The following is a 55,657-nucleotide window of genomic DNA, read 5'->3' as shown; positions in this document are numbered from 1 at the left end:
CGTCGCCCCGACACAGGACGTGAGGCGCGGGCGCTGACCTTCGATCGCTTTCGTGAGGACGCCGGTGCGCACCGCTACCGTGTCGAGTTCGACGGTGGTATTGTCGCCGAACTCACCGCCTCCGACTTCGCTGTCGCTCTGCGGACGACCTTCCCGGGCGACGACGGATCGATCGTGCTCGACCACGCCGGTGTCCTGTCGGACGTCGACATCCAGCAAGACGGAGATGTCTGGATGCTGGACGCGGCGCTGGAATCGGAGGGGGAGAAGCCACGCACCTTTGTCCACGTGCGCATCGCAGACGTGGCGACGACTGACGTCCGCGTCGAAGCCGGGCGCCTGAATGGCTTCGTGACGGTGCACGCAGGCAGGGTGCCGGTCGACGCGATCGTCGGGCACTCGAGCGTGGACGTCGCGCATGCACGAGCGAACGCGCTCCACCCCGGCGGATTCGACGCGATGCTCGAGGAATCCGCTCGGCGGTGGCAGGAGGCGCTCGACATGATCGTCCTTGACGGCGCGACGCAGGATCAGCGTGTATCCGTCATGTCGGGGCTCTATCGCGCTCTGCTCTACCCAACCAAGTACGGCGAGCCGGCGCTGGACCGAGCCGGACTGGTCTCGCGCTCGCCGTACGACGGGGCACTCGTGAAGGGAATCGTCTCGGCGTCGAACGGATTCTGGGACACCTATCGCACCGCGTGGCCGTTGCTCACGCTGCTCCAGCCGGATGCAGTGGCAGAACACGCCGAGGGATTCCTCGCACACGTTGATGCGTCGGGGTGGACGCCGCGCTGGAGCGCGCCCGCGGCCGAGGACTGCATGACGGGTACGACGTTCGACCTGGTCTTCGCCGACCTCGTCGTGAAGTCCGTCCGCGGTCTCGACCTCGAGCGTGGCTACGCCGCGGCCCGCAAGAACGCGCTCGTTCCCGCGGAAGACCCGCGGGTCGGTCGGAAAGGACTCGTGCCCGCGATCTTCCGCGGCTTCGTCTCGACGGAGGTGCTTGAGGGCCTCTCCTGGACGCTCGACAGTGCTTTGAACGATGCCGGGATCTCCCGCATCGCACTTCTCCTCGCCGAAGAGCGACATCGGCACGGGCGCAAAGCCGACCCCGACCTGGAAGCGGAGGCGGAGTACTTCGCGCAACGCTCGATGGGTTACGCGGAGGTCTTCGATCGTGAGCGCGGATTCTTCATCGGACGTAACGCCGACGGCTCGTGGCGAGGTGACTTCGACCCGCGCGAGTGGGGTCACGACTACACCGAGACGACGGCCTGGGGTACGGCCTTCACCGCTCCGCACGACGGCGCGGGGCTCGCGCGACTGCATGGCGGCGAGGAAGCGCTCGGTCGCGCGCTCGACCAGATGCTCCGCGAGCCTGAAACTGCCTCCGCCGCACTCCACGGGCACTACCCGTACGTCATCCATGAGATGCGGGAGGCGCGCGATGTCCGGTCGGGCATGCTGGCTCTGTCGAACCAGCCGGCGCATCACATCCCCTTCATGTACATGTTCTCCGGCCGCCACGACGATGCACACGCCCTCGTCCATGACGCCCTCTCACGACTCTTCGTCGGTTCGGACTTCGGGCAGGGCTACCCCGGGGACGAGGACAACGGCGAGATGAGTGCGTGGTACATCTTCGCGACCATCGGGCTGTATCCACTCGTACCGGCGTCGGGAACGTATGTCCTCGTGCCGCCCTCGGTTCAACGGACGAAGCTCGCTCCGAGTGGCGGCCAGCCGATCGAGATCGTGGTCTGCGGGGGACAGATCGGCGACCGATTCATCCGGCGCGTGCGAGTGGACGGGGTCGAGTGGAACTCGATCTCGATCGATCACGCGACCCTCGCACGGGGTTGCGTGATCGAGTTCGATCTCTCGTCGACGGCGACCGGATGGGCGGCCGACTCCCGCCCGTACTCCGCGAGCGATGGGCACGGCAATCGCGAGCCGATGAGAGACCTCGCCGAGTCGACGGGCACTCGTGGCAGCATCCGTCGTCCCGAACTGCTCACGGACGATCTCGGAGCCGAGGCTGTGACATTCGCGGCGGACGACGATGCCGAGATCTCTCTCACCGCGCCAGCCGTGGTCTCGTTTCTCACGGTCACGGCCGCGACGCCGGACGTTGCCGCCCTGCGCATCGAGCTGCTTGATCGCGACGGTCGCGTACACGCATCACGTCACATCGGGGAGCCCGGGTTCGAGTGGCCGGGCGAGACCCGTGTGCTCCGTGCGCCGGGTCGGGACTCCGGCGTCGTGTCTCACGCGCTCCGGATCATCGCCGAGGGGCCGGCCCGACTCACTCAGATCCAGGTGTTCGGTTTGAGCGGCCCCTGGATCTGAGAGCCGGTGCTACCAGCTCACGAGTACCTTGCCCGCCCGGTATGTGGGCACTTCGTGCTGGAACGGCTGGACACGCAACTGATCGGCATCGATGAGTTCGAGCGTGGGAATGCGCGTGATCAGCGCCGAGATCGCCGCGCGGATCTCGACGCGCGCGAGCTGCTGACCGATGCAACCGTGGGGACCGAACCCGAACCCGAGGTGACCGAAGGCGTCTCGCTCGACATCGAAGACCTCGGGATCGTCGAAGCGCTGCGGGTCGCGGTTCGCTGCTACCGGCGAGACCGATATCGTCTGCCCCGCGGCGATCTTGACACCGTCGATCTCGAGATCCTCTGTCGCAGTGCGGGGGAACAAGCCGACGAACATCGCGCCGAAGCGGAGGAACTCCTCCACCGCCGTTGGCATCAGGTCAGACTTCTCACGCAACGTGGCTAGCTGATCGGGGTGCGTGAAGAGCGCGACCGTCGACGTGGCGATCATGTAGGCGACCGAGTCCCGGCCGGACACCATGAGCACCATCATGAGACCGAGCACCTCGTCATCGGTGAGGTCTGACGCGATCAGGTCAGACAGCACGTCATCGCCTGGGCTCTGCCTCCGTGCCTTGATCGCACGTCGGCCGAACTCGTGCTTCGCATGTCCATCAGTTCCGTACACGACTGTCGTGACGAAGTCGTCGACGAGCTCGGGAATGATACCGAGCACGTGCGCGTGGATACGAGCGGAGATCGGCTCGGCGAAATGCAGCGTGAGGTCTGCAGGGGTCGGCTGAGCGAGCAAGTGCTCGAGCTGCTCGGTCACGATGCGTTCGATCGTCTCGCGGTGAGCGCGAACTGCCTTGACCGAGAACCGACCCGTGACCATCTTGCGCAGGCGCTCGTGCGCGCTGCCATCGAGCGACAGCAGATCGGCGCTCGCAAGCGCGCGTGCGTCGGGGTTCGCCAGGTCGGGCTCGACGATCTGGCCGCGGCCGAGGGGGAAGCGCTGGGGGCGCTGGCTGAAGCGCGAGTCGGAGAGGACCGAACGGGCGAGTTCGTGGTTGGTGACGAGAAGCCCCTCGTGCCCGTCGGCGAAGCGCAGCGGGTGCGCGCCGCCTTCGGTTCGCAGCTCGGCGAAGAAGGGCGACGGCGCGAGGGGGCGGCCGTCGGAGGGCAGCGTATGCCCGGAGAACGGGCAGACTGCTGCCGTCGGCTGGGCGCCGGTTGATGGTGATTCCGGATCGGTCACGGGGTTCCTCCGTCGGGTTCGAGAACGGGCGATGCTTTCATGAGGGCGGCGCGCTGGAGACGGAATTCTTTGGAGGCCTTCCAGCCGACGATGCCCCTGACTCGGCCGTCGTGGCGATAGCCCCAGACAGCGCGGCCGAGAGCTGAGTCTCCGCCGAGCTCGACGACATCCGAGACATCCTCGAAGCGGCCGTGCACCTGTACCCGTTCTCCGTATAATTCTGTCCAGAAGAAGGGCAGAGGGTAGGGGCTCGTCTCGCCGGGGTAGAGAAGGTGCGCCACCACGTGGGCCTGCTCGATGGCAGTCTGCTGATGTTCGCTGCGCGTGTGACGGCCGGTGACGGGGTCGAGCCACGCGGCGGCGTCGCCCACTGCGTACACGCCCGGCGCGACAACCCCCCTAGAACTGGCGAGCAGGGCAGGTTCGGCGGAGAGTCCCGCGTGCGCGAGCCATCCGATTGCCGGCCGTGAGCCTACAGCCGCGACGATGATGTCCACTTCGATGTGCGTGCCGTCGGAGAGAACCATGCGGACAGCATCAGACGTCGGCTCTACGCCGGCGACATCCAAGCCCAGCACGACGCGTACGCCGTGTGCCTGGTGAAGAGCATGGATTCGATCGGAAAAGCCGGTGCCGACGGCTCCGAGACGGAATCCTCCGGATCGTCCGACAAGTGTCACCTCGGCCCCACGCTTTCGCAGCGTTGCGGCGATCTCGGAGCCGAGGAGGCCGGTGCCGACAACCGCGACGCGCAGCCCGGAGGCGGCGCCCGTCAGCGCGCGTTCGAGCGCGACGGCATCGTCGAGCGATCGCAGGAAGAAGACCCGGCCGGGTGCAGCATCCGCCCACTGCGGACGGATTGCGTCCGAGCCCGTCGCGACCACGAGAGCGTCGTATGCGACCGGTCCGCGATCCGTCGATAAGGTGCGAGTGGATTGGTCGAGGCCGGTCGCCCGCGTGCCGAGTCGCAGGTCGAGCTCAAGTGCCTCGATTAGTCGTTCGTCGGCGATGGATGCCTCTGCCGGCTGCCACATCCCGGAGAGCACCTGCTTCGACAAGGAAGGCCGGTTGTATGGCAGATGCCGCTCTGCGCCGATCAGGACCAGTTCGCGGTCGTATCCCTCCGCGCGAAGGGCATCGACGGTCGCGAAGCCTGCTGTCTGCGCACCGACGACGACGATGCGCGAGGGTGCTCCCGCGTGACCGTCACCCGTCGACACGGATCGCCCTAGCGGGGCAGAGGGCTGCTGCCTTGTGCGCGGCGGCCTGATCCGCGGCGGCAGGTGAGTCGTCAAGGAGGATGACGAGGCCCTCATCGTCCTGGTCGAAGAGCTCTTCGGCGACGAGGACGCACTGTCCGGCTCCAACACAGGCGGTTCGTGACACGTCGATCTTCATAGTTCCCGTCCTCCCATGCACGTTCGTGCGCGGTCAAGTACATCAAAGCTAGACGCAACAGCTCAGTGATCAACGGGGTAGGACAATCCATTTCATGGATGTTTCAGTCACAATGCCCTACGTTGGGTTCGTGACGGTCGACGAAACATCCGCCTCCGCGCCCGGCGGTGCCGAATCCTCGCTTGGCGCCTTCGCGCGCGATGGAGGTCCGGTTCTCGTCGGTGCCAACACGTACGATTTCCGCTCCGCAGAGCGAATCCGCAACGACGTCGTCGCGACGGTGTGCTACGCGTGGGTGGTGAGCGGCCGAGGAATGGTGCGCACCGGCTCGTTGAACGTTGAAGTCGGGAAGGGATCGGCGCTCTGGCTGCCTTGGCGGCACGGCGTGCGCTGGGAGGCCGATACTCGGCATCCCTTCACTGTCGGGACAGTGCACATCGTGCCGTGGCACAGCGCGAAGCACGCGGTGGTCGCGCGCGCGCCTTTCGGTGACGACGCGCTCATGGGGGTCGACTTTCGTCGAGGCGAGTCCGGTGAGCCGATCGTCCTGACTCCGCCGAACGCCGTTGCTGATACCGTCTCGGCGCTCGGTGGCTATGCGATCGACAGGTTCGCTCGGGGCTCCATGGACGAGGAGTTGCTCCGTTCCCTCGGAACTCTGTTGCACGAAGAGTACCTACGAGCGGCGGCAGGACACGCTGTATCCGGCCCTCAGCCCCCGCTCGCTTTCCAACGGATGTGCGACTACGTCGAGCAGAACCTGCACGAGCGACTCAGTGTCGCCGACGTTGCGCGCGCCGGAGACTGCAGCTCGTCGACGGCCGAGCGGCTCTTCGTCCGTTGGGCGAGAACCTCTGTGTCCACGTGGGTGCGTGACCGACGGATGGACCGCGCAGTGTGGCTCCTCACCTCCAGCGGTCTACGCGTGAGTGAGGTCGCCAGGGCAGTCGGGTTCCAGGATCCGCTGTACTTCTCGAGGGTGTTCTCGACGATCTTCGGGCAGCCTCCGAGCCGTTACGGGTCAGGTCGAATCCGCCCCTGACCTGCGCCGGACTCTTGTAAGGGCGGGGCCTTGCTCATCGCGCCCGCATGACATGGTCGCAGTGATGCGGCTGGCTTAGCATCCTGACTACTTCTCAGTGCCGCGACGCGTGGATCGACTCGTTCGCTTGCGGAAGAGTCGTCGGCGATTGCGGTCATTTCTCTTCGCTCCTTCGCGTGCCTGGGATTCTTCGTCCGCCTTCTTGTGTGCCTCTTCAGCTCGGGTCGCTCTGCGATCAGCCCACGCAGCGACGGTGGCTTCGACGTCACGCGGCATGGTGACCAGAGGCGGCCCCGCGGGGAGTTGATATCGCGCACGGATGACTCGCTCATTGAACTGCTCCACCTCATGGCGGACGGCCGCATCGTTCGAGAGCTGATCGAGTTCCGCATCCAGTGCGGCGTCGTCCTTGCGGAGCTGGATGGAGGGTGGCAGCATCATGATCCGCTCCCGCTTCATGAGGCTCTTGAGCCACCAGTCCGGGTCATGGTGGTCAGGCAGGTCGCGCGGCTCACCGCTGCCGGGCAGATCATCGAACTCGCCGCGCTCGATCGCCTTGCGTATCTGCATGTCCGCGATCAGCGCGATCGCCACCTCGGTGTCGAACGCGAAGGCGGCCGGGTTGTAGAAAGGGAGGGGCGGGATCGACTCGGGTGATGTCATCGGCCTCACATCCACGACGTTTCTCGGTCAGCTGTATTATGTCAAGTGTATTGGAATAAGGAGGCGGCGTGCCCAAACAGGTCGATCATCGCGAGCGACGCGAGTCCATCGCCCATGCGCTGTGGACGATCGTCGACCAGCAGGGCTGGGCACGGACGACAATGCGCGAAGTCGCCCGCGAGGCGGGGGTGTCGCTGGGACAGCTGCAGCACTACTTCTCGTCCCGTGCGGAGATGCTGAACTTCGCAATCGAGTTCGCCGCCGATCAGACGGCCCGGCGTGTGACGCAGGGCATAGCCGTGCTCCATCAGCCTCCGCATCCTCGCGACGTGCTGCGAGTGGTTCTCGTCGAATTTCTCCCGCTTCGGCCCGACGCTCGAGCGACGAGTCGTATGAACGCGGCCTACGTCGTCGAAGCGATGCACGATCCGGCGCTGCGCCAGCAAGTCGCCGTCGGACTGCGCGACGGGCGGGCAATGGTCGAACGCCTGATCCGACAGGCGATGAGCCAGGGGCAGATACCCGCGAACCGCGATCCGGCCGTCGAAACAGACCTCATTCTTGCCTTGACCGGTCTCGCACCGCTTCTCGAACTCGACGTCATCGAACCGGAAGCGGCGCTCACGGCCATCGACCAGTATCTAGATCGACTCTTCTGCCCTGCGTCGTGAGGAACCGGCGTCGATCCCTCGTGTCGGTTCTTCACGAGAATGATCGCCAGGAGTCCCAGTGCGATATAGACGAAATTGAAGATCCCGGCGATGCCGATGAGTCCGTCGGAGCCGGCGGTTGTGGCGGAATGCGCGTCGATCCCGCCGGTGGCGAGGATGGTGATGGGATCGGTGGCTGCATGGAGCAAGATCACCCAGACGATACTGCCTGTCGCTCGCAGCGAGAGGTACATCATCGCCCCGAATCCGAACGTGTAGATCACGATCAGAAGGACGCTCAAGGGTGCCTGGCCTGAAACGATGTTCCCGGAGTGCAGGGCGGCGAAGTACACCGACGACAGCAGGAACACGACTTTCTCTCCGGCGCCGCCTTTGCGAAGCATGTTGACCACGAATCCACGGGTCAGGACCTCTTCGGCGAAACCGACGCAGAGCCCGAGGAACAGCAGCGAGAAAACGGTCGCCACCGAATAGGCGGACCAGTTCGTCGCGATCAGTCGCAGGATGATCGGGATGATCACGAGTACGACGGCGATCCACATCCATGGTCTTCCTCGGAGCGGCTGACGCGCGAACAGTTCGCGCGACCATCCGAGAGAGAACGCCAGAAGCAGCAGCAGTCCACCCATGATGAGGATCGGGAGTGCGACGGCGAGGAGGATGCTGAGCGGGCTCGACAGCACGTTGTCGGCGTCGATGAATGGGCCGAAGAGCGTCGAGGTGCCCAGACTGACGAGTTGGTACACGCCCCAGTAGACGGCCACGAGTATCAGCGCTTTCCACCAGTTCCCGTGATTCCAGTACCGCGTCCATCCGCTTCCGCGTTCGACCTCGACCATGTCTTCTCCTCACCCGATGGATTCGTCCTACAACATATCGAGACACGGCTTCGCCGGCCGTCTGACGCACTCACAGTGGAATACGCCTCCAGCGGCGGGTCTCCCCACAGGTCGGGTCGTTACCCTCGAAGCATGCGTCGCTTCGTCATCGTTCCCCTCGTTCTCGCTGCCGGCATCCTCCTGGCGGGATGCTCGCAAGTGGCACAGGTCGCCGGTGATGCCCTGGGCGTCGACGTCGAAGCGACCTGTACGACGATCGACGACGCCTACGCGCAGTATCAGACGCTGCTCGATCAGGGCGGGGCTTCCGCGGAGCAGGTCGACGCCGCTCGCGACGAGCTCGTCACGACATTGGACACGCTGGCGGCGGATGTCGACGGACAGCTCGGCGACCTCATCAGCTCGGGTGCGCAGCAGATCGGCGGGATGACCGACCTGCAGGCCCCGGAGACGATCGAGGCGATCGATCAGCTCAAGGAATCGACCTCGGCCTTCTGCGGCTGACGTCGCATCGGGGGATCAAGAGGTCAGGCAAGCTCCTGATCCAGCATCCGGCCCGCCAGGCGCCGGGCGACCCCGAAGGGCTGCGCGAACGTCTCCATGCCGACCGTGACGATCGCCCCTTCGTAGAGCAGCATCATGGCCTGCGCCGTCGACTCCGGGTCTGAGGCGCCGGCCTCGCGGCACAGCTCTTCGAACAGCTCGAACAACCACGCCTTCTGTCGGGAGACCTCGGGGAACACGGGGTGTCCGTCGTGTCCGTCGCCGATCTCGGCGCGCGCGTTGATCGCGCTGCATCCCTTCGGGCTGTTCTCGTCCGACCAGCTGATCGCCGCGTCGAACACGGCGAGGATCCGAGCCGTTCCCGCGTCTGGCACGCGTGCGAGATGGTCGGCGACGTGCGCGCGCCAGCGCGCATCCCTGTGCTGCAGGTACGAGACGACCAGTGCCTCCTTCGAGCCGAACCTGTCGTAGAGCGTCTTCTTCGTGACGCCGGCGGCTTCGGCGATCGTGTCGACGCCGATGGCGTGGATGCCGTGCTCGTAGAACAGCCGCGAGGCGGCATCGAGCACGCGGGTGGCGCCCGGGGTGAGTGGAGCGAGTTCGGGAACTGAGACGGCCATGACATCGACTATACCAATCTGTATAGTCGAACACATGAGTAAACAGGTCGGTATAGTCAGCGCCGGAGTGACCGTGGTGGCAGGTGCGGCCTTCGTCCTGAGCTGGAGCTCCGGATTCCTCGTGCCGGCGATCGCCACCGTCGACGTGTCGCCCTTGACACTGCTCGTGTGGCGGTTCGTCCCACTCGCGGGGGTGCTGCTCTTAGTCGTCGCTTTCACGGGCGCCGGCAGACGTGTGACGCGCGCGGACGTACGGCACCAGGCGCTCGTCGGCCTCTTCGCGCAGTTCGGCTACTGCACCGCGGTGTACGCAGCCATCGCGGAAGGCGTCGCCACCGGCACCACGGCGCTGATCGACGCCGTTCAGCCGCTCGTGGTCGCGATGCTCGTCGGCCCGTTGCTGGGGCTGCGAGTCAGGGGGATGCAATGGGCGGGACTGCTCGTCGGCGCTGCCGGGGTCCTCCTGGTCGTGCGCTCCCAACTCGACGACTCCACCGCACACCCGGCCGCTTATCTCTGGCCGGTGCTCGCGATGGCCTGTCTGATCATCGGCACCTTCCTCCAGCGACGTTCCGACCCGCGGACGGGAACACTCGTCACGCTGACCATCCACGTGACCGTCACCGCCGTGATCCTCGTGCCGGTCGCCGCGATCTTCGGTGCGCTGGTGCCACCGGCATCCGCCTCATTCTGGCTCGCATCCGGATTCGCTGCCGTCTTCCCGGCGCTCGTCGCGTATGGCCTGTACTGGTGGCTGCTGCGGCGGATCGGCATCACCGCGCTGAACGCCCTCCTCTTCCTCGTCGCTCCGACGACAGCGGCAGCAGGAGCGCTGCTTTTCGGCGAGCCGCTCACGATTGTGACCCTGCTCGGGTTCGCACTCTGCGGTGCAGGGGTGGCCGCGGTGCTGGCGAGCGAGGCGCGCGCCACGGAATCGCCCGTCGCGACGGCCGGACGCGCACAATAGGAAGACGATGACGACCGACCTCTTCTCCGTCTCCGTGGTCATACCGGTGCGCAACGATGCGTGCCTGCTGGAGGAGTGCCTCCAGGCCCTCGGTGAGCAGACCCGCCGAGCGGACGAGATCATCGTGGTCGACAACGGCAGTACCGACGACACCGCGGCTGTCGCGCAGCGGTACGGAGCCCGAGTCGTGCTCGAGCCCGTCCCTGGGATACCGCAGGCCGCGTCGGCCGGCTACGACTCGGTATCGGGAGACATCATCGCGCGTCTCGATGCCGATTCCCGCCCCGGCCCGGACTGGATCGAGAGGATCGTGCAGAGGTTCCAGAATCACCCCGGACTCGACTTCCTCACGGGCGACCCGCGCTTCTACGGGTCGACTCCCTTGGTGCGGTGGATGGGGGAGCACCTCTACATCGGCGGCATGTATGCCGTGCTCACGCCGTTCCTCGGGCATGCACCGCTGTTCGGATCGAACATGGCGATGCGAACCGACGTCTGGCGGATGCTGAGCGGAGAGGTTCATCGGGATGAGCAGAACATCCACGACGACTTCGATCTGTCGTTCCACGTGCGCCCTGGCATGACCGTGCTGCGCGACCGAGGCATCGTCGTCGACGTGTCGGCGAGACCGTTCCAGGACTGGGCGTCCCTGCGAAGGCGGCTCAGCTTCGTGCTGCCCACCGTGAGGCTTCACCTGCCGCAGCAGGCGCCGCTTCGGCGGCGACAGGCCCGTCGCCGCGCACGCGCCGGGTCGCCCTCGGCCCGGTGATTCGTCGGCCCGGTGACTCAGCGGCCGGCTCTGGCGTACAGATCGAGCAGGTCGGCGCTGAGCTGATGCGGAGTGGTCTCGCTGGGGCTGTGTCCTGTCGCGTAGGCGCGGAACTCCGCCCCGACGTCGTGCGCGAACCGTTCGTGCGCCGAGAGCGGCCACAGGTCGCGCGAACCGGCGGCGACGAGCTTCGCCAGAGGCAGATCCCGAACGCGGCTGCGCAGATCCGGAGAGGCCATCATCAATCCGACGATCTCCTCGACGCTGCGTCGACTCGTGAGAGCGAATCGCGACCGAACGAAAGCGAGCCGTCGAGGCGGGACGCGGTTCTTGTTCGTCATGATGCCCCACACCATGAGTGCGGCACCGCGGCGCGCACTGGCTATCGGTGCGAGGGGGCCCAGCCATCGCATCGTGGCGAAGACGTTGCCGGCACCAGGGGGCGTGGTCAGGAGCGCGAGGGAGAGGAGAAGGTCAGGGCGGTGGACCGCCACGAGCTGAGCGATCGTTCCGGCGAACGAATAGCCCAGAAGGTGCGCCGGCCCGCCCGACTCGAGGAAGGCGATCAGATCGTCGACGAAGAGCTGGTACGTGTACGTCGAATCGGCGCCTGCCGTATGGGACTGATACTGACCGGCCAGGTCGAACGACTGCACGAAGTAGCCAGCGTGCGCGAGGATCGGCAGCATCAGCGCGAAATCCTCCTTGGAGCCCGTCGCGCCCGGCACCAGTACGACGCGCGGCTGCCCCGGGTCGCCCAACGACACCACCGCCAACTCGCCGCTGGGGGCGCGGAACCGTGACACCGTCGATCCGGCCGGCGGTGTCGTCCACTCGACGTCGCGGAGCGCAGCATCGAGCACGGCCGGGGGGACCGACGTGCGCTCGCTCCTCGAATCTGTCGACACGCTCACAAGGTACTCTTCACGGCGATCGCGCAGAAGGATCTGAGCCGGCTGGGTCCGCATCTCACGCGCAGCGGGCTCATCGACTCGATGCCGATCACTGATCGGGCATCTGCCCCGTGTAGAAGCCATACGTCGCATCGGCCATGCGGATCGCCGTCTCGCGATCTGCGCCCGCCGCCACGTTCGCGTCGGCCCATCGATCAGAGGCCGCACGGCTGAATGCCTTGCCTTCGTTGGAGAGCGCCCATTGCTCGGCTTCTTCCGGAGAGATGCGGCCGTCCTGCGCGCCGAGGTGCAACGCGAGGCCGAGCAGGCTCTGGTCCCAGCCCACACCGGTGGCGCCGGGTCCGAAGGTGTCCCACATCTCCGCCGGCACATCCGCGACGCGAGCGGTGTGCTCGAGTTCGAAACGCGTCTGCTCGGAACCGAGGGCGGTCAGCCGGACCCTGATCCAAGAGACGCCGCCCGCGAACTCCCACGTCGCGCGGTGCTCGGCGCCGCCATCGGCCGGCGGCGTGCAGGAGAGGATCTCCCCGCTCGCATTCCCGGTCAGCTGGTACCGGCCGCCGACGCGGAGGGCGCCGGAGACCGGCATGAACCAGCGTGCGATGCGTTCGGCGTTCGTCGCGGCATCCCACACATCGTCGATGCCGGCGGGATAGTCCTGAGCGATCGTCTGGATGCGCGAAAGCGCTCCATCCACCTCGTCCGTGCGCAGTGCGCGATTCACCGCGTCGATCTGCTCGTTGACGTCGACCATGGTCACTCCTTCTCTTGCGGTTGTGAAAGCGATACCTCTTCGGGCGCGGGATCTTCGGCCCTCATCCTGCGTGTCCGTCTGCCGCGGGCGAGTTCCGTGCCCAATGCGGCAAGCGGGCCGCTCCAGAAGCGCTCGAACGGACTCAGCCACTCGCTCACCTGCTGGAGCCCTTGCGGGTCGACCGCATACAGTCGCCTGGCGCCCACGGGTCGGACCGTTGCGAATCCCTGTTCCCGCAGCACCCGCAGATGCTGGGAGACGGCCGGCTGGGAGATGCCGAACTCCTGCTCGATGACAGTGGAGATGCGACCTGCCGCCTCTTCGCCATCGACGAGAAGCTCGAGAATCCGTCGCCGGACCGGATCACTCAGAACATCGAACGCGTGCATAGATCCATATTTGCGCTTGTACTTATATAAGTCAAGGCAAATGCAACTACAGGAGCAACTGACTTAGCGGGTATACGAAGTAACGCAGCGAGTACGCCTCCCAGATCGCACCGACGATGAGCAGCGCCAGCGCGGGCAGCGCGAGCAGACCGATCCGCTGCAGGCCTCGGAGATAGCCCTGACGACGGTTCTTCGCACCGATGGTGCGGGGGAACAGCCAGTACTTGCCCAGCAGGTAGGCGCCGAGGAGGAGCAGGATGTAGGCCTGGAGCTCGATGACGAACGTCAGCGAGTGGGGGATGAGAGCCACCCATCCCTCGGCGGATGCCGGGACGAGGGTGATGCCGGTCTCGACCGCCCAGTATCCGAAGAGCGCGAGGCCCGCGAAGGGCACGATGAGCGACGGCAGCACGATGGTGAGCAGACTGAGACGGAAGACGTTCACGCCCAGAATCGTGAGCGCGAACAGCGGGGGAACGTTCACCAGCCAGCGCACCAGCTCACCGGTGCCGTCCTCTTCCAGCCCCGCGGCCTGTGCCGCGTTGAGGTCGGGGAAGAGGATTCCGATGACGAACCCGATGAGGGCGAGGCCGTACGCGGCCACGTTGATGATCAGGTACGTGCGCCTGTTGTCGCGGATGATCCGGAAGGGACGACGCCAGAGCGAGACGTGCGGCGGGCGCTTCACGTGAGCAGATTCGGTTGTCATGCTCCCATCGCACTTCAGGTTCCACCCTTCGTGAAGTGTCGTGGTGTCATCGGGAGGCATGACAGACGTCACCGTGGCTCCAACGGAGGTGATGGCCAGCACCCTAGCCTTCGCGCAGCTCCTGCAGCTCGCCGATCAAGCCGAACACGCTTTCGCCCATCTCGACCTGCGTCATGACGATGCAGATCGTGCCGTCGGGATCCACGAAGAAATCAGTGCCGAGGCCGCCCGACCAGCCGAACCGGCCGCGGCGCGGTCCGCCTGTGACGACGGAGACACCGTAGCCCCAGCCGGTGTTCTCCCAGAAGCCGGGGAAGAAGCTGTCCGGCCTCTTGGCCGCAGCATCCACCTGGTCGCCGCTCAGGCTCGCCCGCAGGTCGGCGTCGATCAATCGACCGTCGAGCAGCGCCCGGAGGAACGCGTGATAGTCCGAAAGAGTCGACACCAGCTCCGCGTGACTCACGTCGAACGGCGCCGGCGCGACGTAGAAGCCCGCACCGGCGGGCTCCGTCTGCTCGAGTCCCTCCGCCGCGTGTCTGAAAGCCGGAGGCAGCCGATGTGCATGATCCGCGGGCACCATGAATCCGGTGTCCCGCATCCCTGCGGGCGCGAACACCGTGGCATCCAGAACCTCCCGAGCGCTCCGGTCGGTCACGCGGCCGAGCAGGATGCCCAGGATGCCGAACGAATGGTGGTAGCGCCAGGCTTCGCCGGGCTCGAACGCGAGCGGCAGCGCCGCGAGCGCACCGAGCCAGTCCTGCGCACCGAGACCCACCGGCTCGGCGTCGGCTTCGACTCCTGCGTCGATCATCGCCTGCCGCAACGGAGAATCGGTGGTCATCATGCCGTAACCCGACTGGTTGGTGAGCAGATGGTGCACCGTGATCGGCCGGCGCGCAGGTCTCGCGTCCTCGAGGGGAGCGTCTGGGTGGGGGAGCACCCGCGGCTCGGCCAGTTCCGGCATCCACGTCGCGATCGGATCGTCCAGCGCGATCGTGCCGTCCTGCACCAGACGCAGCGCAGCGACTGCGGTGACCGCCTTCGTCATCGACTGGATGCGCAAGATCGCGTCGGCCCGCAACGGCGACCCTCCAGGGGCGTCGAGGCCGACAGCGACCGGCTCGAATCCCTCTCCGATCGTGCCGACCGCTCCGGGAATCGTGCCGGCTTCGACGTGACGGGTGAGGAGATCGTGCAGGGCATCGGACACGGAGTGCTCCTTGATCGGACGGCGTGCGGCCAAGAATAGCCCTGCCTCACGTGGGCATGCGCGCCCGGAGTCAGAGCCTTGCACCTACGATCGGAGAAACCGATCGGAGCGCATATGACGACGCTGTACTTCGCCCGACATGGCGAGACCGAGTGGCATGCCGAGCATCGTTACGCAGGCTCGTCCGACGTGGCTCTCGTGCCCGACGCGATCGCGCAGGCGGCCGGGCTCGCGACGTGGGCGAGCACCGCAGGCCTTGCCGCGATAATCGCCTCGCCTCTGAGCCGGGCTCGGCTGACGGCGGAACCCGCCGCAGAAGCGTCAGGACTGCCGCTGCGCATCGACCCGCGTCTGGTGGAGATCGACTTCGGACGTGGCGAGGGCATGTCGCCGGCAGAACTCGCGGCGGCATTTCCCGAAGACTGGGCCGGGTTCGAGCGGCAGCCGGCGCAGCATCCGTTCCCTGGCGGAGAAGCCGGACGTGCCGGTATCGCACGTGCCATGCCGGTACTCGATGAACTCGCAGCCGAGTTCCCCGACGGCCGAGTGCTCGTGGTCGGGCACGCCACGTTGATGCGCCTCCTGCTCTGCGAGCTGGTCGGACTCGACCCGGACTGGTATCGCGACATCTTCCCCGCGCTCGACAACTCGGCGTTGCTCGAGCTCGACTTCCCCTACAAGGGCGAGTCGGGCTGGCCGGGACGCGCGCGCATCCTCGGAATCAATGTGCCACCCGTATCCCACGTGCCCCGAGCACAACTTCAAGCCGTTGACCCGGGTGCATCCCCGGAGTAGACAGAAACGACCGGCAGAGCGCCGCCATGGTCGTGAGGAGTGGCACCGATGAGCGATTCGACAAGCCTGACGAACTCAGTCATCCGCAGTATCGGTCGGACGAAGTCGCTGGACGCTTCGGCGAACACCGTCAGCGGCTGGGTGGATGCCGTGACGCATCCCACGTGGATCAAGAACGCGCTGTCGGGGTCGTGGCTCGGCCACCAACTGCACCCCGTTCTGACCGACCTTCCGATCGGCGCGTGGGGAGCCGCCGTCGCACTCGACCTCACAGGTGGGGAACAGAGTGCCGACGCCGCACGACGCCTCGTCGGACTCGGCATCATCGTCTCCGCCCCGGCAGCGGTGTCCGGCGCATCGGACTGGTCGAGCACCCGGGGCGCCGACAAGCGGGTCGGGTTCGTCCACGCGCTCATGAATGCGTCCGCCTCGACGCTGCAGGCGGGATCGTGGCTCGCCCGTCGCAGCGGTCACCGCCGCGTGGGCATCGTCCTCAGTGCACTCGGTCTCGGTTTCACGCTGTCCTCGGCGTATCTCGGCGGTCATCTGTCCTTCGTGCGCGGCATCGGCGTCAATCGCACGGCGTTCCAGAGGCAGAAGTCATCCTGGACGGACGTCGCCTCCGACAGCGAGATCCTCGACGGCACTCTCACGCGGGTCGTCGTCGATGGTGTGCCGGTGCTGCTCACTCGACAGGCAGGCCGGCTGCGCGCGATCTCTGCGGTGTGCACCCACGCGGGCGGTCCGCTGGATGAAGGAACTGTGGATGCGGACGGCTGCGTCACGTGCCCGTGGCACGGCAGTCGTTTCCGTCTCGAGGACGGTGGCATCGAACGCGGACCCGCGAGTGTGCCGGAGCCGATCTGGGCCGTCAGCGTGGACGACGGGCGCATCCTGCTGCGTTCACCGGACGCCGGCTGAACAGGTCAGAGTGGCAGCTCGCCGCGCGCTCGCGCGACGATGATGCCGCGCTGCGAGGTCGGGAAGCGTTCGAGCATCTCCCGCAGTTGCGTTTCGTCGACGTCGGCTCCGAACGCTTCGGCCCCTGGTTCCAGCATGATGCCCGCCGAAAGCGGCCCGGCCATCACCGGGTCGAACCCGAGGTCGTTCACGAGAGCCGCGACGAGCGAGACATCCGCCGCATCGTCGCCTGCGATCGCGATCGCCTTGCGGCCGGCGCTCCCGGCAGGGCGCGCTTCATCTTCGAGGTCCTGGTAGCCCATGTGGCTCAGTGCCTTGACGACGTGCGCGCCGGCGAGGTGCGTCTGTACGAGTTCGCTGGTCGACGTGCGCGGATCATTCAGATCGTCGCGGATGCCGTCGGAGCCCCACCAGTAGTTCATGGCGTCTATCACCAGGGTCCCGTCCAGCGGCTCCGCCGGCAGCATCCGATACCGGCCGAGAGGCAGTGCCAGGATCACGGCATCCGCCTCGGCGGCGACCATAGGGATCGTCCCTGCGGTCGCGCCGATCGCTCTCATCGCCGGAGCGATGAGAGCGGGAGCGCCGGAGCCTGCGACGATGACGTGATAGCCGGCGGATGCCGCGAGCCGGGCGAGTACAGTACCGAGGCGACCGGCGCCGATGATGCCGACGGTCCGGATTCTGCGCGCATCGCTCTCCACGTTGTCATCGTACGGCCCTCGATGCGAGGCCCCCTCTCCCGGAGGCTGGGGGCGCGACTGTAACTCTCGGTCCCCACATCTTCAACCCCTTGAGCGCCTCTCGCCGGGGCGGGGAGACTGATCGCAGCGGGATCGGCGCATCGCTTGCTTCCCGGATGAAGGAGTTGACATGCCATCGACACCGAACGGGGGATCCACCGACGATCCTGACAACATGCAGCCGCTGCGCGATCGCGACGCCACGGCACCGGAAGATTCCGCAGACGACCCGGCTCAGGCCGAATGGGACCGGACCGAGGCCCTCGACGAAGGCGCGTCGGAAGACGTTGACATGGCGACGGCGACCGGGCGCGATCCCGACGAGATCTCTGCGGCGGATGACGAGATCCCCGCGGAAGACCTGCACGGGTCGAACTCGCAACCGGAGTCTCAGGGCGAAGACCCTGTGATCGCCGACCTGGGTGACGAAGGTGAGGGCGATCTCGCGCCGGAGGACGCGTGAACGCCTCGGGGCCTCACGCCACACGGACGGTCGGGTACACGTCACGAATGTGCGCCACGAAATAGCGGCCCTTGCTCTCGGCATCCATCAGCGCGCGGTGCACTGACGGAGGTACCGCGTGATAGCGGTAGACGTCGCCGCTGGTGAACTCGATCTCCAGGGTGGCAAGGCCGGCGTCGTATCCGACCGACCGGATGGCTGAAGATTCCACGCCGAGGCGTCTCATGGAGGAAGCCTAAGCCGCCGCGGCGCGTCAGTCGACAGCGAGCCTGTTCCGTCGCAACTGCCGGACCCGCATGGTGATCCACACCGCGACAGCCACCACGACGACGGCGATGACGACCTTCTGGAACACGCCGGCGTAGTCCTCGACGATGTGCCAGTTCGCGCCGAGGAAGTATCCGGCGAGGACGAAGATCGTGTTCCAGATCGCGCTGCCCGCGGTCGTGAGCAGCGTGAACCGCAGCAACGGCATCCGCTCGATGCCCGCAGGTATCGAGATCAGGCTGCGGAAGATCGGGATCATGCGGCCGAAGAAGACGGCCTTCGATCCGTGTCGACCGAACCACGCCTCCGTGCGTTCGACATCCGCTGTCTTGATCAGCGGCATCCGCTCGACGATCGCGTACATGCGACGCCGGCCGAGCCATGCGCCGATGCCGTACAGGGCGAGCGCGCCGACGACCGAACCCGCCGTGGTCCAGATCAGCACCTCGACGAGACCCAGTGTGCCCTGCGCTGCGGCGAAACCCGCGAGCGGCAGAATCACCTCGCTCGGCAGCGGCGGGAACAGATTCTCGAGGGCGATGGCGAGCCCTGCGCCGAGACCACCGAGAGTCTCCATGAGGGTGACCGCCCATGCGGCGATCGCGTTCAGGTTCTCGGCTCCGGCATCCATGCTCTCCAGGCTAGGAGGCGGTGCCTGAGGATCTCCGCTGAGTCACGGGATGTTCATCGTCTGGAAGGAATGGCATGCGTGATATTGCTCTTGCCCACCGGCCGGAAGTTCATAGGCTGGAGCCATGGACAGGACGATCACGATCGCGGTGGCGGCACCGATTCCCCACGGGCATCGCATCGAGGTGGTCGAGCGGGTCGACGACAGCGGGTCGCGCGCGGTGGTCGAGTTGACCGATCTGGAGACCCGAGTGCGCTACCGACAGGAAGGGCACCCGACATCGGATGCCTCGACCTGGACCGGCAGGGTCATCGAATGCGTGATCGCTCGGTCGAGGGTCGGGGTGAAGACGATGCTTCTCGTCGACCCGACCGGACCCGGCTCGGCGGAGGCCGACGTCGCGTTGCGCGGGGCGGATGCTGCCGCCGGCGCCGCGAGCGTCGAGGCGCTCCGCTGGGGTGGAGGCGACACCGTCCCTGAACCGGAGCCGCCGCGCTTCTGGTGAGCCACCACGGCTTCTGGTGGCCACGGACGCCGGCGACGCTCAGGTGCGCTCGCGCAGCATCCGATCTCCTGAGTCGACGTACGCCTCGAAGAGATCGGTGACATCGCGCAGGCGCGCGACGGCGTGATCGCCCTCGACCACGTCCTCGCCGGCGCGCAGAGTGCGCACGAACGCGCGCGCCCGCTCGTGACTTGCGGCGAGCAGTTGTTCGAACCCGCCCGAAGCTTCGACGAGGAGCCGCCTGCTGCCCGATTGCGGGATGGTCCGCGCGAGTCCCCACGAGGCGAGTTCGCGGATGGACGCACTCACCGCACCGGTGCTCAGCGACAATGCGGCCCGAATCTGCTCCGACGACGCCGGCTCCGCGCACACGAGCAGATAGCCGTACACGCGGCCGGTGGCGCGGGAGAGATTCCAGGACGAGAGGAGATCTCCCACCATGTCGATGAATCTCCGGCGTTCGTCATCCATGTTCTGCACTCCTCTGCTGGGCGGCGAGAGCCTGCAGGAGCACGGCGGTGACCTCATCCGGCGCATCCAGCGGTGAGATGTGGCCGGCCGCGGGGATGACGTGCTCAGCGATGCTCTCGGTCCTCGCCCATCGCGGCATCGCCGTGCGGATGTTCCCCGTGCGATCCTCCGCGCCGCGGATGAGTGTGAGCGGCACGGGCGTTCGCGCGCCGGGGTCTGGGTCGACCAGGGAGAGTGTGGCGCGCCACACGTCGAGGAACACCGGTTTCGTCATCCGTGCGAAGCAGTCGCGGGCGTAGGCGATGCCGACGGGGGTCGTCGCGGAGGCCTTCGCCATGAGATCGGGGAGTCGAGTGGCGGGAATCATCGCGAGAAGCGGTGCGGCCACCCGCAGACCGAAGCGTTCCATCCTCGTCAGCGGGCCGGCGTTCCAAGTGGAGTCGATGACGATGAGTCCGCCCGCGAGATCGGGATGGCGCTTGACGACGGTCTGCGACAGGTTGCCGCCGAGGGAATGACCGACCAGTGTCGGACGCTCCAGCTCGAGATGCGTGACGAGCGAGACAAGGTCGTCAATGGCATCTGCGGCGTGGAAGCGGAGTCCGTCATGGAGGGCGGATGCGCCGTGCCCACGCAGATCCCCGTAGATGACGCGGAAGCCGGCCTCCCGTGCTGCGTGCGCCTGAGCGTCGAACATCGCATGATCGACACCGGCGCCGTGCGTGAAGACGACGGCGTGGCCGCCTCCTCCGCTGTCAGAGAATCGCAGGTCGCAGCCGGGCTGAGACAGCATCCGATCTAATTTCACCATTTTCTGAAAATAGCAGACGCAGTCGTTGGGCCGCTGAGACGCGGACTCAGCGGAAGTCGCGGGATCGATGTTCGATACCGGTGCGCAGATCCTGGAATCCATCTGCCAGCACGTTGATGACGCCCTCGGGGGAGCGCTCCAGCATTCCCCGTACGATCAGCGCCGGTGAGTCCCTGGCGACCCGTCGATAGCGGTTCCAGACTCCGGTCGAGCAGACCACGTTGACGAGACCGTGCTCGTCCTCGAGGTTGAGGAACGTGACCCCTGCTGCCGTCGCCGGACGCTGCCGGTGGGTGACGAGACCGGCGACCTCGATGCGCCGGCCGACCTCGTGTTCGCGCAGCTGCGCGGCGGTGAGCACTCCCCGCTCGCCCAGAGCGGAGCGGAAATGCGCCATCGGGTGGTCGTCCGTGGAGACGCCGGTGGCGGAGAGATCGGCGGACAGCTGCTCGTAGCTCGTCTGGTCGGTGAACAGCGGGGGCTGCACGGACACGGTCGTGCCAGGCAGGAAGCGGGCGCGATCCTCGGCGGCGGCACCTGCGAGCCAGATCGCCTCGCGTCGTTTCAGCCCGAGGCACTCGAAGGCGCCCGCCGTGGCCAGTGCCTCCAGCTGAGCGGATGTGGCATCCGTGCGCCGCACCAGATCGTGCAGATCGCGATAGTGACCGTTCGCATCGCGTTCGGCGACGATGCGCTCGGCCATCGGCTTGCCGATCCCGCGCACCTCACTCAGTCCCAGACGCACGGCGAAGGCGCCGTCACGACGGTGCGCTTCCGACTCATCCGGTGCGTCCCTGTCGAAACGAGGCGCAGCCGGCTGCTCGTACGTGCGGCAGGAGTCCAGGCCGGTCGGCGCGGGGGAATCCGTCAGGAGCTCCAGGGAGTCGGTGGCAGCCGAAGCGTGCAGGTCCGGCCGGCGCACCTCCACGCCGTGCCGTCTGGCATCGGCGGTGAGTGTCGACGCCGAGTAGAAGCCCATCGGCTGCGAGCGCAGGAGTCCGGCGAGGAAGGCGGCGGGGTAGTGCAGCTTCAGCCAGGAACTGGCGTAGACGAGCAGCGCGAACGACAGTGAGTGCGACTCGGCGAAGCCGAAGTTCGAGAACGCCTGGATCTGCTCGTAGATGCGATCGGACTGCTCGTCGGAAAGACCGTGCCGCGTCATGCCGGCGTACAGCTTGTCGCGGATGCTGTCGATCCGCTCCAGGCCGCGCTTGGATCCCATGGCACGCCGGAGGGTGTCGGCCTCGTCGGCCGTGCAGTCGCCGATCGTCGTGGCCATCTGGATGAGCTGCTCCTGGAAGATGGGGATGCCCAGGGTGCGCTCCAGTGCCGGCTTCAGGACACGATGCGGGTAGGGGATCTCCATCGGGGGCGTCGGAGCCTCGCCGCGGGCTGCTCGCTGACGATTCTCCTCATCGATGCGGTCCTTCTCCATCTTGCGCCGGACGAACGGGTGCACGGCACCGCCCTGGATGGGGCCGGGGCGGATGAGGGCGATCTGGATGGCGAGATCGTAGAAGCAGCGGGGCTGCAGCCGGGGGAGCAGCCCGATCTGCGCACGCGATTCCACCTGGAACACCCCGATCGAATCGGCACGGCAAAGCATGTCGTAGACCGCCGGCTCCTCCTTGGGGATGGTCTCCAGCGTCCAGCTCTCCCCGGTGGCGGCGGCGATGAGCTCGAAGCAGTTCTGCAGGGCTGCGAGCATGCCCAGCCCCAGCAGATCGAACTTCACCAGCCCCATCCAGGCGGCGTCGTCCTTGTCCCACTGGATGACCGTGCGATTCTCCATCCGAGCGTGCTCGACGGGTACGACCTCTCCTACCGGACGTGCGGTGAGCACCATTCCGCCGGAGTGGATGCCGAGATGCCGCGGTGCCTTCAGCACCTCGCCGGCGTACTCCAGCACCGTCTCGGGGATGTCATGGCCGTCCACCGGCATGAGATCGGCGCCCCAGCCGTCGACCTGACGCGACCAGGCATCCTGCTGGCCGGGGGAGTAGCCGAGCGCCCGCGCCATGTCGCGCACGGCGTTCTTCGGACGGTACTGGATGACGTTCGCCACCTGCGCCGCGCGTTCGCGCCCGTACTGCTCGTAGACCCACTGGATGATCTCCTCGCGCCGCCCGGAGTCGAAGTCCACATCGATGTCGGGCTCTTCCGTGCGGGTGCTGGCGAGGAAACGCTCGAACGGCAGTCCGTAGAGGATCGGGTCGACGGCGGTGATGCCCAGCAGATAGCAGACGGCGCTCGCCGCCGCAGAGCCGCGACCCTGGCACAGGATGCCGCGGTGCTTCGCTTCGGTGACGATGCTGTGCACGATCAGGAAGTAGCCGGGGAAGTCCTTCTCCTCGATCACGTTCAGTTCGCGCTCGATCCTGGCTCGCCCGTCGTCGTCGAGGCGGGGATACCTGGCGGGTACGGCATCCCACACCAGCCGGCGCAGCCAGCTCATCGGGGTGTGGCCTTCAGGCACCTTTTGCCTCGGCAGATCAGGGCGGGCGCGGCGCAGCGGGAAGGCGGACTCCTCGGCGATGAGGAGTCCGTGTGAGATCGCGCCAGGGTAGCGCTGGAACCGTGCGGTCATCTCCGCGCCGCTGCGCAGATGCGCTGCGCCGTGAGAGGGCAGCCAGCCGTCCAGGTCGTCCATGCTGCGCACCGCCCGCACCGCGGCCATGGCCTCGGCGAGCCCCGCGCGCTCGGGGCTCGCGTAGTGCACGTTGTTCGTCGCCACCACGGGGAGGCGATGGGTGGCGGCGAGATCGGCGAGGGCGTCGTTGCGGCGCGAGTCCTGCGGATCGCCGTGGTCGAAGAGCTCGACGGCGATGCTGTCCCCGCCGAACAGGTCGACGAGGCGGCGCAGCGGCGTCGCGGCATCGCCGGCCGCGAGCCCCTGGCGCACGCCGCCCTTGCGGCATCCGGTGAGGATCGTCCAGTTCCCGTCCGCGCTCGCCGCCAGGTCATCGAGGTCGTAGACCGGGCGCCCCTTCTCGCCGCCGCGCAGCTGCGCCCTCGTGATCGCTCCGGAGAGACGGTGATATCCCTCGAGCCCGCGCGCCAGGACGAGCAGATGCTCGCCCATCGGGTCGGGAACGCCGCCCTGCGGAGCGGGGAGTCCGAGCGACAGCTCGGCGCCGAAGACGGTCTGCAGCTGGTTCTGCGCTCCGCGCTGCCCTTCGGCCTGCGCCCTGGTATTCATCAGATCAGCGACCTCGGCGAACCTGGCGGCGCCGTAGAAGCCGTCGTGGTCGGTGATCGCGAGAGCCGTGAGTCCGAGCCGCGTCGCCTCGGCGAGCAGATCCTCGGCGGATGAGGCACCGTCGAGGAACGAATACGACGTGTGGGCGTGCAGCTCGGCGTAGGGGACAGCGTCTTCGGGCGGCTCTACCGTCGGCGGAGGTGACGTGACCCGTCGACGGCTGATCGGCCCCGGATCCGGCCGTGGTCGAGGGTCGGCCGGCTCAGACGGCGCGCGCCCGCTGAGGGTCTGCTCGAGCTCCTTCCACGTCAGCGGAGGGTTGTGCCAGCCCATCAGCGGTACCGTCCTTCGACCCACCAGGAGTCGTCTTCCCAGAGCACCAGCCAGGCGCGCTGCGACTCGTCGACGATCTGAAGGCGCTGCGCGAGGCGGGCTTGATCCTTGTCCCAGGTGCGCTCGCGCAGCGGCCATGGGCCCGCCCAGCTCGATACCGCCGTCTCTTCGATCCATGCGGGGGCGGCGGAGAGCGTGCCACGCTCGTCCACCCGCGGCGGCGTGCCGTCTGCCGCGGTCACCCGTGCCGGCAACGGCGGGTTGAACACCTCGGACGGATACGGCGGAGGCAGGCTGCCCGGCCAGGGCAGGGCGGCATCGCGCTCCGGCGGCACCTTGTCGCCCCACGGCTGGAGCAGCTGCCGATCGGACAGGCGACGCCCGCCGACGACGACGGGGGTGACCACGCCGCGATGTCCCAGCATCGCCTGTACGCGAGAGACGGCGTGGTGCAGCCGCTGCTGCGGCCCCTGCCCGAAGAGGCCGGGCTGGTGATGGGCGCTGTCATCGACCCTGGTCGGCACGATCCGCACCTCGGCGATGCCGGCCGGTGCGCGATCGGATTTTGCAGGGTCGGATCCTGCAGAGTCGGATTTCGCTGGGGTGGAGAGCGACTCCAGCTGCCATCGCACCCGATCGACCAGATCGCTCGCCTCGAAGGACGTGGGATGCAGCCACATCCGTGACGAGATCGCTCCGTCATCATCGGTCAGGTCGATCCGCACCTCGGTGCACACCTGCGAGAGCTCGGCGAGAGCTGCGGTGACGGCATCCGCCGTCTGCCGCACTGCGAACGCCACCTGATCTGCCTGCTCGAGGGGCGTCTCGAAGACGACCTCTCGGGCGAGTTCGGGCTCGGGATGCTGCGGCACCAGTGGCCTGGAATCGGCACCGGAAGCCAGGGCGTGCAGCCGTGCTCCGCGTTCGCCCAGCCGGTCACGGATGTCGTTCTCGGCAAGGGCGGCGAACTCCGCAAGGGTGCGGATGCCCAACCGTTCGAGCAGCGCTGTGATCTCTTCGTCTCCCAGCGCCTGCACGGGGAGAGGGGCGAGGAACTCCTGCGAGCCGCCTGGCGCGACGATGAGGGCCGGTGCCGCCAGGCGTGCAGCCTGCTCGGCGGTGAAGAGCCCGTCTGCGATGGCTGCACGGGTGCCTGGGTGGTCATGCTCGGCGAGGGCTTCGATGAGGCGCAGAGCCGCCTGCTCCTCTCCGCCGTAGTAACGGGCCGCTCCACGGGCACGCAGCGCGGCAAGGCCAGGGCGCAGCGGCTGGACGCCGGGCACCAGCTCTTCCAGCAGCCGCAGCACGGGCAGGAAGGCCCGCTCATCGCGACGGGGGTCGGCGGGGATGAGACGCAGCGCAGGGGAGCGGGTCTGCGCGAGTCGGCGACGCTGGCCGCGCCGCACACCCTGCGCCCTGGCTGATGCCGAGCACGCGATCACGATGTTCGCCTGCACGACGGCGACCGGCTCGTCTGCGGGCGGTGCTCCGAGCGCCGCGCGCACCGGCCAGTCCGGCAGCCACAGCACGAGATGACGAGGGGGCATGCTCATCCGGCCACCGCCCACCGGTCGGATTCGGCATTGACCGTCTGAGGGGCGGGCATCGGCAGCGGCGCCACCGGACGCAGGGGTGCCGGCGCGGCATCCACACGGCCGAGGGAAGTGGGCATCCGCACCCGCACCCGACTCGGAGCCTCATGCCGCCGCCCCGATGCACGCAGAGTCACGGTGCGATCGGCGAGGAGCCCCCAGCCGGCCCCCAGGCCGTGCCACTCGGTCTCCTCCACGCGGATCGTCGCCTCGCTCTGTGGCCAGGGCGCCGTGACCAGCAGTGTGCAGCCGCGATCACGCAGGCGCGCGTTCAGCCGGGCGATGTCGGCATCGGCGACCCTGCTGCGCGGATGCACCGCGATGAGAGGGATCACCTCGGAGAGCGCAGTGGCGACCGTGAGCCAACGCGGACCGGGATCCGGCACGAGGACGAGACGCTCCAGCTCGACGCCGAAGCCGGCCATCGCCTCGACGCCGATCGTGGGCATGCCGATGATCGCGCACCACGACCCCTTCTGCGAAGGAGCGGCGAGCAGAGCACCCAGAAGACTCGGCGAAGGGGAGAGGGAGTAGGAGGAGCCGACCCGCAGGCCAGGATCGGGCAGGAGACCCTCCAGGGCAGGATCGAGGGGGAGGAAGGGCACATCGCTGCGCCGCCGCTGCATGCGGGCGATCTCGCCGCGCAGGCGGTGCACCTCCTGCGCGCGGGAGGCCGTGCTCTCGCGAGAGTCGTCGCCCTCGCGGGGGAGAGCGGAGGGGGCGAAGAGTGCTGTGCCCATGCATCCATCCTCGAACTTATATACGAATAAAGCAAGTGAGGCTCTCATGCTAATTCGCACATCCGACAATCGACTAAGGGATAGCGTTGACGCATGCAGATCGAGTTCGAGAGTCCGGTCACGCGCTGGGACAAGCGCACGGAGGCGTGGTACTTCGCGACCCTGCCCGAGGAGCTCTCGCTGGAGCTTCGTGAACTGCCCGCGCCGAAGCGAGGCTTCGGTTCGCTTCGCGTGCAGGCCAGGATCGGCGCCTCCATCTGGCGGACCTCGATCTTCTTCAGCGACAACGCCTTCGTGCTGCCGCTGAAGAAGGCGATCCGCGATGCGCAGGGCATCGAAGAGGGCGACATGCTCACCGTCGATCTCGACATCATCGATCTCTGAAGCGTCACACCGCACTGCAGGGACGCGGGTTATCCACAGGCCCCACCCACGGCATCCACCGTTCTCGTAGCCTTCGAGCATGCCTTCCGCAGTGACGCCGTACGACGTGGTCGTCGTACTCGTGCACATCGGGCTGGTCGGCATCGGTATCTGGCTGCTCGTGATCGACGTGCGCACACACCGGCTGCCCAACCGGATCGTGCTGCCGACGCTCGCAGCGCTGCTGGCGCTGGTGGGGATCGACGTCCTCGTGACGGGCCGCAGCGGCCCGCTGATCGGTGCGGTGATCGGCATGCTGGTGCTGGGCGGCATATACGCCGTGCTGCGCGCCACGAGCAGAGGCGGCATCGGCGGAGGAGACGTGAAGCTCGCCGCCGTGATCGGCCTGGTGCTGGGCTGGCACGGGTGGCAGGCGCTCGCCGTCGGCGCGGCATCCGCCTTCGTTCTCGGTGCGCTCTACGCCCTCGCCCTCATGGCGCTGCGCCGGGCGAACCGCTCCACTCGCATCGCTTTCGGCCCCTGGATGATCGTCGGCGCGGTGCTCGGTGTCGTCGTGGCTTGAGCACCAGGTCGTGCACTCAGGACTATGGTGAGCACATGGCAATCGCACGACTTCACGACGGCCCGCTCGACGGGCAGATCCTTCCTCTCGAAGACATCGAGCAGGACAGACTGATCGCACCGTACGGCGCGACCCAGGTCATCTACCGGCGAGGCGCCGCAGCCGCCAACACCGGCGCGAGCGACGGGCCGACAGAGGTGGGATTCTGGTTCGTCGAGTCCAGCGACGACATCACGCCCAGTGACGACTGAAAGCAGTGACGACTGAGCCCTCTCGCACAGTCGAGGTCGAGCGCAAGTACGACGTCGACACCGCGACGCCCCTGCCGGCCTGGGATGCTGTCCCCGGTGTGGACGCCGTGACCTCCGGCGAGCATCGAGCCCTCGATGCCCGCTACTTCGACACGGTGGACGCCGCCCTGTCGCGCTCCGGAGTGGCGCTGCGCCGCCGCACCGGTGGGCCGGACGAGGGCTGGCACATCAAGGGTCCGCGCGAGGGCGACGGACGTCTCGAACTCGGCTGGCCGCTGGGCGAGTCCGATAGCGTGCCGGATGCCGTGACCACCGCGGTCTCGCGATGGACGACCGGCCAGCTCACCCCGCTCGCTCGCATCCGCAACGACCGCACGGCGTATCTGCTGACGGGACCGGCCGGCGTCGTCGCGGAGTTCGTCGACGATCACGTACGCGCCACGGATCTCCGTTCGGGAATCGAGCGCGAATGGCGCGAATGGGAGATGGAACTCGGCCCTGCCGCACCCGCGGACGCCGCAGGACGTGAGGCGTTCTTCACCGCGGTCGAGGCCGCCGTCTTCGCCGCCGGCGGCAGGCACGCGGCATCCGGATCCAAGCTCGCTCGCGCACTCGGCGTCTGAGAGCAACCCCCTTCCCTGAGAAGGCCGTGTCGTGCTTGAGTGACACATATGACGCCATCTGCTCTGCTGCGCTCCATCCAGACGATCGTGCCGGAGACGGTGCTGGAGCAGGAGCAGGTGCGAGACGTCTTCGCCGCGCAGCCGGAGCTCAGCCGCCTCGCCAAGCGCATCGTCTCGGCATCGTTCAACGGATCCGGTATCGACACCCGGCATACCGTGTTGGAGGAGCTGTCCTTCACCGCTGACATCGCCGAGCCGCAGTTCTTCGACCGAGACACCGGCCTCCTGCTTGAGCCGGGCACGAAGGCGCGCAACGAGGTGTACATCCGCGAGGCGGGGCGGCTGTTCGTCGAGGCGGCCAGACGCACGCTCGATGCCGACCCCGACATCACCGCCGCCGATGTCACCCACGTCATCACCGTCTCGTGCACGGGGTTCTATGCACCCGGTCCCGACTACGAGATCGTCCGTGCGCTCGGACTGCGAGACGGCGTGCGCCGTCAGCATTTCGGCTTCATGGGCTGCTACGCCTCGATGCCCGCGCTGCGAGCGGCGAGCGAGTTCTGCGCGGGAGATCCGGATGCCGTGGTGCTGGTGGTCAGCGTCGAACTCTGCACGCTGCACCTGCGCTCCACCGATGACCCGGACATGATCGTCGCGACCTCGCTGTTCGCGGACGGCGCGGCGGCCGGACTCGTCACGTCTCGGACCTTCGACTCCGCGGTGGCTGGTCTCGCGCTCGATCGATTCCACACGGGCATCATCCCGGAGGGCAAAGAGGACATGGCGTGGACGATCGGCGACCACGGATTCGAGATGGTCCTGTCGACGGCTGTCCCGCAGCTCATCGGCGATCACATCCACGATGCACTCAGGCCGCTGTACGCGCCGGAGGGGCCGTTGGCCGAGGCATTCGAGAACGACTCGATCGGCGAGCGCATCGCGCACTGGGCGATCCATCCCGGCGGACGCAGCATCGTGGATCGGGTGCAGGAGAAGCTTCTCCTCTCAGATGCGCAGATGGTGCCGGCCAGAGAAGTGCTGCGGGAGTACGGCAACATGTCCAGCGCGACGGTGCTGTTCGTCATGCGTCGGATCCTGGACGAGGGGGCGCAGAACGGGGAACGTGTCGCGGCGATGGCATTCGGGCCGGGGCTCACGGCCGAATGCGCGCTGATGACCGTCGTCGCACCGGGGAGTCATGAGAGCTGATCTCTCGGCGCGTGCTGTCGATGCCCGTGAGCTGATGGACGATCCGGATGCGGACCTTCGGATGCTCGAGCGCACCTACGAGCGCTTCCCACTGATCAATGCGGTCGTGTCGCGGTGGAGAGCCGTGTACCGACAGGACATCCGTCCCCTGGCGCGAAAGCGGCCGATCCGGATCCTCGACGTCGGCGCCGGGGGCGGGGATGTGTCGCGGGCGCTCGCCGACTGGTCGCGCAGAGACGGGCTGGCGGTCGAGGTCACGGCGCTGGATGCCGACGCGCGAGCCATCGGGTGGGCACGCGGCCGCGGCGGCGGAGTGCAGTACCGGTGCGCGTACACGAGTGAGCTCGTGGATGCCGGCGAGACCTTCGACATCGTGATCTCCAACCACCTGCTGCACCATCTGAGCGGCGAGGAGTTGTCTGCGGTGCTGCGGGACTCCGTCGCACTCACCTCGGCCGGCGGTCTCGTCATGCATCGCGACATCGCACGCAGCCGGTTCGCATACCTGGGCTTCGCGGTCGGCACGCTGCCGTTCGCGAGGAATCTGCTCGCCGGCTCCTTCATCCGCGCGGACGGGCTCACCAGCATCCGGCGCGCCTACACGCCCGCCGAGCTCTCCGCCGTCGTCCCCAGCGGATGGCGGGTGCGGACCGCTCTTCCCGCGCGGATCGAGCTGCGGTACGAGGTGGCAGATGCCGGATCATGACGTCGCGATCGTGGGCGGGGGCCCCGTCGGCCTGCTGCTGGCGTGCCTGCTGGCGCAGGACGGGATCGATGTCGCCGTGTACGAGCGACGGGAGGCAGGAGATGACCGCTCCCGGGCGATCGGCATCCATCCACCGGGCCGAGCGGCCCTCGACGCGGTGGGTGTGGGTGAGGACGCCAGACGTCAGGCGCTGGCGCTGGACGGGGGCGACGTTCTCTGCGGCGGTCGAGTGCTCGCCTCGGTCTCGTTCACGACGCGCCAGCAGGTGCTGATCCTTCCGCAGCACCGCACGCATGCGCTGCTCGTCAAACGGCTCGCGGAGTTGCGAACGGATGCTGTGCACCTCGGCCACGTCGTACGCGATGTCCTCGATGAGGGGGACGTGGTGCGCCTGGATGTCGAAGCCGGTGGGGTGGTCCGTGAGGTCACCGCGTCCATCGTCGTCGCGGCGGATGGAGTGCGCAGCGCGATCCGTCGCCGCCTGGGCATCCGTTGGCGTGAACGGTCAGGAAGCGGGTCGTACTCGATGACGGATATTGCCGATGAGGAGCCGAGCACGAGAGTGCACCTGTACTGCGAGCCGGGCGGAATCGTGGAGTCCTTCCCGCTGCCGGAGGGGAGGAGGCGGTGGGTCGTGGCGGATCCGCAGGACCGACTGCACGATGGAGCCGCCTTCGCGCAGGCGATCGAGGAGCGCACCGGCATCCGACTCGATCAGACGACGGAGATCGTGCCCACGGCGTTTCGAGCGCAGCAGCATAGGGCGATGCACGCGGCCGTGGGCCGCGTGGTGCTCGTCGGCGATGCCCTGCATGAGACCAGTCCGATCGGAGGGCAGGGCATGAACCTCGGCTGGAACGGTGCACGACAACTCGCCGCAGCCATCGAGATGTCGCTGCGCGGGGCGGCCCCCGACTTCAGCGCATACGAACGACGCGTGCTGCGTTCCGCCGCGCGGGCTCAGCGACGTTCATCGTTCTACATGACGATGGGGCGCCCCGCGCATGGCGTCGGTCTGGGGGTTCGCAACACGGTGATCAGGGCGCTCGGCTTGCCGCCGCTGCGCAGCGGCGCGGCTGATCTGATCACGATGCGCGGCCTATGAGCGGCCGTCGCCTCGTGATCCACCGGTCGCAGTGGCACCACGGCTGATCAGTTCGATTGCGGCGGCCGAGAATCCTGCTCGCCGCGCTGCGGCCAGCGTGCCATCGCCCGCTCAGCCATCGCGGTGATTGTCAAGGAGGGATTCACACCGGGATTGGCCGGCACGGCGGCGCCGTCGACGACGTGCAGCCCCGGGTATCCCCAGATGCGGTGGTACGGGTCGACGACGCCCCGCTCTGGGGAGGCGGAGACGATCGCGCCGCCGAGGAAGTGCGCAGTCAGCGGGATGCCGAACACCTCCGGCCATGAGCCGCGGGCTTCGGTGCGCACGCCGCCCTCATCCTCGAGCCGTGCCGCGATCGCACGAGCGGCGCGGTGGGCCCCTGGCAGGTAGGACGGGTTCGGCTCTCCCTCGCCCTGTGCGCTCGTCAGGCGATATCGGCCGAAGCGCCGCTTCACCGAGAGCGTGAGCGAGTTGTCTGCGGTCTGCATGACGAGCGCGATGATGCCCCGCTCGCTCCAGCGTCGCAGCGAGCCGAGTCGGAGGGTGGTGAGGGGAGCCCGGAGCAGCTGCACGATGAGCGCCCCGATCCGCGAGACGAGGGGACGACCACCGTCGACGAGTCCGGTGGCCAGCATCCCCATCAGGTTCGAACCGGGGCCGTAGCGCACGTTCTCGACGTGAGTGCGCTCGTCGACGTGGAACGAGGTCGTGATCGCGACACCGTGAGCGAGGCCGACCTTCTCTGGGACGGCGACCGAGATGGCGCCGTCCAGCGCTTCGGAGTTCGTCCGCGTGAGGTGACCGAGGGACTCGGACAGTCGGGGGAGCGAGCCGGTCGCCTTCATCCGATGCAGAAGGGACTGCGTGCCCCAGGTGCCGCCGGCGAACACGACCTGCTCGGCGGTCACTGTTCTCGGACGCCGGATCCACGATCCGCTGCGCACCGTCGTCACGGCGTAGCCGCCGCCGTCGAGGGGCTTCACATCGACGACCGTGCGCAGCGGCTCGATCACGACGCCGCGCTTCTCGGCGAGCGCGAGATAGTTCTTCGCGAGCGTGTTCTTCGCGCCCACCCGGCAGCCCACCATGCAGTTGCCGCAGAGCGTGCAGCCGGTGCGGGCCGGCCCATCGCCGGAGAAGAAAGGGTCGGGAGCGGTCACGCCCGGCTTGCCGAAGTACACGCCGACCGGCGCGTGCCGGAACGTATCGCCCACACCTAGATCCTCGGCCGCCCCGGCCATGATCCGCTCGACCGGTCCCGTGTGCGGGTAGCGCTCGACGACGCCCAGCATCCGCCGAGCCGTCGCATAGTGCGGATCGAGTTCCTGCTCCCAATCGAACCCGCCGGGCCAGTGCCCATCGACGAAGAACTCCTCGCCAGGCCGGTAGAGCGTGTTGGCGTAGTTGAGCGATCCGCCGCCGACGCCCGCCCCGGCGAGGATCACGACGTGCGGCAGCTTGTGGATGCGCTGCACGCCGAAGCATCCGAGCGCGGGAGCCCACAGATAGCGCCTGACGTCCCACGACGTCTTCGCGAAGTCGTCGTCGGCGAAGCGGCGCCCCGCTTCGTACACGTGCACCCGATACCCCTTCTCGACCGAGCGCAGGGCCGCCACCGAACCCCCGAAACCGGAGCCGATGACTACCACGTCGTGATCGAACCGTCCGTTCATCGATGCGCCCTTCTCATATCGAAGTCCGCATGATCGCCGTCGATCGAGGGCAGCAGGATCTGCAGAGCTCCTGGAAGCGTACGGATGCGTACGCTCTCTGAGCCGACGCGCTCGCCGTCGGCATACACGACGAGTCCGGGTGCGGCCACTTCGATTTCGGTGGCACGCAGCGTCGTCACCTCTGGCAGCTGCACGTGCGTGCCGCGCAGCAGCCGCGGGAGGAGACGGATCAGCTTCGCCCTGCCCACTGGCGCGATGTGGACGACATCGAACACGCCGTCGTGCGGGTCTGCCTGCGGACAGACGGGCATCCCGCCACCGTAACTGCGGGTGTTGCCGACGGCGATCAGCGTGCCGTGCGAGAGCGGGCTCTCGATGCCGTCGGCGCGCAGAGTGAACGTCATGGGTTTCAGGCGGATCAGCTCGATGATCATCGCCAGGTAGTAGCGGGCACGCCCGCGCGGCCAGCGGAGCGTGTTGGTGCGTTCGCTGACCTTGGCGTCGAAGCCGAGGGCGGCGACGGTGAGGAACAGCGCGGTGCCGTCCGGGCAGACCGCCTCTCCGACGTCGAGGGCTCTGGGCACTCCATGCGCGGCGGCTGAGACTGCTGCGGCTGCGGACTCGGCCGATCCGAAGGGGATGCCGAGTGCGCGCGCGAGGTCATTGCCTGTGCCGGCCGGCACCAGCACGATGGGGATCCCGGAGCCGACGAGCACATCGAGCACGATCGCGAGTGTGCCGTCGCCGCCGACGATGACGAGAACGTCCGGCCGCGCTGCGACCGCCTCGATCGCGAACTGTCGAGTCTCGGCGATCGACGAACCGGTACGCACCGACAGATTGAGATCGAAGCCCCTTAGTCGGGCGATCGCGGCATCGCGGGCCTTGGCGCCCTTTCCGCGTCCCGCTTCGGGGTTGGCGAGAACGAAGACGTGCCGCACGTCAGCTCCTCTCGGCGGAAGCCGATGCAGGCAGCAGTGCGCCGGGGTTCATGATCCCTGACGGGTCGAGCTGGTCCTTCACCGCGCGCAGGATGCGGATGCCGCCCTCGCCGACCTCACGTGCGAACCACGGCGCGTGATCCCGCCCGACGCCATGATGGTGGCTGATCGTGCCGCCGTTGGCGAGGATCGCGTCGTTCACGCCCGCCTTGATCAGGCTCCATTCTTCGAGTACGTCGCCGCGCAGGTTGCCGATGATCGTGAAGTACAGCGCGGCGCCCGTGGGATAGATGTGGGAGATGTGGCACAGGATCAGTGACTTCGAGTTCTGCTCGGCGAAGCCGGAGCGGATGGCGTCGGTGACGGCGGTCTTCAGCCGGGGGAGATCGGCCCAGGTCGTCGCGGTCTCCAGCGTCTCGCAGAAGGCGCCATGATCGAGCAGCGCGTCGCGCAGGTAGGGGGCGCCGAACCGCCCTCGAGCCCATTCCTCGGCGGGCGCCGGACCGGTCGAGCGTCCGCCGGCCGCGGCGAGCACCCGTGCGGTGAGCTCCTGTCGCTCGGCGACGACCGCAGCATCGCCCTCGAACACGGTGATCGCGCTGCATCCCTTCGCCAGCGCCTTGCCCACGCGTCCGTGCTGCGCGAGCCCGATACCCGTCTCGGCCTCATCCGAGAGTCGGATGACGGTCGGCCCTGTGCCGAGTTGCGCGACGCGGCGGAGCGCATCGGCACCGGTCTCGAAATCGGGGAACGTCCACCCTTCGTATCGACGCGCTTCGGGCAGCGGATGCACGCGCACGCTCAACTCGGTGATGACGCCGAGCGTGCCCTCCGCTCCGAGGAAGAGGCGCATCAGATCGGGGCCGGCCGCGGATCCGGGCGCTCCGCCGAGTACGACCTCGCCGGTTGGCGTCGCGACGCGCAGCGCCGTGACCATCGCGTCGAAGCGACCGTTGCCGGCGGAGTTCTGGCCGGAGGAGCGGGCCGAGGCGAAGCCGCCGAGGGTCGCGTAGAGGAAGCTCTGCGGGAAATGTCCGAGTTCGAACCCGTGTGCCGTGAGCAGACGCTCGGCCTCCGGCCCCGTGGTCCCCGCGAGGAAGCGGGCTTCGCCACTGACCTCGTCGAAGTGCAGCAGGCCGCTCAGGCGCCGCACGTCCAGGGATATGACAGTCCGGTGCGCACCGCGTTGCGGCGCGAGAGCGCCGACGACGCTCGTCCCGCCGCCGAAGGGGATGACGGCGATGTCGTGCTCTGACGCGAAACCGAGCACCCGGACGACCTCATCGTGATCGCGTGGCGAGACGACTGCGTCGGGGGCGGCCTGATGAGCAGCACGAAGGCGCAGGAGGTCGGGCGTGGACCGGCCCCCTGAATGCCGGATGCGGCTCCCGTCATCCGTGCGGACGGCATCCGCACCGACGATCGCGACGAGGTCCGCGCGATCCTCCTCGGTGAGCGAGGACGCTGCCGCGATCACGTCGGAGAGCGCCACGGGCGGTTCCGGGCGGCGGATGCGCCCGAGGATCGTGGGAAGCAGAGCGCGCACGGCCAGGGGAAGGTCCTTTGCCAAGCCAGGGTCGCCCCAGCCGTTCCAGCTCGTCGTCGATGCCGGTGTAGTCTCCGTCGTCATGCGTTACAGTGTGACACATCATGGAAGATCGTCAAGCACTCACGGTGTCATCGAGCGCATCCGCACTCCCCGTCTGGGATGAGGTCGACGCGCGCCTGCTCGACGTCGCATCCGATCTCATCGCGTCGCGCGGAACCGGAGGATTCACGATCGCGGAACTCGCCCGCGACGCGCGAGTGAGCAGGCCGACGATCTACCGCCGCTGGCCGGGGACCGATGAGGTGGTGCGCGCCGCGCTGCTCAGGCAGACGGTGTCGATCATCGCGAGGATGGCGCCCGATGTGCGCACCGGCCACGAGCTCGTCGCAGAAGTGATGCGCTTCTCCGAACTCTTCCGCGACGATCGTGTCTTCGGGCGGCTGCTGGATCGGGAACCGGAGGTGTTCACGCAGTACAGCCTCGAGCGGATCGGCTCGAGTCAGCGTGCCATGCTGCGCTGGCTCGAAGTCGCGATCGCACGCGGACAGGCCGGCGGCACGGTTCGAGAGGGCGCTGCGGGCGACATGTCGGTCATGCTGCTGCTCATCGTGCAGTCCGCGGTCCTCTCCCGCCAGGCTGTCTCCTCGCTGATCGGCGCATCGGAATGGCATCGTGAGCTCACTCGCGCCGTGGAGGGGTACCTGCTGCCATGACGTCCAGATCGAATGCGGCCGCAGCGACCGGCATCAGAGCATCGTCGATGCTCAACGCGGCCAGACGGACGCGTGAGCTGGAGACGCTCGCAGAGGGGCGTGAGGTCGACCTGCTGGTGATCGGCGGTGGCGTGACCGGTGCGGGGGTGGCACTGGATGCCGCGAGCCGCGGACTCTCCGTGGTTCTCGCCGAGGCGCACGATCTCGCCTTCGGGACGAGTCGCTGGAGCTCGAAGCTGGTGCACGGCGGACTGCGATACCTCGCCTCCGGTGATCTGGCGGTCGCCCGCGAGAGCGCGGTCGAGCGCCACCTGCTCATGACGCGCATCGCACCGCATCTCATCCGCCCGCTGCCGCAGCTGCTTCCCTTCGTGGAGGGCGTCTCGTTCACACAGCGCACGATCGGGAGCATCGGCTTCTGGCTCGGCGACGGCCTCCGCCGCATCGCAGGGACGCCCGGTGCCGTTCTGCCTCGTCCGCATCGAGCGTCCGTGGCGGAGGCCGTCGCCATGTTTCCCGCCGTGAGTCGGACGGGCCTGCGCGGCGGGATGGTCAGCACCGACGGTCAGTTGGTCGACGACGCGCGGCTCGTCACGGCGATCGCCCGGACTGCGGCCGCTCACGGTGCGACGATCCTCACCCGCACGCGCGTGAAGGATGTCGGCGCAGACGGTGCGACATTGGAGGACGGGCTCGGCGGCGGCTCGATACGCGTGCGCGCCCGTGCCGTCGTGAACGCCGCTGGTGTGTGGGCCGGTCAGCTCGACCCCGACATCCGCCTCCGACCCAGCAGGGGAACGCACATCGTCCTCGATGCGGCGGCGCTGGGCAATCCCACGGCCGCACTCGCCGTGCCGCACCCCGGATCGATCAGCCGTTACGTGTTCGCGTTGCCCACCCAGCTCGGACGCGTCATCGTCGGCCTCACCGACGTCGATGCCCCCGGTTCGATTCCGGATGTGCCGTCTCCCACCGGTGACGAGATCGACTTCCTGCTGACCACGCTGTCGCGGGCGCTGGAGCGCCCCTTGAGTCGCAGCGACGTCCGCGGCTCCTTCGCCGGGCTGCGCCCACTCGTCGAGTCCGGTTCCGGGGACTCGACCGCCGACATCTCCCGCCGCCATCGCGTCGAGGTGTCATCGAACGGCACCGTCGGCATCCTCGGCGGCAAGCTGACGACGTATCGCGCCATGGCGAAGGATGCCGTCGACCTCGCCTGTCGGCACGCGGGACTCGTCGACCCCGGATGCCGTACCGATCGTCTTCCGCTCGTCGGAGCCGCCGGCTCGCCGGTGCCGATCGCGGATCCCGTCGCCTCGCGCCGTTCATCGGCCACGCTTCGCTCGCGCTATGGCGCGGAGGCGGCAGCAGTTCTCGCAGCCGGTGGCTCCGGCGGCGCCGAACGTGTGGCGGAGGGCATCGACGTCATCCGTGCAGAGGTGATGTTCGCCGTGCGCGCGGAGGGGGCGCTCGATGCGGACGACGTCCTCGACCGCCGCACCCGCATCGGGTTGGTCCCCGAGGACCGGGCAGCCGCGTCCGGAGTCGTCTCGGAAGTCGTCGCGGAGACGCTCGCAGCTCTGCGACCTCAGTAGGGATTTCGACTCGCGCGCCTTCGGCGGGCTCGCTCAATCTTGAGCCGAAGGGGACTCAACGCTGCTTCGCAGCATTGAGTCCCCTCGACTCAGAAGTTGATCATGTGGCCCGCGAGGCCGTGGAAGCCCTCCTGCAGTGCCTCCGACAGCGTCGGGTGCGTGTGCACGTTGCGCGCCAGCTCGAGAGCCGTCAGGTCCCACTTCTGCGCGAGCGTCAGCTCGGGGAGGAGCTCGGAGACGTCGGGCCCGATCATGTGCGCGCCGATGAGCTCGAGGTGCTCGGCATCCGCGATCAGCTTGACGAAACCAACCGGCTCGCCGAGTCCGTGCGCCTTGCCGTTGGCCATGAACGGGAACGTCGAGACCTTGATCTCGCGGCCCTCGTCCTTGGCCTGCTGCTCGGTGAGCCCGAACGAGGCGACCTGCGGCGAGCAGAACGTCGCGCGCGGCATCATGCGGTAATCGCCCAGCGTCTGCGTCTCGGCTCCGCCGATGGTCTCGGCCGCGACGACGCCCTGTGCCTCGGCGACGTGTGCGAGCTGCAGCTTCATGGTGACGTCGCCGATCGCGTAGATGCCGTCGACGTTCGTCTTCATGTGGTCATCGATGTCGATGGCGCCGCGCTCGGTGAGCTTCACACCGGTCTTGTCGAGGCCGAAGCCCTCGACGTTCGGAGCGAAGCCGACCGACATGAGCACCTTGGCGGCTTCGATCGAGGCCTGGTTGCCGTCCTTGCCGGTGTAGGTGACCGTGACGGACGATCCGTTGTCGACGACCTTCTCGACCTTGGTGGAGGTGAGGATGTCGACGCCGTAGTTCTTGTACTGCTTCGTGATCTCCTTCGACACATCGGCATCCTCATTGGGGAGTGCGCGGTCGAGGAACTCGATGATCGTGACCTTGACGCCATAGTTCGTCAGCACGTACGCGAACTCCATGCCGATGGCGCCGGCGCCGACGATGACGATCGACTCGGGAAGTTCGCGGCTGAGGATCTGCTCCTCATAGGTGACGACGTTCTCGCTGAGCTCGACGCCGGGCAGCAGACGGACCTTGGAACCGGTCGCGATGATGACGTTGTCGAAGGTGACCTCTTCGGTGCTGCCGTCGGTCTTGGCCACCGAGATGGCCTTCGGGCCGGTGAAGGTGCCGCGGCCGTCGTACTCGGTCACCTTGTTCTTCTTCATGAGGAAGTGGATGCCCTTGACCCGGCCGTTGGCGACCTCGCGCGAGCGATCGAACGCCTTGCCGAAGTCGATGGTGAACTCACCGGAGATGCCGAAGAACTCGGCCTTGTGGTTCAGCGTGTGGGCGAGCTCCGCGTTCTTCAGGAGAGCCTTGGAGGGGATGCAGCCGACGTTGAGGCAGACACCGCCCCAGTACTTCTCTTCGATGACCGCGGTCTTCAGACCGAGCTGTGCGCTGCGGACTGCGGCGACGTACCCGCCGGGGCCCGCGCCGAGGATGACGACGTCGAAATGTGGCATGCCTAAAGCCTATCCCTCTGCGGACTCATCGGAATCGGAACGAGGGGCCGATCCGCGCCTGCTGCGCACGGCCATGAAAATGATGAACGCGGCGATCAGCAGCACCACAGCACCTCCGATGAGCCAGGGCGCCGAGATCGAGAATCCAGAGGACATGTCCGGATCCTCCGCTGTCGTGGGCGCCGCCGTCGGCTCTGCGGATGATTCATCCGGAGCCGTCGTCGGCTCCGCGCTCGGAATCGTGTCGCCTGCGGTGCCGCTGCTCACGGCGAACCCGAACTCTCCGGAGGTCGGGTGACCGTCGCTGGAGACGACCTTCCAGATCACGTGGTACTGGCCGGCGGCGGCCTCGGATGCGAGTGGCTGGACGACCATCGCACCGTCGAGCTCGGGCTCGCCGTCTGCGACGTTGTTCCCGTCGGCATCCAGCACGACGACTTCTGTCGATCCCTCGCCGCCGATCAACGCGGCGCTGAAGGTCAGGGTGAGCTCGGGCGGGAGCGTGTCGACGGTCGAGTCGGCGGCCGGGTCCGAGTCGACGAGCGCATCGTGGGCCGCTGCAGACTGCGGCCAGGCGAAGAGCAGGACGAAGGCGACGAGAAGCGTCGACGCCAGCGCGAGCGGGGCAGAGGAACGTCGAACTGTGAGGGTGCGCACATTCTCAGCATAGGAAACTTCGTTGTGCGGGCGCTGACTCGTACAGACCCTCCCGGCGGCGGCGTCGGATCAGTTAGTCTGGACAGCGAGGAGGGCCACCGTGACAGATAACGACAGCCGATCGGCAGGCGACGCCGCCATTCACCGCGACGGCGAGCAGAGGCACGACGCCACACAGACATTCGGACACGACTCCGACCTGTCCTTCGTGCCCTTCGGCGCAGAGCTCACCGACGTCGAGCAGGCCGCGATCGCCGCACTTCCCGCCGGGTCAGCGCTGCTGCTGGTCCGCTCGGGTGCGCTGGCAGGGGCGCGCTACCTCCTCGACACCGACGTCACGACGATCGGACGGCATCCGGAGGCCGACATCTTCTTCGACGACGTCACGGTCTCACGTCGTCACGCGGAGATCACTCGATCCGGCAACGACTTCGAGATCATCGATCAGCGCTCCCTCAACGGGACTTACGTCAACGGCGAGCGCGTCGACCGCAGTCCGCTCGCGAACGGCTACGAACTGCGAGTCGGCAAGTTCCGGCTGAACTTCTTCGCCTCGACCGCCGATCTCGCGGCGAACGACTGATGGCGGCACTCCACGCCCGCGATCGCTCTGCGTCCGCGGGTCTTCTGAGTATCGGTCAGGTACTCGCCAGACTCACGCCGGAGTTCCCCGATCTCTCCTCCAGCAAGCTGCGCTTCCTCGAGGTGCAGGGCATCGTCAGCCCGTCGCGCACGGAGTCGGGCTATCGCAAGTTCTCGCAGGCGGACATCGATCGCCTCCGGCTGGGTCTCACGCTGCAGCGCGACCACTACCTGCCCCTGAGCGTCATCCGAGAGCAACTGGATGAGGCAGAGGCCAACGGCGACGTGGCGACGGCGTTCACTCCGCCGCCCTCCATCGCTCCCGCGCCTCGGCGCTACCGACGCGACGAACTGCTCTCGGCGGCGGGCGCAGGGCCTCAGATCCTGAACGACGCCATCAGCACCGGCATCATCGTGGCGGCGGAGAGCTATCCGGAGACGACGGTCACGCTGCTGCGCGGTCTCGTCGCGCTGGATCGCCATGGAATCGAGCCGCGGCACCTGCGCACTCTGCGCCAGAGTGCGGAGCGCGAGGTCTCGCTGATCGAATCGGCGATGTCTGCGCTGCTCCGACGGACGGATGCCACGTCACGTGGCAAAGCGCGTGAGATGGCTCCGGAACTTGCCACGAAGATCGACGAAGTGCGTTCGCTCTTCGTCAAGGAAGCGCTCACCCGAGTGCTTTCGTAACGAACTGGTTGCGACACACCTTCGCCGATGGGCGGATGTCATTGCCGGTGCCGGGGCACTGCTCTAGCGTGGAGACAAATGCTTCAGGGAGGAATTCAAATGAACGCGGATGAGCGTGCAGGCGACCCGCAGTTCGTGACGGAACTCCTCTTCACGGACGGTCTGCCTGCGATGGATGACGAGGTCGGCTACCGCGGTGCGGTCGCCGCTCGTGCAGCCGGCATCACCTATCGTCAACTGGACTACTGGGCACGCACCGAACTCGTCGAGCCCACCGTTCGCGGCGCCAGCGGCTCAGGGTCTCAGCGCATGTACGGCTTCCGCGACATCCTCGTGCTCAAGCTCGTCAAGCGTCTGCTCGACACCGGCATCTCCTTGCAGCAGATCCGCATCGCGGTCGAGCAGCTGCGTGCCGCCGGCATCCGCGATCTCGCCGGAACCACTCTCATGAGCGACGGTGCATCCGTCTACCTGTGCACATCGAACGACGAGGTCATCGACCTCGTCAGCCGCGGACAGGGCGTCTTCGGCATCGCCGTCGGCAAAGTCCTGCGCGAGGTCGAGTCGACGCTCGTCGAGTTCGACCCCACTGCTCCCGACCCCGTCGACGAGCTCGGTGCGCGTCGCACCAAGCGCACCGCCTGATACCTCGCATACGAAGAACGCGCCCGGCGATGCCGGGCGCGTTCTTCGTATGCGGTGTCGTTCGTTCAGGCCTGAGCGCCGGTCTCCGGGACGGGCACGCGGCCGGTGCGGATGATCCGATCCAGCAGCAGGTCGAAGTCGGCGGCGAGCTCCTGAGCGGAGTCTCCCGGCCAGATGTGCAGCGGCTTGGCCGCACCCTGGGCCTGCTGCAGCGATGTGCGCTCGGGCAACTGAGGCGAGAGCACCAGCGGGCCGAACATGTCACGCAGCTCCTTGATGCGGAACTGGTGCTCGATCGACTGAGGGCGCACGCGGTTCACGACGATGCCGAGCGGCTGAAGACGAGGGGAGAGGCCGCGACGGATCTCCTCGATCGCGCGCAGAGCGCGGTCGGCGGCGGCGACCGAGAACAGACCGGGTTCGGTGACGACGATGACACGATCGCTGGCGGCCCAGGCTGTGCGCGTGAGCGCGTTCAGCGACGGCGCGCAGTCCACGAGGACGAGGTCGTAGTCGCTCTCGACGGAGGCAAGCGCCTCTTCGAGCTTCCAGACGTCGCGCACGCTCGGGTGCGGACCGTCGAAGTTGATGGCGGACGGGCTGCCGATGAGCACGTCGATCGTGCCGGGGTGCACCTTCGCCCAGCCGCTGGAGGTGATCGCCTGGCGGACGACCTTCTCCTTGGGGTTCGCCAGGACGTCGGCGATGTTGAGTCGGCCGGCGACCTGGATGTCCATGCCGGTGGACACGTCGGATTGCGGGTCGAGGTCGACGACGAGTGTCCGGACGCCTCGGGCGAAGGCCGCTGAGGCCAGTCCGAGAGTCACGGTCGTCTTGCCGACGCCTCCCTTGAGAGAGCTGACGCTGAGTACGTGCACGGACACCACGTTACCTTCCCCTAGGCTTGGAAGACACTCAGCCCCGCCCCGTGAACGTCGAATACGGCGTACAACGAGCCATCAGAGGTGTGCATGTTCCAGAAGATTCTTGTGGCCAACCGCGGTGAGATCGCGATCCGCGCGTTCAGAGCTGCGTTCGAGGTGGGGGCACGCACCGTCGCGGTGTTCCCGTATGAGGACCGCGGCTCTCAGCACCGGCTCAAGGCTGATGAGGCCTATGAGATCGGCGAGCGCGGCCACCCAGTGCGTGCGTACCTCGACGTCGACGAGATCATCCGTGTCGCACTCGAGTCCGGCGCTGACGCGATCTATCCCGGTTACGGCTTCCTGTCCGAGAATCCTGATCTCGCGGAGCGCGCCGCAGAGAACGGCATCGTCTTCATCGGTCCGCCCTCGAAGGTGCTCGAGATGGCGGGCAACAAGGTCGAGGCGAAGCATCACGCGATCGAGGCCGGTGTTCCGGTCCTGAAGTCCACCGAGGCATCATCCGATGTCGACGAACTCCTCGCCCAGGCCGACGACATCGGCTTCCCGCTCTTCGCCAAAGCCGTCGCCGGCGGCGGCGGCCGCGGTATGCGCCGCGTCGAGACCAAGGGAGACCTCGCCCCGGCGCTCTCCGAGGCGATGCGCGAGGCGGAGAGCGCCTTCGGCGACGCCCGGATGTTCCTCGAGCAGGCCGTCGTGCGACCCCGCCACATCGAGGTCCAGATCCTCGCCGACAAGACCGGCGAGACGGTGCATCTGTTCGAGCGGGACTGCTCCGTGCAGCGCCGTCATCAGAAGGTCGTGGAGATCGCCCCTGCGCCGAACCTGGATGACAGCATCCGCACCGCTCTGCACGGCTACGCGATCGCCTTCGCCCGTTCGATCGGCTACGAGAACGCCGGCACCGTGGAGTTCCTGCTCGAGACTGCGGGGGAGCGCACCGGTGAAGTCGTCTTCATCGAGATGAACCCGCGCATCCAGGTGGAGCACACGGTGACCGAGGAAGTCACCGATGTCGACCTCGTTCAGTCGCAGATGCGCATCGCCGCCGGTGAGACGCTCGCCGAGCTCGGCCTGCAGCAGGGCGACATCCGCCTGCGCGGCGCAGCGCTGCAATGCCGCATCACGACTGAGGATCCCACTCAGGGCTTCCGCCCAGACACGGGCAAGATCACGACCTACCGCTCGCCCGGCGGGGCCGGCATCCGCCTCGATGGCGGCACGGTGCACCAGGGCGCGCAGATCAGCCCCCACTTCGATTCGATGCTCTCCAAGCTCACCTGCCGCGGACGTGACTTCGAAGCCGCTGTCGGTCGCGCGCGCCGCGCGCTGGCGGAGTTCCGCATCCGCGGCGTCTCCACGAACATCCCGTTCCTCCAGGCGCTGCTCGAGGATGAGGACTTCATCGCCGGCGATGTCAGCACGTCGTTCATCGACGAGCGTCCTGAGCTGCTGCGCGGTCGCGCTTCGAAAGACCGCGGCACGAGACTGCTGAACTGGCTCGTCGATGTCACGGTCAACAAGCCGAACGGCGCCCACCCGGGCGTGGCAGACCCCGTGACGAAGCTGCCGAGCATCGACTTGAACGCCGAGCCGGTGCCCGGCTCTCGCCAACGTCTGCTCGAGCTCGGACCGGACGCCTTCGCGAAGAGCCTGCGCGAGCAGAGCGCGCTCGCGATCACCGACACGACGTTCCGCGATGCGCACCAGTCGCTGCTCGCGACCCGCGTGCGCACGCGCGATCTCGTCGCGGCCGCCCCGTATCTTGCGCGGCTCACGCCAGGGCTGCTGTCGGTCGAGGCCTGGGGAGGCGCGACATATGACGTCGCGCTCCGCTTCCTCGGTGAGGACCCGTGGGAGCGACTCGACAAGCTGCGTACGGCTCTGCCGAACATCAACATCCAGATGCTGCTGCGCGGACGCAACACCGTCGGATACACGCCGTACCCGACTGCGGTCACCGAGGCATTCGTCGCCGAGGCCGCAGCCAGCGGTGTCGACATCTTCCGCATCTTCGACGCGCTCAACGACGTCTCCCAGATGCGTCCGGCCATCGATGCCGTGCGCGCCACCGGTACCTCGATCGCCGAGGTCGCGCTCTGCTACACCGGAGATCTGCTGAACCCGGCCGAAGACCTGTACACGCTGGACTACTACCTCGGCCTCGCCGAGCAGATCGTGGATGCCGGGGCGCATGTGCTCGCCATCAAGGACATGGCAGGACTGCTGCGTCCCGCTGCCGCGGCGAAGCTCGTCACGGCGCTGCGCGAGCGGTTCGACCTGCCGGTGCATCTGCATACCCACGACACACCGGGCGGACAGCTCGCCACCCTGCTCGCGGCCAGCAACGCCGGCGTCGACGCGGTCGACGCGGCATCCGCCCCGCTGTCCGGCACGACGAGCCAGCCCTCGCTGTCTTCGCTCGTCGCGGCGCTGGTGCACACCGACCGCGACAGCGGGATCGACCTGGACGCCGTCTCCGATCTCGAGCCCTATTGGGAGGCGGTGCGCAACCAGTACGCGCCGTTCGAGTCGGGGCTGCCCGGCCCCACCGGTCGCGTGTACCACCACGAGATCCCAGGCGGTCAGCTGTCGAACCTGCGCCAGCAGGCCAAGGCGCTGGGCCTCGCCGAGCACTTCGAGCTCATCGAGGACATGTACGCCGCAGCCGACCGCATCCTCGGACGCGTTCCCAAGGTGACGCCCTCGTCGAAGGTCGTCGGCGACCTCGCCCTGCACCTCGCGGCGGTGCGCGCCGATCCGGCGGACTTCGAGGCGAACCCGGAGAAGTACGACATCCCCGACTCGGTGGTCGGATTCATGGCCGGAGAGCTGGGCGAACTGCCAGGCGGATGGCCCGAGCCCTTCCGCACGAAAGTGCTCGCCGGGCGTGAGGTTCGCACTGGTCTCACGGAGATCTCCGCCGACGACGAGAAGGCGCTGGCCGGTACCAGCCAGGAGCGGCGCGATCGGCTGAACATGCTGCTGTTCCCGGCGCCGACCCGTGAGTTCGCGCAGCGTCGCGAGCTGTTCGGAGACCTGTCCGTGCTCGACACCAGCGACTACCTGTACGGGCTCGTGCAGGGCCAGGAGCACCTCGTCGAGATCGACCGCGGCGTGCAGCTGTACGTCGGGCTCGAGGCCATCGGCGAAGCCGACGAGCGGGGCATGCGCACCGTCATGACGACGCTGAACGGACAGCTGCGTCCGGTGTTCGTGCGGGATCGTTCGATCGCGGTCGACGCCCACGAGGTCGAGAAGGCCGATACGTCGAAACCCGGCCAGGTGGCGGCGCCGTTCTCCGGCGTGGTCTCGCTCAAGGTCGAAGTCGGCGCCACCGTGCACGCCGGTGAACCGGTGGCATCCATCGAGGCGATGAAGATGGAGGCGGCCATCACCGCACCCGTGGACGGCGTCATCGATCGGCTCGCGATCGGCGCCACCCAGCAGGTGGATGCCGGTGACCTTTTGGTCGTCATACGTCCTGCCCAGTAATCTTGTGCGAGCGATACGCTCGCACAAGCTTGGAGTGACACAGTGACACCGAAGAACTCATCCGACTCCGCGGAGGACGAAACCCGCGGCGTACTAGACGACGCCGCGTCGTTGGATACGACGGCCATCGGCATTCTCGGACAGACCGCTCAGGTGAGCGTCTCCCTTCCGCAGGACGAGGACGACGACCTCGTCGACGACGCGGTGCTGGACGGTGAGATCCATTCGGAACTCATCATCGACCCGCCCGTCGAGGCCGCCGCGGTGGCCGCGAGCGACATCGGTCGCATCCACGAGGACAGGATCGGCATCGTCATCGAACTGCCGGCGGAGGATGTCGGAGCCGTCGACGAGGAGCCGACGCCGGCAGACGAGTCGGACGAGGTGATTGTGGAGGCCGTCGTCGAGCCGGATCCGGTCACGGAGGCCGCCGCGCAGACGGATTCGGCATCCGAGACGGCTCCCGAGAACGAGACGGAGCCTGCGCCCGAGAACGAGTCGGCTCCTGAGATCGTGTCGGTTCACGACGGCGAGCAGGCCGAGGAAGCTGGCGCCGAAGAGCAGGGTGAGCGCTCGCAGGCGTCCGCTGACGAGGCGGTGGACGCCTCCGTCGCCGCTGCACCCGCACGAGCAGCGTCGAAAACTAAGCCCAAGACGAAGAAGAAGCCATCTGCACGGGTGGCGGCAGCCTCCGCGCCCGCGGCCGATTCGAAGACCGCGGCCGAATCCGCACCGGAGACTGGGTCCCGCCCAGCATCCGAGCCCGCGCCGGCGGCTGAGCCTGCACCGGCACCTGAGCCCCCGCTGACACCGGCGGCCAGAGCGGCCACGCCACCACGAGCCGAGAGTGCGACAGCTGCGTGGATCGCCGCCGCGCTCAAGCAGGACGCTGCTGCATCCGCGACGTCTGCGTCCGCGGCATCCGTGCCGGCAGAGAAAGCGAAGAGCGAAACTGTGACGAACCCCGAAGAGACTCCGAAGCCGGCCAGGAAGCCCGCGGAGACGGCGATTTCCCAGCGGCCGGCCGCAGCACGACCCGAGGTCGCACTGACTTCGAAGCGGCTCGGTGATCAGCTGGGTCAGGCGACGCGTGAGTCGGCGGATCTGCTCACGGCCGACCGGCTGCTCGATCCTCACCAGGTGACGAAGCCCGAGCCGGAGGGCGCGTGGAGCCACTTCCTGTATGCGGCGTCCGGTCGACGCATCAACATCGGCGACGGCAAGCGTGCCCGCGCGCGCAAGGCTCTCACCTCGCGTATCGCCGCACCTCTCGCGGGCGGCGCGCGGTTCGTGCCGGTGCTCTCACGCAAGGGCGGTGTCGGCAAGACGACGATCACCGCGCTGCTCGGGATGGCACTGGCGGATGCCCGTGATGACCGGGTGATCGCCGTGGATGCGAATCCCGATCGCGGCACCCTGGCTGATCGCATCGTACGCACGCACAGCAAGTCGGTGCGCGACCTCGTGCGCGTTCACGAGGAGATCAAGGGATATCACGATGTCTCGTCGATCGTCGCGCGCGACTCCACACGACTGGACGTGCTCGCATCCGATGCTGATCCGCGCATCGCGGAGGCATTCAGTGACGACGACTACCGCGACGTCGCGAACGTCGCGGCCCACTATTACTCGCTCGTACTGACCGACACCGGCACCGGCATCGTGCACTCCGTCATGGGGGCGACTCTCGACCTGGCGGATCAGCTCATCATCGTCTCCGGCCTCAGCGTCGACGAGGCGCGTCTCGCCTCTGAGACCCTGACATGGCTCGAGACGAACGGCTATGCCGAGCTGGCGCGACGATCGATCGTCGTCCTGAACCAGTCCACGCCCGGCAGCCCGCTCGTGCGTCTGAACGAACTCGAGGCGCACTTCGCCACGCGTGCGAAGAGCGTGGTGCGCATGCCGTACGACTCGCAGATCGCCGGCGGAGGCGCCATCGTGTACGCCAACCTGCAGCCGGAGACGCGCCAGGCGGCTCGTGAGCTGGCAGCATCCCTCGTCGAGGGTCTTCGCGCGAGCGCGGCCTGATGGCGGTTCGCGAGATCCGCATCTTCGGCGACCCGGTGCTGCGCACCGTGTGTGCGCCGATCGGAGAGATCGATGATGGCGTGCGAGCCCTCGTCGCCGACCTCATCGAAACCGTCGAGCTGCCCGGCAGGGCCGGCGTGGCTGCCCCGCAGATCGGCGTGGCGGCACGGGCCTTCAGCTACAACATCGACGGCGACATCGGCTACGTGCTCAACCCGGTGCTGACCGAGGTACGCGGCGAAGCGGTGCCGACCGGCGAAGGCTGCCTCTCGGTTCCCGGGCTCTGGCACGATGCCCTCCGCCACCCCTGGGCGCGCGTCGAAGGGATCGATCTCGACGGCGAACCGGTGGCGCTCGAGGGCGAGGGCCTGCTCGCGCAGGCGCTGCAGCACGAGACCGACCATCTCGACGGCAAGCTGTACCTCACCAGACTCGCCCCGGAGGACCGCAAGATCGCGATGCGCGAGGTCCGCGAGAGCGACTGGTTTTAACACCTTCACCGCCGAGACCCCATCTTCGCGCCGAGACCCCGCCTTGCTGGCGTACGCAAGGCGGGGTCTCGGTGGTAAGGCGGGGTCTCGGTAAGCTCAGCCGCCGATCGGAACGTTGGTCGTGTTGACCGGCTCGTCGTAGATCGCCGCGACCTCAGCTGCGAAATCCTTCATGATCACGTTGCGCTTGATCGACATCTTCGGCGTGAGGTGGCCGCTGTCCTCTGTCCACTCCGAGTCGAGGATCGTGAACTTGCGGATCGACTCCGCGCGGGACACGTTGCCGTTGGCGACGTCGACGGCGCGCTGGATCTCGGCCCGCACCGCTTCGTTCTTCGACGCCTCGGCGAGTGACATCCCGGCCGAGAGGCCGTTGTTGCCGAGCCACGTCGGAAGCATCTCGGGGTCGAGCGTGATCAGGGCGGAGATGAACGGCTTCTGATCACCGACGACCACGACCTGACCGACGATCGGGTTCGCGCGGATGGGATCCTCGAGCGCAGCCGGCGCGACGTTCTTGCCGCCGGCCGTGACGATGATCTCCTTCTTGCGGCCGGTGACCGTGAGGAAGCCCTCCGAGTCGAAGCTGCCGATGTCGCCGGTGCGGAACCAGCCGTCGTGGAAGGATTCCGCCGTCGCTTCGGGGTTGTTCCAGTATTCCTTGAAGACGTTGATGCCCTTGACCTCGATCTCGCCGTCCTCAGCGAGGCGGACCCCGACGCCGGGAAGGGCCGGACCGACTGTGCCGATCTTCGACTTGTCGGCGAGGTTCACGGTCGCGGGGGCGGTGGTCTCAGTGAGGCCGTAGCCTTCCAGGATCACGACGCCGAGGCTGTGGAAGAAGTGACCGAGGCGCGGCCCCAGCGGAGCGGAACCGGAGACGGCGTAGACGATGTTGCCGCCCATGGCCGCCCGCAGCTTGCTGTAGACGAGCTTGTCGAACAGGGCGAACTTGATCTTCAGCCCGAACGGGATCTTCTTGCCCTCTTCGAGAAGGCGCGAGTGCTCGATCGCCGCGGCCGCAGCGGCGCGGAAGATCTTGCCCTTCCCGCCGGCTTCAGCCTTCTGCTCCGCAGAGTTGTAGACCTTCTCGAACACCCGCGGCACCGCCAGGAGGAAGGTCGGCTTGAACGAACCCAATGCCGGAAGCAGCTGCTTCGTGTCCGGCTGGTGTCCGGTGCGCACCCCGGCGTGGATGTTGAGGTGCGAGATGAATCGGGCGAAGATGTGCGCAGTGGTGATGAACAGGAGCGTGGACGCTCCTGGGGTCTCCACGACGGCGTTGAGGGCCTTGGCCGAGTTGCGGCACAGCTCGACGAAGTTGCTGTGCGTCAGGACGCAGCCCTTGGGGCGTCCGGTCGAACCGGACGTGTAGATGAGGGTCGCGATGTCGGAGCCCACGGCGATGTTGCGGCGGCGCTCGATCTCCGCGTCCTCGACGGCGACGCCGGCGGCGGTGAGCGTATCGATGGCGCCGACGTGCAGCTGCCAGACATCGCGGATCAGTGGAAGGTCGCCGCGCACCTCGTCGAATTTCGCGAAGTGGTCGGCGGATTCCACGATGAGCGCCGTGGCGCCGGAGTCTTCGAGGATCCACTGGATCTGCGACGGCGAGCTGGTCTCGTAGATCGGCACCATCACCGCACCGGCGTAGAAGAGCGCGAAGTCGACCAGGGTCCATTCGTACGTGGTGCGAGCGAGGAATCCGACCTTCTCGCCGGGCTGGATGCCCGCGGCGACGAGGCCCTTGGCCAGCGCGATCACGGCCGTCTGGAAGTCGGCGGCGCTGATGTCGTTCCATCCGTCGCCGTTCGGGACCGAGAACAAGGCCTTGTCGGGAGTGGCTTCGACTCGTTTGGCCAGCAGATCGGAGACGTTCGCGTCTGGATCAGCAGGGACGATCGCGGGAACTTCGAATTGAACCACGGCAACTCCTTCGGTACCGGTCGGGCACGGGTTTCCCCTGAGTCTAGGGCACAACCGGTCTCGGACCCGGGCAACTCTGGAATTCAGTCACGCACTCAGTGACACTCAGTCGCGCGGCCCGCGGCAATGGTTCGTGGGTGTCATGACGGGCGGTGGCAGGGCCGGGGATAGACTTCGTGACGATGTTCTACTGGCTGATGAAGTACGTCGTGATCGGCCCCGTGGTCAAGGCGATCTTCCGTCCTTGGATCGTGGGGCGCAGCAACGTGCCCAAGCACGGTGCCGCCATCCTGGCGAGCAATCACCTTTCGGTGTCCGACTCGGTGTTCCTCCCATTGCTGATCGATCGGCCGATGTCGTTCCTCGCGAAGAGCGACTACTTCACCGGGCGCGGTCTCAAGGGGTGGGCGACGAAGTACTTCATGAAGGCCACCGGGCAGATCCCCATCGATCGCTCCGGCGGAAAGGCCTCAGAGGCCTCGCTGAACACGGGTCTTCAGGTGCTCGGACGAGGTGACGTTCTCGGTATCTATCCCGAGGGAACGCGCAGTCCCGACGGCAAGCTGTATCGCGGGCGCACCGGCATCGCGCGGATGGCGCTCGAGGCCAGGGTTCCGGTGATCCCCGTGGTCATGGTCGACACCGACACCGCCATGCCCATCGGCCGCACCGTGCCACGGATCGTCCGCGTGGGGATCGTCATCGGCGAACCGCTGGACTTCTCCCGGTACGAGGGCATGGAGAACGACCGCTACATCCTGCGCTCCGTCACGGACGAGATCATGGTCGCCCTGCAGCGTCTGGGGGAGCAGCAATACGACGACGTCTACGCCTCCTCGGTGCGGGATCGGATGCCGCAGCGTTCGTGACCGGCCGCGGTCGTGACTGCGGGGTTCTGACGGCGAGGCGGCGCGCTCACGGCCAGTAAGCTGGGGAGATGCCTCAGCAGCTCGACGCCGCCCTGGACGCTTGGCGCACACTTCCCATCAAGCAACAGCCGACCTGGCCCGATGCGGATCGCGTCGCTGACGTGTCGGCACAGATCGCCGGGCTTCCGCCGCTGGTGTTCGCCGGTGAGGTCGACAACCTCCGCGATCGCCTCGCGCGCGCGGCATCCGGTCAGGCTTTCCTGCTGCAGGGCGGTGACTGCGCCGAGACGTTCGCCGGCGCGACCGCGGAGCAGATCCGCAACCGCATCAAGACCGTGCTGCAGATGGCCGTCGTGCTCACGTACGGCGCGTCGATGCCGATCGTCAAGATGGGTCGCATGGCAGGGCAGTTCGCGAAGCCTCGCTCGAGCGACTCGGAGACGCGCGGCGACGTCACGCTGCCGGCCTACCGCGGCGACATCGTCAATGGCTACGACTTCACTGAAGGCTCCCGCCAGGCCGATCCCGGGCGTCTGCTTCAGGGGTATCACACGGCCGCGTCCACGCTGAACCTGATCCGTGCGTTCACGCAGGGTGGCTTCGCCGACCTCCGTGAGGTGCACTCCTGGAACAAGGGCTTCGCATCGAACCCCGCCAACCAGCGGTACGAGCGCATGGCATCCGAGATCGACCGTGCGATCAAGTTCATGGAGGCCGCTGGGGCAGACTTCGACGAGCTCAAGCGCGTCGAGTTCTTCACCGGCCACGAGGGCCTGCTGATGGACTACGAGAGCCCGATGACGCGGATCGACTCGCGCACGGACACGCCGTACAACACCTCGGCGCACTTCCTCTGGATAGGGGAGCGCACGCGTGATCTCGACGGTGCGCATGTCGACTACTTCTCGAAGATCCGAAACCCCATCGGCGTGAAGCTCGGTCCCACCACCACGCCTGAGACGGCGCTGGCGCTGATCGACAAGCTCGACCCGAACCGCGAGCCGGGACGCCTCACCTTCATCACGCGCATGGGCGCTGGCAAGATCCGCGACGCACTGCCGCCGCTGCTCGAGGCCGTTCGGGAATCGGGCGCCCAGCCGCTGTGGGTCACGGATCCGATGCACGGCAACGGCATCACCACGCCGACCGGATACAAGACGCGTCGCTTCGACGATGTGGTCGACGAGGTGCGCGGCTTCTTCGAAGCGCACCGCGCAGTCGGCACGTTCCCCGGTGGCATCCACGTCGAGCTCACCGGCGATGACGTCACCGAGTGCCTCGGCGGCTCGGAGCACATCGACGAGGCCGCTCTGGCGACGCGCTACGAGTCGCTCTGCGACCCGCGACTGAACCACATGCAGAGCCTGGAACTCGCATTCCTCGTCGCCGAGGAGCTCGAGAAGCGCTGAGGCCTGGCCCTGACTCGGCGACGCTGGCGCGCCGCTTCGCGGTTGCGCGCCACTTCGTGACATCCGCGGCATCGATCGATGGCGCGGATGTCACTTCATGTAGCGGATGCCGTGCCTAGCGGATGCCGTAGCTAAAGGGCGCTGCGGATCAGGAGTGTGACCTCGCTGCCCGCTCGGCGCATGGCTCCCGCGGCCGGATCGGTGCCGGTGACCTCGGTCAGCCCGTTCGGGAACGGTGTCCACAGCGGGTTCCATGTGGGTTCGAATCCGGCATCGCGTAGCGTCTTCGCGGCGGTGTCGCGGTTCTGACCGGTCACGTCAGGCACTTCGAACAGCTGTGGTCCCTTGGAGACGACGAGGGTCATGGTGTCGCCGGGGCGCCAGTTGGCTCCACCGTCGCGTTCGGGAACGCTGATGACGCGTCCCTGTTCGACGTCGTTGCTGAACTCCTCGACGGTGGTCGTCATGATGTCCTTCTCGCCCATGGCCGACGACGCCTCGGAGGCCGTCATACCCACGACGTCGGGCAGACCGCCCAGCGAGACGATCAGATGTGCGGTGTCGGCCTCGAAGACGTTGCATCCCTCTCCGCATGCGACATCGTCGCCACCGGCACGCGGGGTAACGCTCGCATTGATCACGACGCCTTCGTCCGCGCGCGAGTACAACAGGAGATCGTCGTCGGAGACGGTGAGTCCGAGTTCCGCCAGATAGCTGCGCGCTTCGTCGGCGGTCTTGCCGTTCAACGACTCGACCGCGCGCGGCGCCGGACCTGTGGAGACGAAAACGCTCACCTCTGTGCCGCTGTCCAGTCGCTCGCCGCCTGCGGGATCGGTGCGGATGACGACACCGGGGTCGATATCGACCGAACTCTCCTCGGCGGCGACAGGGACAAAGCCCTCGTCGGACAGCGCCGCCGCCGCCTCGTCATAGCTCTTTCCCGCGACCGCCGGCACCGCGATGAGTGAGCCAGGACCTGACCCGAACCACCAGCCGACGCCTCCTGCGACCACGGCCAGCAGAAGTACGAGAGACAGCAGGAACGCGCCGCGGGCGCGGCGTTTCGACGTGCGCCGCCTGAGCAGCGTCGCGTTGTCGACGGGTTGTGCCGCCGGGGCCGCGACATCCTCGATCACCATCGTCGACGGCATGACCTTCGTCAGATCGCCCGAATCGCTCTGTGAACGGATCGGCGTGGTCGTCGCAGCGACGGCCGTGGGCGCGACGCCGAGCGAGCGTTCGATCTCGCGGAGGCGGTCGAGCATCTCCTGTGCGTTGTTCGGGCGCTCATCCGGGGACTTCTCGGTCGACCACAGCACGAGCTCGTCGAGCTGTTCCGGGACTCCTGGGTTGCGCACGCTCGGTCGGGGCACTGACTCTGTCGCGTGCTGGAAGGCGATCTGCATCGGCTGCTCGCCCTTGTACGGCTGCTCGCCGACGAGCATCTCGTAGAGCATGATGCCGAGTGCGTAGATGTCGCTGCGAGCGTCGGCGGTGCCGCGGGTGACGAGTTCTGGGGCGAGGTAGGCGATGGTGCCGAGCAGCTGCTGCCCGGTGGCGGTGTTCGCCGTCGTCGCCCTGGCGAGCCCGAAGTCGCCGATCTTGATACGGCCGTCCTCGGCGAGCAGCACGTTCTCGGGCTTCACGTCACGGTGCACGATGCCGGCCTTGTGGGCTGCTGCGAGGCCGGCGAGGATCGCATCCATGATCGTGATCGTCTGCGGGATCGTGAGACGGCGCTGTTCGCGCATCAGCTCGCGCAGCGTGATGCCGGGCAGGTACTCCATCACGAGGTAGGCGAGCTCGCCGTCCTGGCCCTGATCGAACACATTGACGACGTGCGGATCGGCGAGGCGGGCAGCGGCTCGGGCCTCCTGGATGAATCGGCTCTGGAACACCGAGTCATCGCTGAGGTGCCCGTGCATCACCTTGAGAGCGATCCTGCGCTCCAGGCGAAGGTCAGTCGCGACGTACACGGTCGCCATCCCGCCGCGCGCGATCCGAGCGCGCACGCGGTAGCGGCCGTCGACAAGCCGCCCGATGAGGGGATCAGCCTGCTGATTGGTCGTCACGTACAGAGTCTATGAAGAACTGGCTGGCAGACCGCGGAGCGGCTCACCCCTTTCGGGGACCGGATTGGCTGAGAATCAGCCATACAGGGCGATCCACTGGTAGGCCTGAGCCTCCCACTGGGCGTAACGATCCGGGTACGCCGAGATCTGCACGGCCTGCGCGGCATCCTTGAACGCCATGCCTTCCCAGCCGGAGACGTCGAGGAGCCCTCGCGATGTCGTGCCGTTCGGGTCGGACGTGCCACCGTAGAAGACGCGGATGCTGCGATCACGGTCCATGATCTGATCCACCGTGCCCCACCCGGTGCTCGGTCGCTGCTGGAACAGACCCAGCGAATCGCGGTCACCCCAGTCGAGGTTGCGCAGCCAGGATTCGACCATCGAGGTGGCCAGCGCGATCGCGATGCCGCGATCGGGGACACCGAGCTCGCGTCCGATCCGGATGATCATGGCAGCGTTCTCCGCCTGCGGTGCGTCGAGCACAGCCGTCTGGGCGGGCGCGGGAGCGGATGCTGCGGGAGCGGATACTGCGGGAGCGGGCGCTGCGGGAGCGGGCGGTGCGATGACGATGGCCTGTCCCGGATAGATGATCGATGCAGC

Annotated in this window: 54 protein-coding genes and 1 pseudogene (2 of these 55 only partly in view); 27 read left to right on the top strand and 28 right to left on the bottom strand. The window is 67.4% G+C overall.

The genetic code is table 11. The features are described 5' to 3' along the window. A protein-coding gene (locus IEV67_RS15720; RefSeq protein ID WP_188437508.1) for a GH92 family glycosyl hydrolase crosses the window boundary here: on the top strand, nt 1-2,352 show its 3' portion. The gene continues 768 nt to the left of window position 1, outside the view; the window shows 2,352 of its 3,120 coding nt (coding positions 769-3,120); the start codon falls outside the window, past its left edge; it ends in the stop codon at nt 2,350-2,352. Between the two features lie 9 nt (nt 2,353-2,361). Here IEV67_RS15720 and IEV67_RS15715 read toward each other — a convergent pair whose 3' ends face one another. The 3 genes from IEV67_RS15715 to IEV67_RS15705 are packed head-to-tail and all read right to left on the bottom strand — an operon-like array spanning nt 2,362 to nt 4,980. Next, a complete protein-coding gene (locus IEV67_RS15715; RefSeq protein ID WP_188437507.1) occupies nt 2,362-3,582 on the bottom strand; it encodes a cytochrome P450 in 1,221 nt (406 codons plus the stop codon). Continuing rightward, nucleotides 3,579-4,802 carry an NAD(P)/FAD-dependent oxidoreductase gene (locus tag IEV67_RS15710; protein ID WP_188437506.1) on the bottom strand — a complete coding sequence of 408 codons (1,224 nt, stop codon included), beginning with the start codon at nt 4,800-4,802 and terminating at the stop codon, nt 3,579-3,581. Before IEV67_RS15710 ends, IEV67_RS15715 begins: the two co-directional genes overlap by 4 nt. Next, nucleotides 4,789-4,980 carry a ferredoxin gene (locus tag IEV67_RS15705; RefSeq protein ID WP_188437505.1) on the bottom strand — a complete coding sequence of 64 codons (192 nt, stop codon included), beginning with the start codon at nt 4,978-4,980 and terminating at the stop codon, nt 4,789-4,791. The genes IEV67_RS15710 and IEV67_RS15705 overlap by 14 nt, the downstream gene beginning before the upstream one ends. A 130-nt stretch (nt 4,981-5,110) precedes the next feature. Here IEV67_RS15705 and IEV67_RS15700 point away from each other — a divergent pair, with 130 nt between their 5' ends. Continuing rightward, a complete protein-coding gene (locus IEV67_RS15700) occupies nt 5,111-6,022 on the top strand; it encodes a helix-turn-helix transcriptional regulator (RefSeq protein ID WP_188437504.1) in 912 nt (303 codons plus the stop codon). A gap of 87 nt (nt 6,023-6,109) precedes the next feature. Here the strand turns inward: IEV67_RS15700 and IEV67_RS15695 are convergent, their stop codons facing one another. Then, entirely contained in the window at nt 6,110-6,685 is a 576-nt protein-coding gene (locus IEV67_RS15695) for a DnaJ family domain-containing protein (RefSeq protein ID WP_188437503.1), read from the bottom strand. 161 nt (nt 6,686-6,846) lie between these two features. Here IEV67_RS15695 and IEV67_RS15690 point away from each other — a divergent pair, with 161 nt between their 5' ends. Next, a complete protein-coding gene (locus IEV67_RS15690) occupies nt 6,847-7,356 on the top strand; it encodes a TetR/AcrR family transcriptional regulator (RefSeq protein ID WP_373284500.1) in 510 nt (169 codons plus the stop codon). A 179-nt stretch (nt 7,357-7,535) separates the two neighbouring features. On the opposite strand, the pseudogene IEV67_RS19015 reads toward IEV67_RS15690, so the two are convergent. Next, nucleotides 7,536-7,898 (bottom strand): annotated as a pseudogene (locus IEV67_RS19015) (CPBP family intramembrane glutamic endopeptidase); the annotation flags it as partial. A 429-nt stretch (nt 7,899-8,327) separates the two neighbouring features. On the opposite strand from IEV67_RS19015, the gene IEV67_RS15680 reads away from it, so the two are divergent. Next, nucleotides 8,328-8,699, top strand: a complete 372-nt coding sequence (locus tag IEV67_RS15680) for a hypothetical protein (RefSeq protein ID WP_188437501.1) — start codon at nt 8,328-8,330, stop codon at nt 8,697-8,699. A gap of 23 nt (nt 8,700-8,722) precedes the next feature. On the opposite strand, the gene IEV67_RS15675 is transcribed toward IEV67_RS15680, so the two are convergent. Next, nucleotides 8,723-9,319 carry a TetR/AcrR family transcriptional regulator gene (locus IEV67_RS15675; protein WP_188437500.1) on the bottom strand — a complete coding sequence of 199 codons (597 nt, stop codon included), beginning with the start codon at nt 9,317-9,319 and terminating at the stop codon, nt 8,723-8,725. Between the two features lie 34 nt (nt 9,320-9,353). Between IEV67_RS15675 and IEV67_RS15670 the strand changes: the two genes are divergently transcribed. Both IEV67_RS15670 and IEV67_RS15665 read left to right on the top strand, forming a co-directional pair. Then, complete coding sequence (locus tag IEV67_RS15670; RefSeq protein ID WP_229703198.1) at nt 9,354-10,286, top strand: DMT family transporter; 933 nt, start codon at nt 9,354-9,356, stop codon at nt 10,284-10,286. A 7-nt stretch (nt 10,287-10,293) separates the two neighbouring features. Further along, entirely contained in the window at nt 10,294-11,055 is a 762-nt protein-coding gene (locus IEV67_RS15665; RefSeq protein WP_188437499.1) for a glycosyltransferase family 2 protein, read from the top strand. Nucleotides 11,056-11,072: 17 nt separating this feature from the next. Here the strand turns inward: IEV67_RS15665 and IEV67_RS15660 are convergent, their stop codons facing one another. The 5 genes from IEV67_RS15660 to IEV67_RS15640 all read right to left on the bottom strand — a co-directional run bounded on the left by IEV67_RS15660 (nt 11,073) and on the right by IEV67_RS15640 (nt 15,031). After that, nucleotides 11,073-11,963, bottom strand: a complete 891-nt coding sequence (locus IEV67_RS15660; protein WP_229703196.1) for an alpha/beta fold hydrolase — start codon at nt 11,961-11,963, stop codon at nt 11,073-11,075. Nucleotides 11,964-12,057: 94 nt separating this feature from the next. Continuing rightward, nucleotides 12,058-12,723, bottom strand: coding sequence for an SRPBCC domain-containing protein (locus IEV67_RS15655; RefSeq protein ID WP_188437497.1), 666 nt, complete (start codon nt 12,721-12,723; stop codon nt 12,058-12,060). 2 nt (nt 12,724-12,725) lie between these two features. Next, nucleotides 12,726-13,112, bottom strand: coding sequence for an ArsR/SmtB family transcription factor (locus IEV67_RS15650; protein WP_188437496.1), 387 nt, complete (start codon nt 13,110-13,112; stop codon nt 12,726-12,728). Nucleotides 13,113-13,158: 46 nt separating this feature from the next. Continuing rightward, nucleotides 13,159-13,821 (bottom strand): stage II sporulation protein M, encoded by a 663-nt coding sequence (locus IEV67_RS15645; protein WP_188437495.1) that lies wholly within the window; start codon nt 13,819-13,821, stop codon nt 13,159-13,161. A 103-nt stretch (nt 13,822-13,924) separates the two neighbouring features. Further along, nucleotides 13,925-15,031: a serine hydrolase domain-containing protein gene (locus IEV67_RS15640; protein WP_188437494.1), complete on the bottom strand. Its 1,107-nt coding sequence runs from the start codon at nt 15,029-15,031 to the stop codon at nt 13,925-13,927. A gap of 114 nt (nt 15,032-15,145) precedes the next feature. Here IEV67_RS15640 and IEV67_RS15635 point away from each other — a divergent pair, with 114 nt between their 5' ends. Then, a complete protein-coding gene (locus IEV67_RS15635) occupies nt 15,146-15,826 on the top strand; it encodes a histidine phosphatase family protein (protein WP_188437493.1) in 681 nt (226 codons plus the stop codon). A gap of 48 nt (nt 15,827-15,874) precedes the next feature. Then, nucleotides 15,875-16,747, top strand: coding sequence for a Rieske (2Fe-2S) protein (locus IEV67_RS15630; protein WP_188437492.1), 873 nt, complete (start codon nt 15,875-15,877; stop codon nt 16,745-16,747). Between the two features lie 5 nt (nt 16,748-16,752). Here the strand turns inward: IEV67_RS15630 and IEV67_RS15625 are convergent, their stop codons facing one another. Further along, the gene (locus IEV67_RS15625) at nt 16,753-17,451 is read right to left on the bottom strand and encodes an NADPH-dependent F420 reductase (protein WP_229703194.1); all 699 of its coding nucleotides are present in this window, start codon (nt 17,449-17,451) and stop codon (nt 16,753-16,755) included. A 169-nt stretch (nt 17,452-17,620) separates the two neighbouring features. Between IEV67_RS15625 and IEV67_RS15620 the strand changes: the two genes are divergently transcribed. Next, the gene (locus IEV67_RS15620) at nt 17,621-17,953 is read left to right on the top strand and encodes a sugar ABC transporter ATPase (protein ID WP_188437491.1); all 333 of its coding nucleotides are present in this window, start codon (nt 17,621-17,623) and stop codon (nt 17,951-17,953) included. 13 nt (nt 17,954-17,966) lie between these two features. Here IEV67_RS15620 and IEV67_RS15615 read toward each other — a convergent pair whose 3' ends face one another. Next, nucleotides 17,967-18,179 (bottom strand): KTSC domain-containing protein, encoded by a 213-nt coding sequence (locus IEV67_RS15615; RefSeq protein ID WP_188437490.1) that lies wholly within the window; start codon nt 18,177-18,179, stop codon nt 17,967-17,969. A gap of 27 nt (nt 18,180-18,206) precedes the next feature. Then, on the bottom strand, nt 18,207-18,851 hold the full coding sequence (locus IEV67_RS15610; RefSeq protein WP_188437489.1) for a DedA family protein: 645 nt from the start codon (nt 18,849-18,851) through the stop codon (nt 18,207-18,209). 124 nt (nt 18,852-18,975) lie between these two features. On the opposite strand from IEV67_RS15610, the gene IEV67_RS15605 reads away from it, so the two are divergent. Next, entirely contained in the window at nt 18,976-19,356 is a 381-nt protein-coding gene (locus IEV67_RS15605; RefSeq protein WP_188437488.1) for a hypothetical protein, read from the top strand. 39 nt (nt 19,357-19,395) lie between these two features. Here the strand turns inward: IEV67_RS15605 and IEV67_RS15600 are convergent, their stop codons facing one another. From IEV67_RS15600 to imuA', 5 genes are read right to left on the bottom strand one after another with little or no spacing between them, the layout of a single operon-like run. Further along, nucleotides 19,396-19,827 (bottom strand): GbsR/MarR family transcriptional regulator, encoded by a 432-nt coding sequence (locus tag IEV67_RS15600; RefSeq protein ID WP_188437487.1) that lies wholly within the window; start codon nt 19,825-19,827, stop codon nt 19,396-19,398. Then, nucleotides 19,820-20,638, bottom strand: a complete 819-nt coding sequence (locus IEV67_RS15595) for an alpha/beta fold hydrolase (protein WP_229703192.1) — start codon at nt 20,636-20,638, stop codon at nt 19,820-19,822. Before IEV67_RS15595 ends, IEV67_RS15600 begins: the two co-directional genes overlap by 8 nt. 46 nt (nt 20,639-20,684) lie before the next feature. After that, entirely contained in the window at nt 20,685-24,170 is a 3,486-nt protein-coding gene (locus IEV67_RS15590) for an error-prone DNA polymerase (RefSeq protein ID WP_188437486.1), read from the bottom strand. Continuing rightward, on the bottom strand, nt 24,170-25,723 hold the full coding sequence (locus IEV67_RS15585) for a DNA polymerase Y family protein (protein ID WP_188437485.1): 1,554 nt from the start codon (nt 25,721-25,723) through the stop codon (nt 24,170-24,172). Before IEV67_RS15585 ends, IEV67_RS15590 begins: the two co-directional genes overlap by 1 nt. After that, complete coding sequence (gene imuA', locus IEV67_RS15580; protein WP_188437484.1) at nt 25,720-26,502, bottom strand: DnaE2-dependent mutagenesis accessory factor ImuA'; 783 nt, start codon at nt 26,500-26,502, stop codon at nt 25,720-25,722. The genes IEV67_RS15585 and imuA' overlap by 4 nt, the downstream gene beginning before the upstream one ends. Nucleotides 26,503-26,595: 93 nt before the next feature. Between imuA' and IEV67_RS15575 the strand changes: the two genes are divergently transcribed. The 7 genes from IEV67_RS15575 (at nt 26,596) to IEV67_RS15545 (ending at nt 31,345) form a co-directional block, all read left to right on the top strand. Further along, nucleotides 26,596-26,886 carry a DUF1905 domain-containing protein gene (locus IEV67_RS15575; RefSeq protein WP_188437483.1) on the top strand — a complete coding sequence of 97 codons (291 nt, stop codon included), beginning with the start codon at nt 26,596-26,598 and terminating at the stop codon, nt 26,884-26,886. 79 nt (nt 26,887-26,965) lie between these two features. After that, nucleotides 26,966-27,448, top strand: a complete 483-nt coding sequence (locus tag IEV67_RS15570; protein WP_188437482.1) for a prepilin peptidase — start codon at nt 26,966-26,968, stop codon at nt 27,446-27,448. Between the two features lie 35 nt (nt 27,449-27,483). Further along, a complete protein-coding gene (locus IEV67_RS15565; protein WP_188437481.1) occupies nt 27,484-27,699 on the top strand; it encodes a response regulator in 216 nt (71 codons plus the stop codon). A gap of 5 nt (nt 27,700-27,704) precedes the next feature. Further along, nucleotides 27,705-28,322 (top strand): CYTH domain-containing protein, encoded by a 618-nt coding sequence (locus tag IEV67_RS15560; protein WP_188437480.1) that lies wholly within the window; start codon nt 27,705-27,707, stop codon nt 28,320-28,322. 48 nt (nt 28,323-28,370) lie between these two features. Next, nucleotides 28,371-29,534 carry a type III polyketide synthase gene (locus tag IEV67_RS15555; protein ID WP_229703190.1) on the top strand — a complete coding sequence of 388 codons (1,164 nt, stop codon included), beginning with the start codon at nt 28,371-28,373 and terminating at the stop codon, nt 29,532-29,534. Beyond that, a complete protein-coding gene (locus IEV67_RS15550; RefSeq protein WP_188437479.1) occupies nt 29,524-30,240 on the top strand; it encodes a methyltransferase domain-containing protein in 717 nt (238 codons plus the stop codon). Before IEV67_RS15555 ends, IEV67_RS15550 begins: the two co-directional genes overlap by 11 nt. Next, the gene (locus IEV67_RS15545; protein ID WP_188437478.1) at nt 30,227-31,345 is read left to right on the top strand and encodes an FAD-dependent oxidoreductase; all 1,119 of its coding nucleotides are present in this window, start codon (nt 30,227-30,229) and stop codon (nt 31,343-31,345) included. Before IEV67_RS15550 ends, IEV67_RS15545 begins: the two co-directional genes overlap by 14 nt. Before the next feature lie 47 nt (nt 31,346-31,392). On the opposite strand, the gene IEV67_RS15540 is transcribed toward IEV67_RS15545, so the two are convergent. Genes IEV67_RS15540 through IEV67_RS15530 form a run of 3 tightly spaced genes read right to left on the bottom strand, consistent with a single transcriptional unit; the run spans nt 31,393 to nt 35,592 of the window. Beyond that, the gene (locus IEV67_RS15540; protein ID WP_188437477.1) at nt 31,393-33,021 is read right to left on the bottom strand and encodes a GMC oxidoreductase; all 1,629 of its coding nucleotides are present in this window, start codon (nt 33,019-33,021) and stop codon (nt 31,393-31,395) included. Beyond that, entirely contained in the window at nt 33,018-33,962 is a 945-nt protein-coding gene (locus IEV67_RS15535; protein ID WP_188437476.1) for a YegS/Rv2252/BmrU family lipid kinase, read from the bottom strand. Before IEV67_RS15535 ends, IEV67_RS15540 begins: the two co-directional genes overlap by 4 nt. A 1-nt stretch (nt 33,963) precedes the next feature. Then, a complete protein-coding gene (locus IEV67_RS15530; RefSeq protein WP_188437475.1) occupies nt 33,964-35,592 on the bottom strand; it encodes an FAD-binding oxidoreductase in 1,629 nt (542 codons plus the stop codon). 20 nt (nt 35,593-35,612) lie between these two features. Here IEV67_RS15530 and IEV67_RS15525 point away from each other — a divergent pair, with 20 nt between their 5' ends. Then, nucleotides 35,613-36,224 (top strand): TetR/AcrR family transcriptional regulator, encoded by a 612-nt coding sequence (locus IEV67_RS15525; protein ID WP_188437474.1) that lies wholly within the window; start codon nt 35,613-35,615, stop codon nt 36,222-36,224. Then, on the top strand, nt 36,221-37,819 hold the full coding sequence (locus tag IEV67_RS15520; RefSeq protein ID WP_188437473.1) for a glycerol-3-phosphate dehydrogenase/oxidase: 1,599 nt from the start codon (nt 36,221-36,223) through the stop codon (nt 37,817-37,819). Before IEV67_RS15525 ends, IEV67_RS15520 begins: the two co-directional genes overlap by 4 nt. 89 nt (nt 37,820-37,908) lie before the next feature. Here IEV67_RS15520 and lpdA read toward each other — a convergent pair whose 3' ends face one another. Together lpdA and IEV67_RS15510 are read right to left on the bottom strand one after the other, a co-directional pair. Then, nucleotides 37,909-39,306, bottom strand: a complete 1,398-nt coding sequence (gene lpdA / locus IEV67_RS15515; protein WP_188437472.1) for a dihydrolipoyl dehydrogenase — start codon at nt 39,304-39,306, stop codon at nt 37,909-37,911. A 9-nt stretch (nt 39,307-39,315) separates the two neighbouring features. Continuing rightward, complete coding sequence (locus IEV67_RS15510) at nt 39,316-39,963, bottom strand: copper resistance CopC family protein (protein WP_188437471.1); 648 nt, start codon at nt 39,961-39,963, stop codon at nt 39,316-39,318. A 100-nt stretch (nt 39,964-40,063) separates the two neighbouring features. Between IEV67_RS15510 and IEV67_RS15505 the strand changes: the two genes are divergently transcribed. The 3 genes from IEV67_RS15505 (at nt 40,064) to IEV67_RS15495 (ending at nt 41,880) form a co-directional block, all read left to right on the top strand. Further along, nucleotides 40,064-40,546 carry an FHA domain-containing protein gene (locus IEV67_RS15505; protein ID WP_188437470.1) on the top strand — a complete coding sequence of 161 codons (483 nt, stop codon included), beginning with the start codon at nt 40,064-40,066 and terminating at the stop codon, nt 40,544-40,546. Then, nucleotides 40,546-41,235 carry a transcriptional regulator FtsR gene (ftsR, locus tag IEV67_RS15500; RefSeq protein ID WP_188437469.1) on the top strand — a complete coding sequence of 230 codons (690 nt, stop codon included), beginning with the start codon at nt 40,546-40,548 and terminating at the stop codon, nt 41,233-41,235. Before IEV67_RS15505 ends, ftsR begins: the two co-directional genes overlap by 1 nt. Nucleotides 41,236-41,334: 99 nt before the next feature. After that, nucleotides 41,335-41,880: a MerR family transcriptional regulator gene (locus IEV67_RS15495; RefSeq protein ID WP_188437468.1), complete on the top strand. Its 546-nt coding sequence runs from the start codon at nt 41,335-41,337 to the stop codon at nt 41,878-41,880. A 65-nt stretch (nt 41,881-41,945) separates the two neighbouring features. Here IEV67_RS15495 and IEV67_RS15490 read toward each other — a convergent pair whose 3' ends face one another. Beyond that, nucleotides 41,946-42,758 carry a ParA family protein gene (locus IEV67_RS15490; RefSeq protein ID WP_188437467.1) on the bottom strand — a complete coding sequence of 271 codons (813 nt, stop codon included), beginning with the start codon at nt 42,756-42,758 and terminating at the stop codon, nt 41,946-41,948. 93 nt (nt 42,759-42,851) lie between these two features. Between IEV67_RS15490 and IEV67_RS15485 the strand changes: the two genes are divergently transcribed. From IEV67_RS15485 to def, 3 genes are read left to right on the top strand one after another with little or no spacing between them, the layout of a single operon-like run. After that, nucleotides 42,852-46,259: a pyruvate carboxylase gene (locus IEV67_RS15485; RefSeq protein WP_188437466.1), complete on the top strand. Its 3,408-nt coding sequence runs from the start codon at nt 42,852-42,854 to the stop codon at nt 46,257-46,259. A gap of 42 nt (nt 46,260-46,301) precedes the next feature. Further along, nucleotides 46,302-48,290: a MinD/ParA family ATP-binding protein gene (locus IEV67_RS15480; protein WP_188437465.1), complete on the top strand. Its 1,989-nt coding sequence runs from the start codon at nt 46,302-46,304 to the stop codon at nt 48,288-48,290. Then, the gene (gene def / locus IEV67_RS15475; protein ID WP_188437464.1) at nt 48,290-48,781 is read left to right on the top strand and encodes a peptide deformylase; all 492 of its coding nucleotides are present in this window, start codon (nt 48,290-48,292) and stop codon (nt 48,779-48,781) included. Before IEV67_RS15480 ends, def begins: the two co-directional genes overlap by 1 nt. A 96-nt stretch (nt 48,782-48,877) precedes the next feature. Here def and IEV67_RS15470 read toward each other — a convergent pair whose 3' ends face one another. Continuing rightward, nucleotides 48,878-50,707, bottom strand: coding sequence for an AMP-dependent synthetase/ligase (locus IEV67_RS15470; RefSeq protein ID WP_188437463.1), 1,830 nt, complete (start codon nt 50,705-50,707; stop codon nt 48,878-48,880). Nucleotides 50,708-50,889: 182 nt separating this feature from the next. On the opposite strand from IEV67_RS15470, the gene IEV67_RS15465 reads away from it, so the two are divergent. Both IEV67_RS15465 and IEV67_RS15460 read left to right on the top strand, forming a co-directional pair. Continuing rightward, nucleotides 50,890-51,576: a lysophospholipid acyltransferase family protein gene (locus IEV67_RS15465; RefSeq protein WP_188437542.1), complete on the top strand. Its 687-nt coding sequence runs from the start codon at nt 50,890-50,892 to the stop codon at nt 51,574-51,576. 68 nt (nt 51,577-51,644) lie between these two features. Further along, on the top strand, nt 51,645-52,985 hold the full coding sequence (locus tag IEV67_RS15460) for a class II 3-deoxy-7-phosphoheptulonate synthase (protein ID WP_188437462.1): 1,341 nt from the start codon (nt 51,645-51,647) through the stop codon (nt 52,983-52,985). Between the two features lie 131 nt (nt 52,986-53,116). Here the strand turns inward: IEV67_RS15460 and pknB are convergent, their stop codons facing one another. Together pknB and IEV67_RS15450 are read right to left on the bottom strand one after the other, a co-directional pair. Beyond that, complete coding sequence (pknB, locus tag IEV67_RS15455) at nt 53,117-55,057, bottom strand: Stk1 family PASTA domain-containing Ser/Thr kinase (RefSeq protein WP_188437461.1); 1,941 nt, start codon at nt 55,055-55,057, stop codon at nt 53,117-53,119. A gap of 75 nt (nt 55,058-55,132) precedes the next feature. Further along, a protein-coding gene (locus IEV67_RS15450; RefSeq protein ID WP_229703188.1) for a LysM peptidoglycan-binding domain-containing protein crosses the window boundary here: on the bottom strand, nt 55,133-55,657 show its final stretch. It continues 696 nt past the right edge of the window; 525 of the gene's 1,221 nt are visible here — the last part of the coding sequence; the start codon falls outside the window, past its right edge — the gene reads right to left on this strand; it ends in the stop codon at nt 55,133-55,135.

It is taken from the genome of Microbacterium murale (genome assembly GCF_014635185.1).
GTDB classification, from domain to species: Bacteria; Actinomycetota; Actinomycetes; order Actinomycetales; family Microbacteriaceae; genus Microbacterium; species Microbacterium murale.
Note: the sequence above shows the minus strand (reverse complement) of the source record. Positions and strands in the feature narration are given on the sequence as shown.

What these genes read in the sequence shown, in the direction of transcription:
- IEV67_RS15585 (WP_188437485.1), bottom strand. Translation starts at nt 25,723, where the DNA reads ATGAGCATGCCCCCTCGTCATCTCGTGCTGTGGCTGCCGGACTGGCCG.
- IEV67_RS15620 (WP_188437491.1), top strand. Translation starts at nt 17,621, where the DNA reads ATGCCATCGACACCGAACGGGGGATCCACCGACGATCCTGACAACATG.
- IEV67_RS15530 (WP_188437475.1), bottom strand. Translation starts at nt 35,592, where the DNA reads ATGACGACGGAGACTACACCGGCATCGACGACGAGCTGGAACGGCTGG.
- IEV67_RS15705 (WP_188437505.1), bottom strand. Translation starts at nt 4,980, where the DNA reads ATGAAGATCGACGTGTCACGAACCGCCTGTGTTGGAGCCGGACAGTGC.
- IEV67_RS15630 (WP_188437492.1), top strand. Translation starts at nt 15,875, where the DNA reads ATGAGCGATTCGACAAGCCTGACGAACTCAGTCATCCGCAGTATCGGT.
- IEV67_RS15550 (WP_188437479.1), top strand. Translation starts at nt 29,524, where the DNA reads ATGAGAGCTGATCTCTCGGCGCGTGCTGTCGATGCCCGTGAGCTGATG.
- IEV67_RS15460 (WP_188437462.1), top strand. Translation starts at nt 51,645, where the DNA reads ATGCCTCAGCAGCTCGACGCCGCCCTGGACGCTTGGCGCACACTTCCC.
- IEV67_RS15495 (WP_188437468.1), top strand. Translation starts at nt 41,335, where the DNA reads ATGAACGCGGATGAGCGTGCAGGCGACCCGCAGTTCGTGACGGAACTC.
- IEV67_RS15690 (WP_373284500.1), top strand. Translation starts at nt 6,847, where the DNA reads ATGCGCGAAGTCGCCCGCGAGGCGGGGGTGTCGCTGGGACAGCTGCAG.
- ftsR (WP_188437469.1), top strand. Translation starts at nt 40,546, where the DNA reads ATGGCGGCACTCCACGCCCGCGATCGCTCTGCGTCCGCGGGTCTTCTG.
- IEV67_RS15485 (WP_188437466.1), top strand. Translation starts at nt 42,852, where the DNA reads ATGTTCCAGAAGATTCTTGTGGCCAACCGCGGTGAGATCGCGATCCGC.
- IEV67_RS15615 (WP_188437490.1), bottom strand. Translation starts at nt 18,179, where the DNA reads ATGAGACGCCTCGGCGTGGAATCTTCAGCCATCCGGTCGGTCGGATAC.
- IEV67_RS15655 (WP_188437497.1), bottom strand. Translation starts at nt 12,723, where the DNA reads ATGGTCGACGTCAACGAGCAGATCGACGCGGTGAATCGCGCACTGCGC.
- IEV67_RS15650 (WP_188437496.1), bottom strand. Translation starts at nt 13,112, where the DNA reads ATGCACGCGTTCGATGTTCTGAGTGATCCGGTCCGGCGACGGATTCTC.
- IEV67_RS15605 (WP_188437488.1), top strand. Translation starts at nt 18,976, where the DNA reads ATGGACAGGACGATCACGATCGCGGTGGCGGCACCGATTCCCCACGGG.
- IEV67_RS15525 (WP_188437474.1), top strand. Translation starts at nt 35,613, where the DNA reads ATGGAAGATCGTCAAGCACTCACGGTGTCATCGAGCGCATCCGCACTC.
- IEV67_RS15600 (WP_188437487.1), bottom strand. Translation starts at nt 19,827, where the DNA reads ATGGATGACGAACGCCGGAGATTCATCGACATGGTGGGAGATCTCCTC.
- IEV67_RS15635 (WP_188437493.1), top strand. Translation starts at nt 15,146, where the DNA reads ATGACGACGCTGTACTTCGCCCGACATGGCGAGACCGAGTGGCATGCC.
- IEV67_RS15575 (WP_188437483.1), top strand. Translation starts at nt 26,596, where the DNA reads ATGCAGATCGAGTTCGAGAGTCCGGTCACGCGCTGGGACAAGCGCACG.
- IEV67_RS15545 (WP_188437478.1), top strand. Translation starts at nt 30,227, where the DNA reads ATGCCGGATCATGACGTCGCGATCGTGGGCGGGGGCCCCGTCGGCCTG.
- IEV67_RS15670 (WP_229703198.1), top strand. Translation starts at nt 9,354, where the DNA reads ATGAGTAAACAGGTCGGTATAGTCAGCGCCGGAGTGACCGTGGTGGCA.
- imuA' (WP_188437484.1), bottom strand. Translation starts at nt 26,502, where the DNA reads ATGGGCACAGCACTCTTCGCCCCCTCCGCTCTCCCCCGCGAGGGCGAC.
- IEV67_RS15645 (WP_188437495.1), bottom strand. Translation starts at nt 13,821, where the DNA reads ATGACAACCGAATCTGCTCACGTGAAGCGCCCGCCGCACGTCTCGCTC.
- IEV67_RS15610 (WP_188437489.1), bottom strand. Translation starts at nt 18,851, where the DNA reads ATGGATGCCGGAGCCGAGAACCTGAACGCGATCGCCGCATGGGCGGTC.
- IEV67_RS15665 (WP_188437499.1), top strand. Translation starts at nt 10,294, where the DNA reads ATGACGACCGACCTCTTCTCCGTCTCCGTGGTCATACCGGTGCGCAAC.
- IEV67_RS15570 (WP_188437482.1), top strand. Translation starts at nt 26,966, where the DNA reads ATGCCTTCCGCAGTGACGCCGTACGACGTGGTCGTCGTACTCGTGCAC.
- IEV67_RS15590 (WP_188437486.1), bottom strand. Translation starts at nt 24,170, where the DNA reads ATGGGCTGGCACAACCCTCCGCTGACGTGGAAGGAGCTCGAGCAGACC.
- IEV67_RS15555 (WP_229703190.1), top strand. Translation starts at nt 28,371, where the DNA reads ATGACGCCATCTGCTCTGCTGCGCTCCATCCAGACGATCGTGCCGGAG.
- IEV67_RS15675 (WP_188437500.1), bottom strand. Translation starts at nt 9,319, where the DNA reads ATGGCCGTCTCAGTTCCCGAACTCGCTCCACTCACCCCGGGCGCCACC.
- IEV67_RS15540 (WP_188437477.1), bottom strand. Translation starts at nt 33,021, where the DNA reads ATGAACGGACGGTTCGATCACGACGTGGTAGTCATCGGCTCCGGTTTC.
- IEV67_RS15565 (WP_188437481.1), top strand. Translation starts at nt 27,484, where the DNA reads ATGGCAATCGCACGACTTCACGACGGCCCGCTCGACGGGCAGATCCTT.
- def (WP_188437464.1), top strand. Translation starts at nt 48,290, where the DNA reads ATGGCGGTTCGCGAGATCCGCATCTTCGGCGACCCGGTGCTGCGCACC.
- IEV67_RS15520 (WP_188437473.1), top strand. Translation starts at nt 36,221, where the DNA reads ATGACGTCCAGATCGAATGCGGCCGCAGCGACCGGCATCAGAGCATCG.
- IEV67_RS15695 (WP_188437503.1), bottom strand. Translation starts at nt 6,685, where the DNA reads ATGACATCACCCGAGTCGATCCCGCCCCTCCCTTTCTACAACCCGGCC.
- lpdA (WP_188437472.1), bottom strand. Translation starts at nt 39,306, where the DNA reads ATGCCACATTTCGACGTCGTCATCCTCGGCGCGGGCCCCGGCGGGTAC.
- IEV67_RS15595 (WP_229703192.1), bottom strand. Translation starts at nt 20,638, where the DNA reads ATGGTGAAATTAGATCGGATGCTGTCTCAGCCCGGCTGCGACCTGCGA.
- IEV67_RS15680 (WP_188437501.1), top strand. Translation starts at nt 8,328, where the DNA reads ATGCGTCGCTTCGTCATCGTTCCCCTCGTTCTCGCTGCCGGCATCCTC.
- IEV67_RS15465 (WP_188437542.1), top strand. Translation starts at nt 50,890, where the DNA reads ATGTTCTACTGGCTGATGAAGTACGTCGTGATCGGCCCCGTGGTCAAG.